70 protein-coding genes and 2 other annotated features (1 of these 72 cut by a window edge) are annotated in these 55,939 nt (G+C 39.3%); of the genes, 69 read left to right on the plus strand and 1 reads right to left on the minus strand.

Going from position 1 to position 55,939, the window contains the following annotated elements:
- The first annotated feature begins 234 nt into the window (after positions 1-234).
- The 69 genes from LRP84_RS16870 to salA all read left to right on the plus strand — a co-directional run bounded on the left by LRP84_RS16870 (position 235) and on the right by salA (position 55,462).
- Positions 235-696 carry a CtsR family transcriptional regulator gene (locus LRP84_RS16870; RefSeq protein WP_230576150.1) on the plus strand — a complete coding sequence of 154 codons (462 nt, stop codon included), beginning with the start codon at positions 235-237 and terminating at the stop codon, positions 694-696.
- Positions 697-797: 101 nt separating this feature from the next.
- Positions 798-1,355, plus strand: a complete 558-nt coding sequence (mcsA, locus tag LRP84_RS16875) for a protein-arginine kinase activator protein McsA (protein ID WP_230576151.1) — start codon at positions 798-800, stop codon at positions 1,353-1,355.
- Positions 1,356-1,359: 4 nt separating this feature from the next.
- The gene (gene mcsB / locus LRP84_RS16880; protein ID WP_230576152.1) at positions 1,360-2,433 is read left to right on the plus strand and encodes a protein-arginine kinase McsB; all 1,074 of its coding nucleotides are present in this window, start codon (positions 1,360-1,362) and stop codon (positions 2,431-2,433) included.
- Between the two features lie 13 nt (positions 2,434-2,446).
- Complete coding sequence (gene clpC / locus LRP84_RS16885; RefSeq protein ID WP_230576189.1) at positions 2,447-4,882, plus strand: ATP-dependent protease ATP-binding subunit ClpC; 2,436 nt, start codon at positions 2,447-2,449, stop codon at positions 4,880-4,882.
- 99 nt (positions 4,883-4,981) lie between these two features.
- Positions 4,982-6,358, plus strand: coding sequence for a DNA repair protein RadA (gene radA, locus LRP84_RS16890; protein ID WP_230576153.1), 1,377 nt, complete (start codon positions 4,982-4,984; stop codon positions 6,356-6,358).
- A 3-nt stretch (positions 6,359-6,361) separates the two neighbouring features.
- On the plus strand, positions 6,362-7,435 hold the full coding sequence (gene disA / locus LRP84_RS16895; protein ID WP_098309978.1) for a DNA integrity scanning diadenylate cyclase DisA: 1,074 nt from the start codon (positions 6,362-6,364) through the stop codon (positions 7,433-7,435).
- Between the two features lie 161 nt (positions 7,436-7,596).
- Positions 7,597-8,697, plus strand: coding sequence for a PIN/TRAM domain-containing protein (locus LRP84_RS16900; protein ID WP_230576154.1), 1,101 nt, complete (start codon positions 7,597-7,599; stop codon positions 8,695-8,697).
- 16 nt (positions 8,698-8,713) lie between these two features.
- Positions 8,714-9,397 carry a 2-C-methyl-D-erythritol 4-phosphate cytidylyltransferase gene (gene ispD / locus LRP84_RS16905; protein WP_230576190.1) on the plus strand — a complete coding sequence of 228 codons (684 nt, stop codon included), beginning with the start codon at positions 8,714-8,716 and terminating at the stop codon, positions 9,395-9,397.
- 134 nt (positions 9,398-9,531) lie between these two features.
- On the plus strand, positions 9,532-10,008 hold the full coding sequence (gene ispF / locus LRP84_RS16910; RefSeq protein WP_230576155.1) for a 2-C-methyl-D-erythritol 2,4-cyclodiphosphate synthase: 477 nt from the start codon (positions 9,532-9,534) through the stop codon (positions 10,006-10,008).
- A gap of 89 nt (positions 10,009-10,097) precedes the next feature.
- Positions 10,098-11,555 carry a glutamate--tRNA ligase gene (gltX, locus tag LRP84_RS16915; RefSeq protein ID WP_230576156.1) on the plus strand — a complete coding sequence of 486 codons (1,458 nt, stop codon included), beginning with the start codon at positions 10,098-10,100 and terminating at the stop codon, positions 11,553-11,555.
- A gap of 48 nt (positions 11,556-11,603) precedes the next feature.
- Positions 11,604-11,852, plus strand: a binding site (T-box leader).
- A 177-nt stretch (positions 11,853-12,029) separates the two neighbouring features.
- Entirely contained in the window at positions 12,030-12,695 is a 666-nt protein-coding gene (gene cysE, locus LRP84_RS16920) for a serine O-acetyltransferase (protein WP_230576157.1), read from the plus strand.
- Positions 12,676-14,073 carry a cysteine--tRNA ligase gene (cysS, locus tag LRP84_RS16925; protein ID WP_230576158.1) on the plus strand — a complete coding sequence of 466 codons (1,398 nt, stop codon included), beginning with the start codon at positions 12,676-12,678 and terminating at the stop codon, positions 14,071-14,073. Before cysE ends, cysS begins: the two co-directional genes overlap by 20 nt.
- A gap of 2 nt (positions 14,074-14,075) precedes the next feature.
- Complete coding sequence (locus tag LRP84_RS16930) at positions 14,076-14,477, plus strand: Mini-ribonuclease 3 (RefSeq protein ID WP_230576159.1); 402 nt, start codon at positions 14,076-14,078, stop codon at positions 14,475-14,477.
- 2 nt (positions 14,478-14,479) lie between these two features.
- Positions 14,480-15,223: a 23S rRNA (guanosine(2251)-2'-O)-methyltransferase RlmB gene (gene rlmB / locus LRP84_RS16935; RefSeq protein ID WP_230576160.1), complete on the plus strand. Its 744-nt coding sequence runs from the start codon at positions 14,480-14,482 to the stop codon at positions 15,221-15,223.
- 2 nt (positions 15,224-15,225) lie between these two features.
- Positions 15,226-15,738 carry an NYN domain-containing protein gene (locus tag LRP84_RS16940; protein WP_098309986.1) on the plus strand — a complete coding sequence of 171 codons (513 nt, stop codon included), beginning with the start codon at positions 15,226-15,228 and terminating at the stop codon, positions 15,736-15,738.
- Between the two features lie 67 nt (positions 15,739-15,805).
- The gene (locus LRP84_RS16945; RefSeq protein ID WP_098309987.1) at positions 15,806-16,480 is read left to right on the plus strand and encodes an RNA polymerase factor sigma-70; all 675 of its coding nucleotides are present in this window, start codon (positions 15,806-15,808) and stop codon (positions 16,478-16,480) included.
- 172 nt (positions 16,481-16,652) lie between these two features.
- The gene (rpmG, locus tag LRP84_RS16950) at positions 16,653-16,799 is read left to right on the plus strand and encodes a 50S ribosomal protein L33 (protein WP_081625682.1); all 147 of its coding nucleotides are present in this window, start codon (positions 16,653-16,655) and stop codon (positions 16,797-16,799) included.
- Between the two features lie 32 nt (positions 16,800-16,831).
- Positions 16,832-17,011: a preprotein translocase subunit SecE gene (gene secE / locus LRP84_RS16955; protein ID WP_098309988.1), complete on the plus strand. Its 180-nt coding sequence runs from the start codon at positions 16,832-16,834 to the stop codon at positions 17,009-17,011.
- Positions 17,012-17,137: 126 nt separating this feature from the next.
- Positions 17,138-17,671: a transcription termination/antitermination protein NusG gene (gene nusG / locus LRP84_RS16960; RefSeq protein WP_230576161.1), complete on the plus strand. Its 534-nt coding sequence runs from the start codon at positions 17,138-17,140 to the stop codon at positions 17,669-17,671.
- A 169-nt stretch (positions 17,672-17,840) separates the two neighbouring features.
- Positions 17,841-18,266 (plus strand): 50S ribosomal protein L11, encoded by a 426-nt coding sequence (rplK, locus tag LRP84_RS16965; protein WP_001085872.1) that lies wholly within the window; start codon positions 17,841-17,843, stop codon positions 18,264-18,266.
- Positions 18,267-18,446: 180 nt separating this feature from the next.
- On the plus strand, positions 18,447-19,139 hold the full coding sequence (rplA, locus tag LRP84_RS16970; protein WP_098309990.1) for a 50S ribosomal protein L1: 693 nt from the start codon (positions 18,447-18,449) through the stop codon (positions 19,137-19,139).
- A 49-nt stretch (positions 19,140-19,188) separates the two neighbouring features.
- Positions 19,189-19,332 (plus strand) — a sequence feature (ribosomal protein L10 leader region).
- A 40-nt stretch (positions 19,333-19,372) separates the two neighbouring features.
- Positions 19,373-19,873, plus strand: a complete 501-nt coding sequence (gene rplJ, locus LRP84_RS16975; protein WP_230576162.1) for a 50S ribosomal protein L10 — start codon at positions 19,373-19,375, stop codon at positions 19,871-19,873.
- 67 nt (positions 19,874-19,940) lie between these two features.
- A complete protein-coding gene (rplL, locus tag LRP84_RS16980; protein ID WP_230576163.1) occupies positions 19,941-20,300 on the plus strand; it encodes a 50S ribosomal protein L7/L12 in 360 nt (119 codons plus the stop codon).
- Positions 20,301-20,377: 77 nt separating this feature from the next.
- Positions 20,378-20,977: a class I SAM-dependent methyltransferase gene (locus tag LRP84_RS16985; protein WP_098309993.1), complete on the plus strand. Its 600-nt coding sequence runs from the start codon at positions 20,378-20,380 to the stop codon at positions 20,975-20,977.
- 289 nt (positions 20,978-21,266) lie between these two features.
- Positions 21,267-24,800 carry a DNA-directed RNA polymerase subunit beta gene (gene rpoB, locus LRP84_RS16990; RefSeq protein ID WP_230576164.1) on the plus strand — a complete coding sequence of 1,178 codons (3,534 nt, stop codon included), beginning with the start codon at positions 21,267-21,269 and terminating at the stop codon, positions 24,798-24,800.
- 37 nt (positions 24,801-24,837) lie between these two features.
- Positions 24,838-28,449: a DNA-directed RNA polymerase subunit beta' gene (rpoC, locus tag LRP84_RS16995; protein ID WP_230576165.1), complete on the plus strand. Its 3,612-nt coding sequence runs from the start codon at positions 24,838-24,840 to the stop codon at positions 28,447-28,449.
- A gap of 352 nt (positions 28,450-28,801) precedes the next feature.
- Positions 28,802-29,224: a 30S ribosomal protein S12 gene (gene rpsL / locus LRP84_RS17000; protein WP_090918580.1), complete on the plus strand. Its 423-nt coding sequence runs from the start codon at positions 28,802-28,804 to the stop codon at positions 29,222-29,224.
- 29 nt (positions 29,225-29,253) lie between these two features.
- Positions 29,254-29,724, plus strand: a complete 471-nt coding sequence (rpsG, locus tag LRP84_RS17005) for a 30S ribosomal protein S7 (RefSeq protein ID WP_035433720.1) — start codon at positions 29,254-29,256, stop codon at positions 29,722-29,724.
- A 208-nt stretch (positions 29,725-29,932) separates the two neighbouring features.
- Positions 29,933-32,011 (plus strand): elongation factor G, encoded by a 2,079-nt coding sequence (gene fusA / locus LRP84_RS17010; protein WP_230576166.1) that lies wholly within the window; start codon positions 29,933-29,935, stop codon positions 32,009-32,011.
- Positions 32,012-32,129: 118 nt separating this feature from the next.
- Positions 32,130-33,317, plus strand: coding sequence for an elongation factor Tu (tuf, locus tag LRP84_RS17015; RefSeq protein WP_230576167.1), 1,188 nt, complete (start codon positions 32,130-32,132; stop codon positions 33,315-33,317).
- Positions 33,318-33,713: 396 nt separating this feature from the next.
- Entirely contained in the window at positions 33,714-34,022 is a 309-nt protein-coding gene (gene rpsJ / locus LRP84_RS17020) for a 30S ribosomal protein S10 (protein ID WP_001040596.1), read from the plus strand.
- A 33-nt stretch (positions 34,023-34,055) separates the two neighbouring features.
- Positions 34,056-34,688, plus strand: coding sequence for a 50S ribosomal protein L3 (gene rplC, locus LRP84_RS17025; protein ID WP_230576168.1), 633 nt, complete (start codon positions 34,056-34,058; stop codon positions 34,686-34,688).
- 26 nt (positions 34,689-34,714) lie between these two features.
- Positions 34,715-35,338, plus strand: a complete 624-nt coding sequence (rplD, locus tag LRP84_RS17030; protein WP_230576169.1) for a 50S ribosomal protein L4 — start codon at positions 34,715-34,717, stop codon at positions 35,336-35,338.
- The gene (gene rplW, locus LRP84_RS17035; protein ID WP_020062294.1) at positions 35,338-35,628 is read left to right on the plus strand and encodes a 50S ribosomal protein L23; all 291 of its coding nucleotides are present in this window, start codon (positions 35,338-35,340) and stop codon (positions 35,626-35,628) included. Before rplD ends, rplW begins: the two co-directional genes overlap by 1 nt.
- A gap of 28 nt (positions 35,629-35,656) precedes the next feature.
- Positions 35,657-36,487 (plus strand): 50S ribosomal protein L2, encoded by an 831-nt coding sequence (rplB, locus tag LRP84_RS17040; protein ID WP_230576170.1) that lies wholly within the window; start codon positions 35,657-35,659, stop codon positions 36,485-36,487.
- A 60-nt stretch (positions 36,488-36,547) separates the two neighbouring features.
- Positions 36,548-36,826, plus strand: coding sequence for a 30S ribosomal protein S19 (rpsS, locus tag LRP84_RS17045; protein WP_020062296.1), 279 nt, complete (start codon positions 36,548-36,550; stop codon positions 36,824-36,826).
- A gap of 17 nt (positions 36,827-36,843) precedes the next feature.
- Positions 36,844-37,185 (plus strand): 50S ribosomal protein L22, encoded by a 342-nt coding sequence (gene rplV / locus LRP84_RS17050; protein WP_001148024.1) that lies wholly within the window; start codon positions 36,844-36,846, stop codon positions 37,183-37,185.
- 3 nt (positions 37,186-37,188) lie between these two features.
- Entirely contained in the window at positions 37,189-37,848 is a 660-nt protein-coding gene (gene rpsC / locus LRP84_RS17055; protein ID WP_020062297.1) for a 30S ribosomal protein S3, read from the plus strand.
- A 1-nt stretch (position 37,849) separates the two neighbouring features.
- Entirely contained in the window at positions 37,850-38,284 is a 435-nt protein-coding gene (gene rplP, locus LRP84_RS17060) for a 50S ribosomal protein L16 (RefSeq protein WP_020062298.1), read from the plus strand.
- Entirely contained in the window at positions 38,274-38,474 is a 201-nt protein-coding gene (rpmC, locus tag LRP84_RS17065; RefSeq protein ID WP_000855718.1) for a 50S ribosomal protein L29, read from the plus strand. Before rplP ends, rpmC begins: the two co-directional genes overlap by 11 nt.
- 20 nt (positions 38,475-38,494) lie before the next feature.
- Positions 38,495-38,758 (plus strand): 30S ribosomal protein S17, encoded by a 264-nt coding sequence (rpsQ, locus tag LRP84_RS17070; protein WP_011983253.1) that lies wholly within the window; start codon positions 38,495-38,497, stop codon positions 38,756-38,758.
- A 43-nt stretch (positions 38,759-38,801) separates the two neighbouring features.
- Positions 38,802-39,170, plus strand: a complete 369-nt coding sequence (gene rplN, locus LRP84_RS17075; protein WP_035433708.1) for a 50S ribosomal protein L14 — start codon at positions 38,802-38,804, stop codon at positions 39,168-39,170.
- A 38-nt stretch (positions 39,171-39,208) separates the two neighbouring features.
- Entirely contained in the window at positions 39,209-39,520 is a 312-nt protein-coding gene (rplX, locus tag LRP84_RS17080; RefSeq protein ID WP_230576171.1) for a 50S ribosomal protein L24, read from the plus strand.
- Between the two features lie 26 nt (positions 39,521-39,546).
- On the plus strand, positions 39,547-40,086 hold the full coding sequence (rplE, locus tag LRP84_RS17085) for a 50S ribosomal protein L5 (RefSeq protein WP_020062301.1): 540 nt from the start codon (positions 39,547-39,549) through the stop codon (positions 40,084-40,086).
- Between the two features lie 33 nt (positions 40,087-40,119).
- A complete protein-coding gene (gene rpsN / locus LRP84_RS17090) occupies positions 40,120-40,305 on the plus strand; it encodes a 30S ribosomal protein S14 (RefSeq protein WP_020062302.1) in 186 nt (61 codons plus the stop codon).
- Positions 40,306-40,334: 29 nt separating this feature from the next.
- Positions 40,335-40,733: a 30S ribosomal protein S8 gene (rpsH, locus tag LRP84_RS17095; protein ID WP_020062303.1), complete on the plus strand. Its 399-nt coding sequence runs from the start codon at positions 40,335-40,337 to the stop codon at positions 40,731-40,733.
- Positions 40,734-40,764: 31 nt separating this feature from the next.
- On the plus strand, positions 40,765-41,304 hold the full coding sequence (gene rplF / locus LRP84_RS17100; protein WP_230576172.1) for a 50S ribosomal protein L6: 540 nt from the start codon (positions 40,765-40,767) through the stop codon (positions 41,302-41,304).
- 31 nt (positions 41,305-41,335) lie between these two features.
- Positions 41,336-41,698 carry a 50S ribosomal protein L18 gene (rplR, locus tag LRP84_RS17105; RefSeq protein ID WP_230576173.1) on the plus strand — a complete coding sequence of 121 codons (363 nt, stop codon included), beginning with the start codon at positions 41,336-41,338 and terminating at the stop codon, positions 41,696-41,698.
- A gap of 21 nt (positions 41,699-41,719) precedes the next feature.
- The gene (gene rpsE, locus LRP84_RS17110) at positions 41,720-42,220 is read left to right on the plus strand and encodes a 30S ribosomal protein S5 (protein WP_230576174.1); all 501 of its coding nucleotides are present in this window, start codon (positions 41,720-41,722) and stop codon (positions 42,218-42,220) included.
- A gap of 17 nt (positions 42,221-42,237) precedes the next feature.
- A complete protein-coding gene (gene rpmD, locus LRP84_RS17115) occupies positions 42,238-42,420 on the plus strand; it encodes a 50S ribosomal protein L30 (RefSeq protein ID WP_020062307.1) in 183 nt (60 codons plus the stop codon).
- 33 nt (positions 42,421-42,453) lie between these two features.
- Complete coding sequence (gene rplO, locus LRP84_RS17120) at positions 42,454-42,894, plus strand: 50S ribosomal protein L15 (RefSeq protein ID WP_098310007.1); 441 nt, start codon at positions 42,454-42,456, stop codon at positions 42,892-42,894.
- Complete coding sequence (gene secY / locus LRP84_RS17125) at positions 42,894-44,192, plus strand: preprotein translocase subunit SecY (RefSeq protein WP_230576175.1); 1,299 nt, start codon at positions 42,894-42,896, stop codon at positions 44,190-44,192. Before rplO ends, secY begins: the two co-directional genes overlap by 1 nt.
- Before the next feature lie 53 nt (positions 44,193-44,245).
- The gene (locus LRP84_RS17130) at positions 44,246-44,896 is read left to right on the plus strand and encodes an adenylate kinase (protein ID WP_098310009.1); all 651 of its coding nucleotides are present in this window, start codon (positions 44,246-44,248) and stop codon (positions 44,894-44,896) included.
- Positions 44,896-45,642 (plus strand): type I methionyl aminopeptidase, encoded by a 747-nt coding sequence (gene map, locus LRP84_RS17135; protein ID WP_230576176.1) that lies wholly within the window; start codon positions 44,896-44,898, stop codon positions 45,640-45,642. The genes LRP84_RS17130 and map overlap by 1 nt, the downstream gene beginning before the upstream one ends.
- A gap of 67 nt (positions 45,643-45,709) precedes the next feature.
- On the plus strand, positions 45,710-45,928 hold the full coding sequence (gene infA, locus LRP84_RS17140) for a translation initiation factor IF-1 (protein WP_020062312.1): 219 nt from the start codon (positions 45,710-45,712) through the stop codon (positions 45,926-45,928).
- A gap of 35 nt (positions 45,929-45,963) precedes the next feature.
- Positions 45,964-46,077 (plus strand): 50S ribosomal protein L36, encoded by a 114-nt coding sequence (gene rpmJ / locus LRP84_RS17145; RefSeq protein WP_000868344.1) that lies wholly within the window; start codon positions 45,964-45,966, stop codon positions 46,075-46,077.
- Between the two features lie 21 nt (positions 46,078-46,098).
- Positions 46,099-46,464 carry a 30S ribosomal protein S13 gene (gene rpsM, locus LRP84_RS17150; protein ID WP_035433696.1) on the plus strand — a complete coding sequence of 122 codons (366 nt, stop codon included), beginning with the start codon at positions 46,099-46,101 and terminating at the stop codon, positions 46,462-46,464.
- A 24-nt stretch (positions 46,465-46,488) separates the two neighbouring features.
- Positions 46,489-46,878: a 30S ribosomal protein S11 gene (gene rpsK, locus LRP84_RS17155; RefSeq protein WP_003194384.1), complete on the plus strand. Its 390-nt coding sequence runs from the start codon at positions 46,489-46,491 to the stop codon at positions 46,876-46,878.
- Positions 46,879-47,058: 180 nt separating this feature from the next.
- Positions 47,059-48,003, plus strand: a complete 945-nt coding sequence (locus tag LRP84_RS17160; protein ID WP_000569645.1) for a DNA-directed RNA polymerase subunit alpha — start codon at positions 47,059-47,061, stop codon at positions 48,001-48,003.
- 35 nt (positions 48,004-48,038) lie between these two features.
- The gene (rplQ, locus tag LRP84_RS17165; RefSeq protein WP_230576177.1) at positions 48,039-48,401 is read left to right on the plus strand and encodes a 50S ribosomal protein L17; all 363 of its coding nucleotides are present in this window, start codon (positions 48,039-48,041) and stop codon (positions 48,399-48,401) included.
- Positions 48,402-48,626: 225 nt separating this feature from the next.
- The gene (locus LRP84_RS17170) at positions 48,627-49,469 is read left to right on the plus strand and encodes an energy-coupling factor ABC transporter ATP-binding protein (RefSeq protein ID WP_230576178.1); all 843 of its coding nucleotides are present in this window, start codon (positions 48,627-48,629) and stop codon (positions 49,467-49,469) included.
- Positions 49,445-50,326, plus strand: a complete 882-nt coding sequence (locus LRP84_RS17175) for an energy-coupling factor ABC transporter ATP-binding protein (protein WP_230576179.1) — start codon at positions 49,445-49,447, stop codon at positions 50,324-50,326. The genes LRP84_RS17170 and LRP84_RS17175 overlap by 25 nt, the downstream gene beginning before the upstream one ends.
- Positions 50,314-51,108 (plus strand): energy-coupling factor transporter transmembrane component T family protein, encoded by a 795-nt coding sequence (locus tag LRP84_RS17180; protein WP_230576180.1) that lies wholly within the window; start codon positions 50,314-50,316, stop codon positions 51,106-51,108. Before LRP84_RS17175 ends, LRP84_RS17180 begins: the two co-directional genes overlap by 13 nt.
- A gap of 14 nt (positions 51,109-51,122) precedes the next feature.
- Positions 51,123-51,866, plus strand: coding sequence for a tRNA pseudouridine(38-40) synthase TruA (truA, locus tag LRP84_RS17185; protein ID WP_302850616.1), 744 nt, complete (start codon positions 51,123-51,125; stop codon positions 51,864-51,866).
- 155 nt (positions 51,867-52,021) lie between these two features.
- Entirely contained in the window at positions 52,022-52,459 is a 438-nt protein-coding gene (gene rplM, locus LRP84_RS17190; RefSeq protein WP_098310017.1) for a 50S ribosomal protein L13, read from the plus strand.
- A gap of 21 nt (positions 52,460-52,480) precedes the next feature.
- Entirely contained in the window at positions 52,481-52,873 is a 393-nt protein-coding gene (rpsI, locus tag LRP84_RS17195) for a 30S ribosomal protein S9 (protein ID WP_020063209.1), read from the plus strand.
- Between the two features lie 167 nt (positions 52,874-53,040).
- Complete coding sequence (locus LRP84_RS17200) at positions 53,041-53,469, plus strand: DUF2521 family protein (protein ID WP_230576182.1); 429 nt, start codon at positions 53,041-53,043, stop codon at positions 53,467-53,469.
- 66 nt (positions 53,470-53,535) lie between these two features.
- Positions 53,536-54,249, plus strand: a complete 714-nt coding sequence (gene cwlD / locus LRP84_RS17205; RefSeq protein ID WP_230576183.1) for an N-acetylmuramoyl-L-alanine amidase CwlD — start codon at positions 53,536-53,538, stop codon at positions 54,247-54,249.
- A gap of 151 nt (positions 54,250-54,400) precedes the next feature.
- Positions 54,401-55,462: an iron-sulfur carrier protein/transcriptional regulator SalA gene (gene salA / locus LRP84_RS17210; protein WP_230576184.1), complete on the plus strand. Its 1,062-nt coding sequence runs from the start codon at positions 54,401-54,403 to the stop codon at positions 55,460-55,462.
- A gap of 15 nt (positions 55,463-55,477) precedes the next feature.
- Here salA and gerD read toward each other — a convergent pair whose 3' ends face one another.
- Positions 55,478-55,939 carry the 3' portion of a spore germination lipoprotein GerD gene (gerD, locus tag LRP84_RS17215; protein ID WP_230576185.1) on the minus strand. 147 nt of this gene lie beyond the right edge of the window, so the window shows 462 of its 609 coding nt (coding positions 148-609); its start codon lies beyond the right edge, outside the window; its stop codon occupies positions 55,478-55,480.

Here is a 55,939-nt window from a genome sequence, read left to right on the forward strand (position 1 = left end):
CTGTGAGAGTAGGACGTTGCCAGGCAAACGAAAGACGAGTCATTGGACTCGTCTTTTTTTGTGTTCTTTTTTATATAGGAAACTTTATATTCTTTATTCATAAAATAAAGAACGGTTGATTAAATGAGAGAAAATATGGATAGGATAGAGATGGAAGCAAAAGAGTTGCAAAATTTTTTAATACGTATATAATTAAAGTCAAAGATAGTCAAAGTCAATAAAGGTGGAGGATAAATGAGAAATATATCTGATATTATTGAACAATATCTAAAGCAAGTTATTGACTTAAGTAATAATAATGCAATTGAAATTAAAAGAAATGAAATTGCTGATAAGTTTGATTGTGTGCCATCTCAAATTAACTATGTTATTAATACTCGTTTTACACTAGAAAGAGGATTCATAGTAGAAAGCAAACGAGGTGGCGGAGGTTATATTCGCATTATAAAAGTCAAATTGCATGATGATATAGACATTATTAACCAAATGTTACAAATGATTCAGTATAGCATTGCTCAATCAAGCGCTGAAAGTATAATAAGGCGTTTAGCAGAAGAAGGTATTGTTACCAGTAGGGAAGCAAAGCTTATGTTTAGTGTGTTAGATCGATCTGTTTTACTAACAGATTTACCATTTCGAGATGAATTACGAGCACGTATGCTTCGAGCGATGCTTAGAACATTGAAGTATAAGTAAAGTGAAACTTCTCTTAGGAATGCTTTGTCTCTTAAGGATTAATTGAACGAATAAGGTTGTAAATTAATAATTCTTTCCTATTGTAAAGGTGGGGAAATACGTTGATTTGTCAAAACTGTAGTTCACGATCAGCAACGCTACATTTCACAAAAGCAATCAATGGAAAAAAGACGGAGATTCATCTTTGCGAGCAATGTGCCCAAGAAAATGGATATACGTCTTTCTTTCAATCAAATAAGTCTAATAAGTCTAGTTTGTCATTTCATAATTTATTAGCAGGGCTACTACATGTTGAGCAACCTGCATCTGAGAAAGAAACAAATAATGTTTCGAATGTGCAGCCGTTGCAATGTCCGAAATGTAATATGACATATCCGCAATTTGCAAAGATCGGAAGGTTTGGTTGTTCGTCTTGCTATGAAACATTTAAAGAACAATTACAACCAATGCTAAAGCGGCTTCATGGTGGGCATACAAAGCATCACGGAAAAATTCCTAACCGTATAGGAGGAAATATTCATCTAAAAAAAGAATTAGATGAGTTAAAACTAAAATTGCAGGAGTGCATACAACAAGAAGAGTTTGAACAGGCTGCTGAAGTACGAGATAAAATTCGCAGCATAGAAAATCAGCTTCGTGAGCATAGAGAGGGGGAATAATTCTATGTCACTCGATCGTATTATGAACGAAGCAATTAGTCCATGGATGAGGGAAGACGGTCCTGATTCCGATATTGTTTTAAGCAGTCGTGTTCGATTGGCTCGGAATTTACGAGATTATCAGTTCCCGACTATGTTAACAAATAAGGAAGCGGAGCAAATGATTCATGTATTTCAAGAAAAATTTGCCAATCAAACAGTTGCACCTTTCGGGGTACTTGAACTTTTACAAATGAATAGGATTCAACCTTTGCAGCGCAGAGTATTGGTAGAAAAGCACCTTGTAAGTCCGGATTTAGTGGGAACAGAATATGGTGCTTGTTTATTATCTGAGAATGAACAAATAAGTATTATGCTTAATGAGGAAGATCATATTCGGATTCAATGTTTATTTCCGGGATTACAATTATCAGAAGCGTTGCATAGTGCAAATCGAATTGATGATTGGATAGAAAGTCAGGTTGAATATGCATTTGATGAACAAGTTGGTTATATAACGAGCTGTCCTACAAATATAGGAACAGGTTTACGAGCCTCAGTGATGATACATTTGCCAGCTCTCGTTTTAACAGGACAAATGAACCGTATCGTTCAAGCAATTAATCAACTTGGTTTAGTTGTGAGAGGGATATATGGTGAAGGTAGCGAAGTGTTAGGGAATATATTTCAACTTTCTAATCAAATGACATTGGGGAAACCTGAAGAAGATATTGTAGAAGATTTAAAGAGTGTTGTTCAGCAACTCATTCAACAAGAACGAACAGCAAGAGAATCAATTATGAAAAATTCAAGTATTGAGCTTGAAGATAAGGTGTATCGTTCTTATGGTGTATTAGCGAATAGCCGTTTAATTGAATCTGCTGAGGCAGCAACGTGTTTATCGGATGTTCGACTTGGTATTGATCTTGGGTATATCGAAAATATATCTAGGAATATTTTAACAGAGTTAATGGTACTTACACAGCCTGGAATCTTGCAGCAATATGCTGGAGGCCCCTTACAACCTGATGAAAGAGATTATCGCAGAGCAGCACTTATTCGTGAAAGATTACGAATTGAACAAAATCGAGCGAAGTAGGAGTGTGATTCATATGATGTTTGGAAGATTTACAGAGCGAGCACAAAAGGTATTAGCGTTATCCCAAGAAGAAGCAATTCGTATTGGTCATAATAATATCGGCACGGAGCATATTTTACTCGGCCTTGTACGCGAAGGAGAAGGGATTGCTGCAAAAGCATTGGTCGCACTTGGATTAAGCCCAGAGAAAGTTCAAAAAGAAGTAGAAGCACTAATTGGGCGCGGCACGGAAATGTCCCAAACGGTTCACTACACACCGCGTGCAAAAAAAGTAATAGAGCTATCAATGGATGAAGCGCGTAAACTTGGTCATTCTTACGTGGGAACAGAGCATATTTTACTTGGGCTTATTCGTGAAGGAGAAGGCGTTGCGGCCCGTGTTTTAAATAATTTAGGTGTAAGTTTAAATAAAGCGCGTCAACAAGTACTGCAGCTTCTTGGTAGTAACGAGACGGCTTCGGGTCATCAAGGTGGTGGTTCGGCTAATGCAAATACACCGACGCTTGATAGTTTAGCTCGCGATTTAACAGCTGTAGCACGTGAAGGGCGTTTAGATCCAGTAATTGGTCGTAGCAAAGAGATTCAACGTGTAATTGAAGTATTAAGTAGAAGAACAAAAAATAATCCTGTGTTAATTGGAGAACCTGGTGTTGGTAAAACAGCAATTGCTGAAGGGCTAGCACAACAAATTGTAAACAACGAAGTTCCAGAGACTTTACGCGATAAGCGTGTTATGACATTAGATATGGGGACTGTAGTTGCTGGTACGAAATATCGCGGTGAGTTTGAAGACCGTTTAAAGAAAGTCATGGATGAAATTCGTCAAGCTGGTAATATTATTCTATTCATTGATGAGCTTCATACATTAATTGGTGCGGGCGGTGCAGAAGGGGCGATTGACGCATCGAATATTTTAAAGCCATCATTAGCGCGCGGGGAACTACAATGTATTGGGGCGACAACGCTAGATGAGTATCGTAAATATATTGAAAAAGATGCGGCATTAGAGCGACGTTTTCAACCGATTCACGTTGATGAACCAAGCTTAGAAGAATCGATTCAAATTTTAAAAGGATTACGTGACCGTTATGAAGCACATCACCGTGTTTCTATCTCAGACGATGCAATTGACGCCGCTGTAAAATTATCTGATCGTTACATTACGGATCGTTTCTTACCTGATAAAGCGATTGACTTAATTGATGAAGCAGCTTCAAAAGTTCGTTTACGTTCTTATACAACACCACCAAATTTAAAAGAACTTGAATCTAAGCTAGAAGAAGTAAGAAAAGAAAAAGATGCGGCAGTACAAAGTCAAGAATTTGAGAAAGCAGCTTCTTTACGTGATATGGAGCAGCGCCTACGTGAAAAATTAGAAGATACGAAGCGTCAATGGAAAGAGCAACAAGGTAAAGAGAATTCGGAAGTAATAGTAGAGGATATTGCAAATGTTGTTTCAACGTGGACGCGTATTCCGGTTTCTAAGCTAGCTCAAACAGAAACAGACAAACTATTGAACTTAGAAAATATTTTACATGATCGTTTAATTGGTCAAGATGAAGCAGTTGTTGCAGTTGCAAAAGCAGTTCGCCGCGCAAGAGCAGGTTTAAAAGATCCAAAGCGTCCAATCGGTTCTTTTATTTTCTTAGGACCAACTGGTGTTGGTAAAACGGAACTTGCACGCGCATTAGCAGAATCTATGTTTGGTGACGAAGATGCAATGATTCGTATTGATATGTCGGAGTACATGGAGAAACACTCTACTTCTCGTTTAGTTGGTTCTCCTCCAGGATATGTTGGATATGAAGAAGGCGGCCAGTTAACAGAAAAGGTTCGTCGCAAACCATACTCTGTTGTCTTACTTGACGAGGTGGAAAAGGCGCATCCAGATGTATTCAATATTTTACTGCAAGTGCTAGAAGATGGTCGTTTAACAGATTCAAAAGGTCGTACAGTTGATTTCCGTAATACAATTGTTATTATGACTTCTAACGTAGGTGCAGATGCATTAAAACGAAACAAACATCTTGGATTTAATGTACAAGATGAAAGTCGTGATTATGCAGATATGAAGGGTAAAGTAATGGATGAGTTGAAAAAAGCATTCCGCCCTGAGTTTTTAAACCGTATTGACGAAATTATTGTTTTCCATACATTAGAGAAGAAACATATTAAAGAAATTGTTACACTTATGGTAGAACAATTGGTCAAACGTTTAAAAGAACAAGACATTGAGTTAGAGTTAACGGATGCAGCAATTGAAGCGATTGCGGATAAGGGATTTGACCCAGAGTATGGTGCTCGTCCACTACGCCGTGCAATTCAAAAACATGTAGAAGATCGATTATCAGAGGAACTTCTTAAAGGGGTTATTGAGAAAGGTCAAAAAGTTGTTTTTGATGCAGAAGGAGAATCATTTGTCATTCGTAGTGCAGAAAAGGTAAAATAAGTATAGACAAACAAAGGGGGGCTAAACAATAGCCCTCTTTCTTGTACAAAAAGGAAATATTTTTGTTTCATATGAAAGCGAAGTGAAGTGTAAAAAACGATGGCTAAAAAGAAAACGAAATTTACATGTCAAGAATGTGGTTATCAGTCACCAAAGTATATGGGGAAGTGTCCGGGGTGCGGACAATGGAATACACTGGTGGAAGAGATGGAACCAGTTGTATCATCACGCCGTCTGAACTATGCAAGTGCAATCCAAACTGAATTAACGAAGCCTCGCCGCCTGAAAGATGTGGAAACGAAAACAGAGGCGCGTATTGAAACGAATTTTCAAGAATTTAACCGGGTGCTTGGTGGTGGAATTGTAGATGGTTCTCTCGTGCTCATAGGGGGAGATCCTGGTATTGGAAAATCAACATTATTACTGCAAATATCATCACAACTAGCAGATCGTGCTTATGATGTTTTATACATATCAGGTGAGGAATCTGCAAAACAAATTAAACTTAGGGCAGATCGTCTTCATGTAAATGGAGATAATTTATTTGTTGTATCAGAAACAGATTTACAACGAATCGCAGCATATATAGATGAAATGAATCCATCATTTGTAGTAATTGATTCTATTCAAACCATTCATTTACCGGAAGTAACTTCAGCGCCAGGAAGTGTAGCGCAAGTACGTGAATGTACAGCAGAACTTATGAAGCTTGCAAAAACGAAAGGAATCCCTATTTTTATTGTAGGGCATGTAACGAAAGAAGGAGCTATAGCTGGTCCACGTATGTTAGAGCATATGGTGGATGCCGTTCTTTATTTTGAAGGAGATCGTCATCATACATATCGAATTTTACGAGCGGTAAAAAACCGTTTTGGTTCAACCAATGAGATGGGGATTTTTGAAATGAAGGAGCTTGGCCTTTCAGAGGTGTTAAATCCTTCTGAAATTTTTCTAGAAGAAAGACCTGTGGGTGCTGCCGGTTCAACGGTTGTTGCTTCTATGGAAGGAACAAGGCCTGTTTTAGTAGAAATACAAGCATTAATTTCTCCTACAAGTTTCGGGAATCCAAGAAGAATGGCAACAGGAATTGATCATAACCGTGTTTCTCTTATTATGGCGGTACTAGAAAAAAGAGCAGGGTTATTGCTCCAAAACCAAGATGCTTATTTAAAAGTTGCTGGGGGAATTAAATTAGATGAACCAGCAGTTGATTTGGCAGTTGCTTTAAGTATCGCATCAAGTTTTCGTGATAAACCGACTTTTCCGGGTGATGCAGTCATTGGTGAAGTTGGTTTAACGGGAGAAGTTCGCCGTGTTTCTCGTATTGAACAGCGAGTGCAAGAAGCAGCAAAATTAGGATTTCAGCGTGTTATTATCCCAAGGAAGAATTTGGGTGGATGGACGATTCCAGAAGGTATTGAAGTAGTTGGAGTATCGAATATAGGAGAGGCTCTTCGATTTGCACTAGGAGGATAAGATATGGAAGAAAACAAGCAACGTTCCAAAAGTATTATTAATATTTTACAGCTTGTTGCACCAGGGACACCGCTAAGAGAAGGAATTGATAATGTGCTCCGTGCGCAAACAGGTGGCCTTATTGTACTCGGATACAACGAGCAAATTAAAAGTATTGTTGATGGAGGATTTCATATTAATTGTGCTTTTTCTCCTGCTAGTCTATACGAACTAGCAAAAATGGATGGTGCTCTTATTTTAAATGAAACGGGAAGTAAAATTTTAATCGCTAATGGACAGTTAGTACCTGATTCATCTATCGACTCTATTGAAACAGGTATGCGCCACCGAACAGCAGAGAGAGTGGCGAAGCAAACGGGTAGTCTTGTTGTTGCTATTTCACAAAGACGAAATGTAATTACGTTATATCAAGGAAACTTACGTTATACATTAAAAGATATTGGGGTTATTTTAACAAAGGCAAACCAAGCGATCCAAACATTAGAAAAATATAAAGCTGTATGGAATGAGGGCATAACGAACCTTGGTATTTTAGAGTTTGAAGAAGTGGTTACAATGTCTGAAGTTGTGCATGTACTACATAGTGTTGAAATGATGCTACGGATTAAAAATGAAATCTACAGTTACATTCATGAATTAGGAACAGAAGGAAGACTTATTCGTTTACAATTGACAGAATTGCTTGCTGACGTGGAAGCAGAGGCTGCATTATTAATTAAAGACTACTATCATGAAAAAACACAAGAGCACTATCAAGTTTTAAAAAAATTACAAGAGCTTGCGAATGCACAACTTCTAGAAGATAGCGATTTAGTGAAATTACTTGGATATTCCGGACAAATGAAATTAGAAGAAAGCATTACACCAAGAGGTTATCGGATCGCGAGTAAAATTTCTAGAGTTCCACCTCTTATTATTGAGAACTTAATTAATCGTTTTAAGAACTTACAAGGAATTTGCCGTGCAACAATTGCTGATTTGGATGATGTGGAAGGAATTGGAGAAGTACGGGCGAAAAAGATACGAGAGGGTTTAAAACGAATTCAAGAACACTTGTATATGAGCAGACACAATTAAGAATATTACATTGATTTCACAATATAGCGAAACTCAAAGATTTTTCATATATGATATGATATATTGGTAAATAAAACAAATTATAAAAAAAACACGTCCACTTTTGCACTCGACGTTTTGAGTGACGAAGTAATGGTTAATAATGAGTAGGAGGTGGTTGAATGTTAAAACGAATCGTACAGCTTTTCTTTTTAGTTATTGGAGGAGCATTGGGAATTTTTCTTATTCCAAAAGTAATCGATATGTTGGATATAGGTGCAGTTCCTTGGCTTGAAGGTTCTTATATTCGTGCAATTATTGGTGCAATCATTTTATTTTTAACAACATTTTGGCTTGTAGATTATATTGTTCAGCTTATTAAACATATTGAGGAAGCGCTTGTAAAAGCACCTGTTACAGATGTGTTATTTGGAACATTAGGATTAATCTCAGGACTAATTGTTGCGTATTTGATCTTGATTCCGATTCGCGAATTTACCATTCAGGTCATTAGTACAGTATTGCAAATCTTTTTCACGCTATTACTTGGTTACTTAGGGTTCCAAGTAGGGTTTAAAAAGAGGAACGAATTGTTAGGGTTGTTTACATTGCCGCAACGCGGAGGAAAGAAAAAAAATACGAACAATGAAAATGAGGAAGTAGAAACGCTAACTGCTGGTTGGAAAATATTGGATACTAGTGTTATTATTGATGGGCGTATTGCGGATATTTGCCAAACAAAATTTTTGGAAGGCACAATTGTCATTCCGCAATTTGTGTTAGAAGAACTACAGCATATTGCTGATTCTTCGGATGCATTAAAGCGTAATCGCGGACGAAGAGGTTTGGATATTTTAAATCGTATTCAAAAAGAGTTATCTATTCCAGTAGAAATTTATGAAGGTGATTTTGAAGATATTCAAGAAGTCGATAGTAAGCTTGTGAAGTTAGCGAAGTTAACAGGTGGCACTGTTGTTACGAATGATTTTAACTTAAATAAAGTTTCCGAATTGCAAGGTGTGACAGTTTTAAATATTAATGATTTAGCAAATGCCATTAAGCCTGTTGTACTTCCGGGTGAAGAGTTAAGCGTATACGTTGTGAAGGATGGAAAAGAGCAGAATCAAGGTGTTGCTTATTTGGACGACGGTACAATGATCGTAGTCGAAGATGGTAGAGAGCATGTTGGTTCCCAACTTGATGTACTTGTTACAAGTGTACTGCAAACATCTGCGGGCCGTATGATCTTTGCTAAGCGTAAGTTATTAGAGAAAGCGTTATAAGTAGAGGACTGCGATGATATATACATTAATTATTCCTGCAGCAGGACAAGGTAAGCGTATGGGAGCGGATAAAAATAAATTATTTTTACAAATAGATTCTGTTCCCATTATTATTCATACATTACGAGCTTTTGAAAAAGATGAACAATGTAAACAGATTATTTTAGCGATTAATGAGAGAGAGCGTTCTTACTTTGAAGAACTTCTCCAAACTTATCATATTCAAAAAGACGTTCAACTTATCCAAGGTGGAAGTGAGCGCCAGGATAGTGTATACAATGCTCTTATGTATGTAAGAGATGTAGAGTATGTACTTGTCCACGACGGGGCGCGTCCCTTTGTAACGAAAAAGATGATTGAAGATGTATTGCAAATGGCGAAAGAAAAAGGTGCTTCCATTTGTGCGGTACCTGTGAAAGATACAATTAAAAAAGTGATACATGATACTGTTGTTGAAACAGTAGAACGTTCTCAGTTGCAAGCAGTTCAAACGCCGCAAGGATTTCATGTTCCCATTCTGTTAGAGGCACATGAGAGTGCAAAACAAGCGGGTTTTCTCGGAACTGACGATGCTAGTTTGGTGGAACGCCTTCCTAAAGAGGTAGGAGTTGTAGGAGGAAGTTATCACAATATAAAGGTGACAACACCTGAAGATTTAGTGATTGCTGAAAGCTTTCTACGAGTTTTGAAAATACAATAGCAATGTTATAATAGAAAAGCTCGGTAGCTACCGAGCTTTTCTATATATATAGCAGAAACTTCAACAGGCGGAGCTTTTATATGTCCGTAAGAATGATATAAAGTTTACTAGTGTAGTTTGAGGAGGAATTGGAAATGTTTCGAATTGGACAAGGTTTTGATGTACATGCATTTGCAGAAGGAAGACCATTAATTATTGGTGGAATTACAATTCCATATGAAAAAGGATTACTTGGGCACTCTGATGCGGATGTCCTTTTACATACTATTGCTGATGCTTGTTTAGGTGCAATTGCTGCTGGTGACATCGGTAAACACTTTCCAGATACAGATCCTGCATTTAAAGATGCGGATTCAGCTGTGCTTTTGCAGAAAGTATGGGAGTTTGTTATAGAGCAAGGGTATGTACTCGGAAACTTAGATTGTACAATTATTGCCCAAAAACCAAAAATGGCACCACATATTGAAAGTATGCGCAAGAGAATTAGCGAACTATTACAAACGGACATTGAGAATGTTAATGTAAAAGCAACGACGACAGAAAAATTAGGATTTACAGGGCGAGAAGAAGGAATTGCTTCACAGGCTATTGTATTATTACAGAAAAAATAGTTGTTTTTGATTCGTAAGATGGATAATCGTATTTTTTTGGTGTACAATTAAAGAATCTGTTGACATTAAGAATGGAAGGTGTACCAACTATGGAAAAGCAAGTGAGAGTGCGCTATGCGCCAAGTCCAACAGGACACTTACATATCGGAAATGCACGTACGGCATTATTTAACTATTTATTCGCTCGTAGTCAAAACGGTAAATTTATTATCCGTATTGAAGATACAGACGTAAAGCGTAATATTGCTGGCGGCGAAGAAAGCCAATTAACGTATTTAAAATGGCTTGGCATGGACTGGGATGAAAGCATCGACGTTGGTGGTGAATATGGTCCGTACCGTCAAATGGAGCGTTTAGATATTTATAAAAAGTTATATGAAGATTTACTAGAGCGCGGCTTAGCGTATAAGTGCTATATGACAGAAGAAGAGTTAGAAGCAGAACGTGAAGGACAAATCGCTCGTGGTGAAACACCTCGTTATGCGGGTTGTCACCGTGATCTAACAGATGAGCAAGTAAAACAATTCGAGGCAGAAGGACGCATTCCAAGTATTCGTTTCCGTGTACCTGAAAACCGTGAATATGTATTTAATGATCTTGTAAAAGGAGACGTATCTTTCAACTCAAACGATTTCGGCGATTTCGTTATCGTGAAGAAAGATGGCATCCCAACTTACAACTTTGCAGTAGCGGCAGATGATCATTTCATGGAAATCTCACACGTTCTTCGTGGTGATGACCATATTTCTAATACACCAAAACAAATGATGATTTATGAAGCATTTGGTTGGGATATACCACAATTTGGTCATATGACGTTAATTGTGAATGAAAGCCGTAAAAAGTTAAGTAAACGTGATGAATCTATTATTCAATTTATTGAACAATATGAAGCGCTGGGATATCTTCCAGAAGCAATCTTTAACTTTATCGCATTACTAGGTTGGTCACCAGTAGGAGAAGAAGAAATCTTCTCTAAGGATGAGTTTATTGAAATGTTTGATGCAGCTCGTTTATCGAAATCACCGGCATTATTCGATTCTCAAAAATTAAAATGGATGAACAACCAATATATGAAAAAGCAAGACTTAGATTGCGTTGTGGAATTAAGCTTACCGCACTTAGTAAAAGCTGGTCGTGTAAGTGAAAATCCAAGTGAGCAAGAACTAGCTTGGATCCGCGATGTGATTGCTTTATATCATGATCAAATGAGCTTCGGAGCTGAAATTGTTGAGCTATCTGATATGTTCTTTAAAGATCATGTGGATTATGAAGAAGAAGGACAAGAAGTATTAAAAGGCGAACAAGTACCAGAAGTTCTTCATGCGTTTGCGGCAGAGCTAGAAGCATTAGAAGAAGTAGAACCTGCAGCAATTAAGGCAGCAATTAAAGCTGTTCAAAAGCAAACAGGTCAAAAAGGGAAAAATTTATTTATGCCAATTCGCGTTGCGACAACTGGCCAAACACACGGACCAGAACTTCCAAATGCAATTGCGCTTCTTGGAAAAGAAAAAGTTTTAAATCGTGTTCGTAAAGTAATTGGTTAACTTTTTACGGATTTAGAAATATAATAAGAATACTTCAAAATGAAATAAAAGAAAGCGACGAGAAGGAGAAGTAGAAAATCATGCTTTTCACAGAGAAAACCACCATTTGGCTGGAAGTGGTTTAAAAGCAGATTTTTGAAGTGCCCCTTTGAGTCTTCTGCTGAACAACGAATGTATTTCGAGAAACGTCATGATGACGCAAAGTAAGCAGAAGCGGTATAAACCGTTATCATGTTTAAGTTTGAGGCTTCTTTTAGCCTAAACAGAGTGGAACCGCGCTAGTAAGGCGTCTCTGTCTATAGACAGAGACGCCTTTTTCTATACCTACAGGTATGGGGGAGAGTTTTTGGTATAAATAGTCGGAAAAACTTTGTAAGGAAGTAGAAATTAAAAACCTTATTGGTTCAACTCACTATTAGTGGTAAAGAGATCCACTGATGGAAGTTTCACTTTAAACAAAAAGGGGGAACAAAAATGTTTAAGAGGCTTCGGGAGGATATTGAAGTCGTCTTTGAACAGGATCCAGCAGCGAGAAGTTACATCGAAGTGATTTTAACTTACTCTGGATTGCACGCAATTTGGGCGCATCGTATTGCACATGCCTTTTATAAACGAAAGTTTTTCTTTTTTGCTCGTGTTATCTCACAAATGAGTCGTTTTTTTACGGGTATTGAAATTCATCCGGGGGCAACAATTGGTCGTAAGTTTTTTATTGATCATGGCATGGGAGTTGTAATTGGAGAAACGTGTGAAATTGGAGATAACGTGACGATTTATCAAGGTGTTACGTTAGGCGGCACGGGAAAAGAAAAAGGGAAACGTCATCCAACAATTAAAGACAATGTGTTGATTGCGACAGGTGCGAAAGTGCTTGGATCGATTACGGTTGGAGAAAATTCTAAAGTTGGTGCTGGTTCGGTTGTGTTAAAGGAAGTACCTGCACATTCTACAGTTGTAGGTATTCCTGGTCGCGTCGTGATTCAAAATGGGATAAAAGTAGGTCAAGAATTAAATCACTGTGATCTTCCGGATCCGATTTTTGATAAGTTGAAAGCAGTGGAAGAAGAGCTCGAACAATTGAAAAAACAAATGGTAGTAAAAACAGAAAGGACGGATAAAAATGACTATTCACATTTATAATACGTTAACGCGTCAAAAAGAAAAGTTTGTTCCATTAGAAGAAAATAAAGTGAAAATGTATGTATGCGGACCAACCGTATATAACTACATTCATATCGGTAACGCAAGACCGGCAATTGTGTTTGATACAGTGCGCCGTTATATGGAACACCGTGGTTACGATGTGCAATATATATCTAATTTCACGGATGTAGATGATAAGCTGATTAAAGTTGCTAATGAATTAGGAGAAGATGTTCCAACAATTGCAGATCGCTTTGTCAACGCGTATTTTGAAGATGTAACTGCATTAGGTTGCAAACGTGCAACGGTTCATCCTCGTGTAATGGAGAATATGGATATTATCATTGAGTTTATTCAAGAGCTTGTGAATAAGGGATATGCATATGAATCTGAAGGCGATGTGTATTATAAAACGAAAGAATTTAAGGAATACGGTAAACTATCGCATCAACCAATTGTAGATTTGCGTCATGGTGCCCGCATTGAAATTGGTGAAAAGAAACAAGATCCGCTAGACTTCGCATTATGGAAAGCTGCTAAAGAAGGGGAAATTTTCTGGGATAGTCCATGGGGAGAAGGGCGTCCAGGTTGGCATATTGAATGCTCGGCGATGGCACGTAAATATTTAGGTGATACAATTGATATTCATGCTGGTGGACAGGATTTAGCATTTCCGCATCACGAAAATGAAATTGCACAATCAGAAGCGTTGACTGGAAAAGCATTTGCACGTTACTGGATGCATAATGGATATATTAATATTAATAATGAAAAAATGTCTAAATCACTTGGTAACTTTGTCCTAGTTCACGATATTATCAAGCAGTACGATCCACAATTAATTCGTTTCTTTATGTTATCTGTGCACTATCGCCATCCAATTAACTTTAGTGAAGAATTATTACAGCATACAAATAACGGATTAGAGCGCATTGAAACAGCTTATGGTAATTTAAAGCATCGTATGGAAAGTAGTACTGATTTAACGGATCATAATGAGAAATGGTTAGATGAGATGGAGAAATTCCAAGCTGCATTTGAAGCAGCGATGGATGATGACTTTAATACAGCAAATGCAGTAACAGAGTTATATAACTTAGCAAATCATGCAAATCAATATTTATTAGAACAGCATACATCAAAAACAGTGATTGCGGCGTATGTAAAACAGTTTGAAACGCTATTTGGAATTTTAGGATTAGAATTAACGAAAGAAGAATTGCTTGATGAAGAAATTGAAGCACTAATCCAAAAGCGTATTGAGGCTCGTAAAAATCGTGATTTTGCACTATCTGATCAAATTCGCGATGAATTAAAAGATCGTAACATTATTTTAGAAGATACACCACAAGGTACAAGATGGAAAAGAGGCTAAACATGATTGATGCAAAGCAATTAAATAGTTTAGCGTTAGCATATATGGGTGATGCGGTATATGAACAATATATCCGCTATCACCTGCTTCAAAAAGGAACAGTTCGTCCACATCAATTACATCGTTTGGGGACAAGCTTTGTTTCTGCAAAAGCGCAAGCGAAAGTTGTTCATCATTTACTAGAGACAGCATTTCTTACTGAAGAAGAGGAAGCTGTATTAAGAAGAGGACGCAATGCAAAATCAGGTTCTATTCCGAAAAATACAGATGTACAAACATATCGATATAGTACTGCTTTTGAGGCGCTGATTGGATATCATTATTTATTAAATGATCAGACACGAATAGAAGAGATTGTATTTGAAGCAATTCGTGTATTAGAGGATAAGGAAGGAGGCGCGTGAGCGTGAACAGTGAATATATTATTGGACGTAACCCTGTAATTGAAGCATTAAGAGCAGGTCGTGATATTAATAAGATTTGGATTGCAGAAGGTGCTGTGAAAGGGCAAGTGCAAATTGTACTAGCATTAGCGAAAGAAAACAAAATTTTAGTACAGAATTCACCGAAGAAAAAATTAGATCAACTTGTAGAGGGGAATCATCAAGGTGTAATCGCACAAGTGGCAGCATATGAATATGCGGACCTAGAGGATTTATTTGCGTTGGCGGCTAAGCGGAATGAAGACCCATTTTTCTTAATTCTTGATGAGATTGAAGATCCACACAACTTAGGCTCTATTATGCGTACGGCAGATGCAGTAGGAGCCCATGGTATTATTATTCCAAAGCGCAGGGCGGTTGGTTTAACAGCGGCGGTTGCAAAGGCTTCGACAGGAGCGATTGAGTATGTTCCAGTAGCTCGTGTTACAAATTTATCGAGAACGATTGATGAATTAAAAGAGCGCGGGCTTTGGATTGCAGGCACAGACGCAAAAGGGAAAGATGACTACCGTAATTTAGATGGAAAGATGCCAATTGGTTTAGTGATTGGTAGTGAGGGGAAAGGTATGAGCCGTCTTATCGGTGAGAAATGTGACTTCTTGATTCATCTACCAATGGCTGGTAAAGTTACATCCTTAAATGCTTCAGTTGCTGCTAGCTTGTTAATGTATGAAGTGTATCGGAAACGTCACCCAATCGGTGAATAAAAATGAATGATATTTTAATCGTTGACGGTTACAATATTATCGGAGCTTGGGCAGACTTGAAAAAACTACGGGATGTAGACTTACAAGCTTCGCGAGACTCGCTTATTGATAAAATGGCAGATTATCAAGGGTATACAGGCACGAAAGTAATGATTGTTTTTGATGCGTATTCTGTTTATGGAATTGAAAAGAAGATGAAACAAGCGTCTGTAGATGTAATCTTTACAAGGAAAAACCAAACGGCGGATGAAAAAATTGAGCAACTCGCAATTGAGCTGCGCAATATTAATACACGTATTTATGTTGCGACGTCTGATTACACAGAGCAGTGGGCCATTTTTGGGCAGGGTGCTCTGCGTAAATCGGCGCGTGAGTTAGAGATAGAAGTTCAGGCGATGGAACGAAGAGTACGTCATGAAACGAAGAAAACGAAAGAAGAACAACCGGCAATGCGGACGATATTTAGTGAAGAAGTTACAGAAAAATTAGAAAAATTAAGACGAGGAGGGCGTTGAAACATTGACGCTCTTCAAGTGTTTACTGTATAATATTGCTAAATAATTAGCGGTCGGAGGGATCAGATTGGAAACAGACTTCGTAAGCGGCAACAATGTTACATTTAGTGATTTAGAGGATGAAGAGATAGTTGAATTAGTACGACAAGGTAATGTTGATGCACTAGAGTATTTAATTCATAAGTACAAAAATTTTGTTCGTGCAAAATCAAGATCTTACTTTTTGGTTGGCGCTGATCGTGAAGATATTATTCAAGAAGGTATGATTGGATTATTTAAAGCGATTCGTGATTATAAAGAGGACAAGCTGTCTTCCTTTAAAGCTTTTGCGGAATTGTGTATTACACGTCAAATTATCACCGCGATTAAAACAGCGACAAGACAAAAACATATTCCTTTAAATTCATATGTTTCTTTAGATAAACCAATTTATGATGAAGAATCTGATCGAACTCTGTTAGATGTTATATCTGAAGCGAAGATGACGGATCCTGAAGAAATGATTATTAGTCAGGAAGAGTATGTTGATATAGAATTAAAAATATCTGAATTATTAAGCGATTTAGAAAGAAAGGTGCTTTCTTTATATTTAGATGGAAGATCGTATCAAGAGATTTCAGAGCAATTGAATCGCCATGTAAAATCCATTGATAATGCCCTGCAACGAGTGAAAAGGAAGCTTGAGCGTTATATGGAAATGAGAGAAACGGCAACTGTTCACTCACCTTCACTCAAACGTTAAGATGTTTAAATAGTTGGTTTTTTAAAAATGTATTAGGTTAATGGAGAAATATAAAAGAGAGGTTTTTTTCCTCTCCTTCTCTTTTTACGGTAAGGCGGGGAGTGTCATTGACATTGTCTTTTATTGTATGATACATTTTTAAAGAAATAATGTTACAAGGTTGGTGTAACAGATGAGAAAAAAGGTTGTACTCGCATGTGAAAAGTGCAATAATCGAAACTATTCCACAATGAAAGATACAAGCTCAGTAGAGCGTCTTGAGATAAAAAAATTTTGCAAAACGTGTAATGCGCACATGATTCATAAGGAAACAAAATAAATAATTGTAATTATGCACTGGAGGTCCCGGAAATGCGTTTGACGAACTTTTTTGGCGATGTAGGTCGCGAAATGAAAAAAGTAAGCTGGCCGAAAAAAGATGAATTAATCCGTTCGACACTTACCGTAATTGCAACAGTTGCTTTCTGTGCAATTTTCTTTGCGGTAGTGGATATGGGGATTTCTTCTTTAATTCGTTTAATTCTTGAATAAGAAGCGCTAATACATGATATAATGTTAATGTTATTTATATGAACTGTGTAAAAGCCCGGTGAACGGGTTTTTTCATTTGTACGAAAAAATGTACGTCAGGGAGGGAAGGACGGTCGTCCTAAATTAATGGAAAAACGTTGGTATGTTGTCCATACTTATTCTGGATATGAAAATAAAGTAAAAACAAACCTAGAGAAACGCGTAGAATCAATGGCTATGCAAGATAAAATTTTCCGTGTTATTGTTCCAGAGGAAACAGAAGTAGAAATGAAAAACGGAAAAGAAAAAATAACAAAGAGGAAAGTATTTCCTGGCTACGTGTTGGTAGAAATCATCATGACAGATGATTCTTGGTATGTTGTTCGCAATACACCAGGTGTAACAGGATTTGTTGGATCTTCTGGATCGGGTTCGAAGCCATCTCCGTTATTAGAAGAAGAAGTAGTTACAATCTTAAAACATATGGGAATGGAAAATGAAGTAGTTGACTTTGACTTTGAACTTCATGAGACTGTACGTGTGAACGAAGGTCCATTTGCGAATTATACAGGTGCTATTAATGAAATTGACCTAGAAAAACAAAGAGTAACAGTACTTGTTGATATGTTTGGTCGCGAAACTTCAGTTGAGCTAGATTTCCACCAAATTGAAAAATTATAAAATGAAACTTGAAATGAATTGTAAAAAGTGATAATATCTTTTAAGTCAGTACGTCTTCGGATACGGAGACGTTTTTTGAAAAAGATTTTATCGCTAAAGATAAAATATGAAGTGGGAGGGCAAATCACTGCCCAATTGACCACATCACGGACTTAAGGAGGTGTGTCTCGTGGCTAAAAAGGTAATTAAAATGGTAAAACTTCAAATTCCTGCAGGTAAAGCTAACCCAGCTCCACCAGTTGGTCCAGCATTAGGACAAGCGGGTGTTAACATCATGGGCTTCTGTAAAGAGTTCAACGCTCGTACAGCAGATCAAGCTGGTCTAATCATTCCTGTTGAAATTACAGTATTTGAAGACCGTTCATTCACTTTCATTACTAAAACTCCTCCTGCTGCTGTTCTTCTTAAGAAAGTAGCTGGTATTGAGTCTGGTTCTGGTGAACCAAACCGTAATAAAGTGGCAACTGTTAAGCGTGATAAGGTTCGCGAAATCGCTGAAACTAAAATGCCTGACCTAAACGCTGCTAGCGTAGAAGCTGCAATGCGTATGGTTGAAGGTACTGCACGCAGTATGGGCATTGTTATCGAAGACTAATTCGATTTGTTTTTTTGTAAAAGAGGTTGCGGGTCTGGAATTCCAATTCGCAACCTTTATTATCGTAAATGAGTGTCATTTTTTAAATAAAAGGATGGGCGCACATCCTCGATTGTATCGAAAAGAAGGCGTAAACGTGGGAGGTTATTCCGCTAAAACCACATCGAGGAGGAAATAAAAATGGCTAAAAGAGGTAAAAAGTACGTAGAAGCTGCGAAGCTTGTTGATCGTACAACTGCTTACTCTGCAACAGAGGCAGTAGAATTAGTAAAGAAAACAAACACAGCTAAATTTGATGCAACTGTAGAAGCTGCATTTCGTTTAGGTGTTGACCCTAAGAAAGCTGACCAACAAATTCGTGGTGCAGTTGTTCTTCCACACGGTACTGGTAAAGTACAGCGTGTATTAGTATTCGCTAAAGGCGAAAAACTAAAAGAAGCTGAAGCTGCTGGAGCTGACTTCGTAGGTGATACAGACTACATCAACAAAATCCAACAAGGTTGGTTTGACTTTGACGTAGTAGTAGCAACTCCTGATATGATGGGTGAAGTTGGTAAACTTGGTCGTGTATTAGGACCTAAAGGTTTAATGCCAAACCCTAAAACTGGAACAGTTACTTTCGACGTAACAAAAGCAGTTAACGAAATCAAAGCTGGTAAAGTAGAATACCGCGTTGATAAAGCTGGTAACATTCATGTGCCAATCGGTAAAGTATCTTTCGAAGATGCAAAATTAGTTGAAAACTTAGAGACAGTTGCTGATGCTCTTCTAAAAGCTAAGCCAGCTGCTGCAAAAGGTACTTACATGAAGAACGTAACAGTTGCTTCTACAATGGGACCTGGCGTACGTGTTGAAGTTTCTACTATTGCGTAAAAATTGGAAGTTGACTTCGTGAAGAAGTTTTAATATAATCATTTATGTTGTGAATTTAAATAGTGTACCGTAGACAGTAGGCGCCAATGCGGCTTAATTTCCTACCTAGGTGTGAATATACGAAACGGAATTTTTTTCTGTGACTATATGCCTCCATGTCTACAATTGGGCATGGGGGTTTTTTAGTGCACTTTCGGTACATCTTCTATATAATCTACAGGAGGTGTAATAACATGAGCAAAGCAATCGAATCTAAACAACAAGTTGTAACTGAAATCGCTGAAAAACTTCGCGATAGTAAATCTACAATCGTTGTTGACTACCGTGGTTTAACAGTATCTGAAGCAACTGAATTACGTAAAAACTTACGTGAAGCTGGCGTTGAGTTCAAAGTTTACAAAAACTCTTTAACTCGTCGTGCTGCAGAAGCTGCTGAAATGGCTGAGTTAAATGAATTCTTAACGGGACCAAACGCAATCGCGTTCAGTAACGAGGATGTAATTGCTCCTGCGAAAGTATTAAACGACTTCGCTAAGGATCATGAAGCTTTAGAAATTAAAGCAGGCGTAATCGAAGGTAAACTTGTATCACTTGATGAGGTTAAAGCTATCGCTACTCTTCCATCACGTGAAGGCTTACTTTCTATGCTTCTTAGCGTTCTTCAAGCTCCAATGCGTGGTCTTGCAATCGCTACTAAAGCAGTTGCAGATCAAAAAGAAGAGCAAGGCGCTTAATTTTTCAAAAGATAATTACGTGTTATCGATAAAACAATAAGAACCTAATTAAGGGAGGATATTTACAATGACTAAAGAACAAATCATTGAAGCAGTTAAATCTATGACTGTATTAGAACTTAACGACTTAGTAAAAGCTATCGAGGAAGAATTCGGCGTAACTGCTGCTGCTCCTGTAGCTGTAGCTGGTGGCGCTGGTGAAGCTGCTGCTGAGCAAACTGAATTTGATGTTGTACTTGCTAGCGCAGGCGCACAAAAAATCAAAGTTATCAAAGTTGTTCGTGAAATCACTGGTCTTGGCTTAAAAGAAGCTAAAGAAGTAGTTGACAACACTCCAAAAGCAGTTAAAGAAGGCGTTTCTAAAGAAGAAGCTGAAGAAATCAAAGCTAAACTTGAAGAAGTTGGCGCTGCTGTAGAAGTTAAGTAATTAACTTTTGAAGCTTTTGAAAAAAGCTCGCTCTCAAGCGAGCTTTTTTTTTAACCGTAAAGAAAAGAGGTGGCCATATGGCAGACCATTATTTTTCTAACGACCCCTCTAGTAAAAGTGATCGTAAACAATGGGAATATACATTGAGAGGATCGCGTTTTGTTTTCTTATCAGACCGTGGGGTGTTTTCGAAAAACGAAGTGGACTTCGGTTCTCGTCTTTTAATTGAAGCGTTTCAGATGCCAGATGCCCAAGGTGATGTATTAGATGTTGGGTGTGGATATGGCCCGATTGGTTTATCTCTAGCGAAGGAGTTCCAAGAGCGTGTGGTTCACATGGTGGATGTGAATGAAAGGGCACTTGGGCTTGCGAAAGAAAATGCTGCTAATAACCGAATTGAAAATATCCAGATTTATCAAAGTAGTGTATATGAAAATGTAAAAGGTCAATACGCTGCTATTTTATCTAATCCGCCAATTCGTGCAGGGAAACAAGTCGTGCATGAAATTCTAGAAAAAGCAGTGGAGTATCTTGTACCAGGCGGCGAGCTTTGGATTGTGATTCAGAAAAAACAAGGTGCACCATCTGCGATGAAAAAATTAGAAGAAGTGTTCGATTTTGTGGAAGTCGCAGAAAAGAAAAAAGGGTATTATATCATAAAATCAAAAAAACGTTGACGGTTATTTTTGGTTGTGTTAACATTATAAAATGCCAATATATGATTTTCTGCGTTGAGAACAATGTATATTTTTGCTTCTCTTGGAAAAGATAGTAAAATCAGCAGATTATGAAACAGAATGATGGTTTTCTTTTAGAAGCCATTTTTCTTTTTTGAGCAGGTAGAAACACTCAACGTATCTATCTTTTTAGAGAAAAAAGGCTACGTAATTTGCGTTAGTCGTATTTAGTTGTGATTTTGCACATTTTTGTGTATTTATAATACTCTTGATTTGAGGGGTGAAGCAGTTGACAGGTCAACTAGTTCAATACGGACGACACCGCCAACGAAGAAGTTATGCCCGTATTAGTGAGGTTTTAGAATTACCAAATCTTATCGAAATTCAAACCTCTTCTTATCAGTGGTTTCTTGATGAGGGTTTGCGAGAAATGTTCCAAGACATTTCTCCGATTGAAGACTTTACGGGAAATCTATCGCTTGAGTTTATCGACTACAGTTTAGGTGAACCGAAATATTCTGTAGAAGAATGTAAAGAGCGTGATGTGACGTATGCAGCACCACTTCGTGTAAAAGTGCGTCTAATCAATAAAGAAACTGGTGAAGTGAAAGAACAAGATGTGTTCATGGGGGATTTCCCGCTCATGACAGAGACAGGAACATTCGTAATTAACGGTGCAGAACGCGTTATTGTTTCTCAGTTAGTTCGTTCACCAAGCGTATACTACAGCGGCAAAGTGGACAAAAACGGAAAACGCGGATTTACTGCTACTGTAATTCCAAACCGCGGAGCTTGGTTGGAGTATGAAACAGATGCTAAGGATGTTGTTTATGTGCGTATCGACCGTACGCGCAAACTACCTGTAACTGTTTTGTTACGCGCATTAGGGTTTGGCTCTGATCAAGAAATCACCGAGCTTATAGGTGATAACGAATACTTAAGCAATACGCTAGAAAAGGATAACACGGATAGCACAGAAAAAGCATTGCTTGAAATTTATGAGCGTCTACGTCCAGGTGAACCACCAACAGTAGAAAATGCGAAGAGCTTGCTTGTTTCTCGTTTCTTCGATCCAAAACGTTATGATCTAGCAAATGTAGGTCGCTACAAAATTAATAAGAAATTACACATTAAAAACAGATTGTTTAACCAACGTTTAGCTGAAACTTTAGTGGATCCTGAAACAGGTGAAATTTTAGCGGCAGAAGGAACAATCTTAGATCGTCGCACATTAGATCGCATGTTACCTTACTTAGAAAAGAATATTGGCTTTAAAACAGCGAAGCCGATAGGCGGAGTGGTAGAAGGCAATGTTGAATTACAATCTATTAAAATTTATGCTCCAGATGCAGATGGAGAGCGTTCTATCAATATCATTGGTAACGCGAACATTGATCGCGAAGTAAAACATATTACACCAGGCGATATTATTGCATCTATTAGCTATTTCTTTAACCTTCTATACAAAGTAGGAGACACAGACGATATTGACCATTTAGGAAACCGTCGTCTACGTTCTGTAGGTGAATTGTTACAAAACCAATTCCGTATCGGTCTTTCTCGTATGGAGCGTGTTGTTCGTGAGAGAATGTCGATTCAAGATACAAATGCAATTACACCACAAGCGTTAATTAACATTCGCCCGGTTATTGCATCTATTAAAGAGTTTTTCGGAAGCTCGCAGTTATCTCAGTTTATGGATCAAACAAACCCATTAGCAGAGTTAACGCATAAACGAAGACTATCTGCATTAGGACCTGGTGGTTTAACGCGTGAGCGCGCTGGCTTTGAAGTGCGTGACGTTCACTACTCTCACTATGGTCGTATGTGTCCAATTGAAACGCCAGAGGGACCAAACATCGGTTTGATTAACTCTTTATCTTCATTTGCGAAAGTAAATGAATTTGGCTTCATTGAAACACCATACCGTCGTGTTGATCCAGAAACTGGACGTGTAACAACACGTGTAGATTATTTAACAGCTGATGAACAAGATAACTATGTTGTTGCCCAAGCAAACGCACGTTTATCTGAAGATGGAGATTTCCTTGATGAGGATGTTGTAGCGCGTTTCCGCGATGAGAACGTTGTAGTAAAACGCGAACGTATTGACTACATGGATATCTCTCCGAAACAGGTTGTGTCTGCTGCGACAGCTTGTATTCCGTTCTTAGAAAACGATGACTCGAACCGTGCGCTAATGGGTGCGAACATGCAGCGTCAAGCGGTTCCACTTATGAACCCAGAATCTCCAATTGTAGGTACTGGTATGGAGTACGTATCAGCGAAAGACTCAGGTGCTGCGGTAATCTGTAAACATCCTGGTATCGTTGAACGCGTAGAAGCTCGCGAAGTTTGGGTACGTCGTTACATCGAAGTAGACGGCCAAAAAGTAAAAGGTGATTTAGATCGCTATAAAATGTTAAAATTCATCCGTTCTAACCAAGGAACTTGTTACAACCAACGCCCAATCGTAAGTGTTGGCGATGAAGTTGTAAAAGGTGAGATTCTTGCAGACGGTCCTTCTATGGAAAAAGGTGAACTTGCACTTGGTCGTAACGTGCTTGTTGGCTTTATGACATGGGATGGTTATAACTACGAGGATGCGATCATTATGAGTGAGCGCCTTGTAAAAGATGATGTGTATACTTCTATTCATATTGAAGAATATGAATCTGAAGCTCGTGATACGAAGCTAGGACCAGAAGAAATTACACGAGACATTCCAAACGTAGGGGAAGATGCACTTCGCAACCTTGATGAGCGCGGTATTATCCGCATCGGTGCAGAAGTAAAAGACGGAGACCTTCTTGTTGGTAAAGTAACGCCAAAAGGTGTAACGGAATTAACAGCAGAAGAGCGTCTATTGCATGCAATCTTCGGTGAGAAAGCTCGTGAAGTACGTGATACATCACTACGCGTACCACATGGTGGTGGCGGTATTATCTTAGACGTAAAAGTATTCAACCGTGAAGATGGCGATGAATTACCACCAGGTGTGAATCAACTTGTACGTGCATATATCGTTCAAAAACGTAAAATTTCTGAAGGTGACAAGATGGCCGGTCGTCACGGTAACAAAGGTGTTATCTCCCGTATTTTACCGGAAGAAGATATGCCTTATTTACCAGATGGCACACCAATCGATATCATGTTAAACCCATTAGGGGTACCATCTCGTATGAATATCGGTCAGGTGTTAGAGCTTCATCTTGGTATGGCAGCAAGATATCTTGGTATCCACGTTGCAACACCAGTATTCGATGGCGCTCGCGAGGAAGATGTATGGGGAACAATCGAAGAAGCTGGTATGGCACGTGATGCAAAGACAATTCTATACGATGGACGTACTGGTGAACCATTCGACAACCGTGTATCTGTTGGTGTCATGTACATGATTAAACTTGCACACATGGTTGATGATAAACTTCATGCTCGTTCTACTGGACCATACTCACTTGTAACGCAACAACCTCTTGGAGGTAAAGCACAGTTTGGTGGACAACGTTTCGGTGAGATGGAGGTTTGGGCACTTGAAGCTTACGGTGCTGCTTATACTCTTCAAGAAATCTTAACAGTTAAGTCCGATGATGTTGTTGGTCGTGTGAAAACGTACGAATCGATTGTAAAAGGCGAAAACGTTCCAGAACCAGGTGTTCCTGAATCATTCAAAGTATTGATTAAGGAATTACAAAGCTTAGGTATGGATGTTAAGATGATGTCTAGCGACGATACTGAAATTGAAATGCGTGATACTGATGACGATGATGATCATCAATCTGCAGATAAATTAAATGTCGAAGTTGAGACAACGAAGGAATAATTGGGATAACCTGTAGACTAAAAGGGAGGTAGGCCCCTTGATAGATGTAAACAACTTTGAATATATGAAGATTGGACTTGCATCACCAGACAAAATTCGCTCTTGGTCATATGGGGAAGTTAAAAAACCCGAGACGATTAACTATCGTACATTGAAACCAGAGAAAGACGGTTTGTTCTGTGAGCGTATTTTCGGTCCAACAAAAGACTGGGAATGTCATTGTGGTAAATATAAACGTGTCCGTTATAAAGGTGTAGTTTGTGATCGATGCGGCGTTGAAGTAACGCGTGCGAAAGTTCGTCGTGAACGTATGGGTCATATCGAATTAGCTGCTCCTGTATCTCATATTTGGTATTTCAAAGGTATCCCAAGCCGCATGGGACTTGTCTTAGACATGTCCCCTCGCGCGCTTGAAGAAGTAATTTATTTCGCTTCTTATGTGGTAACAGAAAGCGGTGATACACCGCTTGATAAGAAGCAACTTCTTTCGGAGAAGGAATACCGTGCGTATCGCGACAGATACGGAAACTCTTTCCAAGCTTCTATGGGCGCAGAGGCGATTAAGAAGTTATTACAAGATATCGATTTAGATAAAGAAGTAGACTTCTTAAAAGAAGAGTTAAAAACAGCACAAGGACAACGTCGTACTCGTGCGATTAAACGTCTAGAAGTATTAGAAGCATTCCGTAACTCTGGAAACGAACCATCTTGGATGATTCTAGATGTTCTTCCAGTTATCCCACCAGAGCTTCGTCCAATGGTACAGTTAGATGGTGGACGTTTTGCAACTTCTGACTTAAACGACTTATACCGTCGTGTAATTAACCGTAACAATCGTTTAAAACGTTTATTAGACTTAGGTGCACCAAGCATCATCGTCCAAAACGAAAAGCGTATGTTACAAGAAGCAGTAGATGCTTTAATCGATAATGGTCGTCGCGGCCGTCCAGTTACTGGACCTGGTAACCGTCCATTAAAATCTCTTTCTCATATGTTAAAAGGTAAGCAAGGACGCTTCCGTCAAAACTTATTAGGTAAACGTGTTGACTACTCTGGTCGTTCCGTTATCGTTGTAGGACCGAACTTGAAAATGTACCAATGCGGTCTGCCAAAAGAAATGGCGCTTGAATTGTTCAAACCTTTTGTAATGAAAGAGTTGGTAGGAAAAGGATTAGCACACAACATTAAGAGTGCTAAACGTAAAATCGAGCGAGTACAACCTGAAGTTTGGGACGTTTTAGAGTCTGTAATTAAAGAACACCCTGTACTTCTAAACCGTGCTCCAACACTTCACCGTCTTGGTATTCAAGCGTTTGAACCTACATTAGTAGAAGGTCGTGCAATTCGTCTTCATCCACTTGTATGTACTGCATACAACGCGGATTTTGACGGTGACCAAATGGCGGTTCACGTTCCGTTATCATCAGAAGCACAAGCAGAAGCTCGTCTTCTTATGTTAGCTGCACAAAATATCTTGAACCCGAAAGACGGAAAACCAGTTGTTACACCATCTCAGGATATGGTATTAGGTAACTACTACCTAACGCTTGAACGTGCAGATGCAATTGGTGAAGGTATGATTTTCAAAGATACGAACGAAGCATTAATTGCATACCAAAACGGATATGTACACTTGCATACTCGTGTTGCTGTTGCAGCAAGCTCTGTAAACAACGAAACGTTTACAGAAGAGCAAAACAGCAAGCTGTTGTTAACAACAGTTGGTAAGTTAATATTCAATGAAATCTTACCGAAATCATTCCCTTACATTAATGAACCAACAAAAACAAACTTGGAGAAAGAAACTCCAGTGGAATACTTTGTTGAAAAAGGCGCTAACGTAAGAGAAATTATTGCTAGTCGCGAAGAAGTGGCACCATTTAGCAAGAAAATTCTTGGTAATATCATTGCTGAAGTATTTAAACGTTTCAAAATTACTGAAACATCTCGCATGCTTGACCGCATGAAAAATCTAGGATTTAAATACTCTACAAAAGCTGGTATTACAGTTGGTGTGGCGGATATCCTTGTATTAGGTGAAAAACAAGAAATCTTGCATGAAGCGCAAGCAAAAGTAGATACAGTAATTAAGCAATTCCGTCGCGGTTTAATTACAGAGGAAGAACGTTATGATCGTGTTATCTCTATTTGGAGTAATGCAAAAGATGTTATCCAAGGAAAACTGATGAAAACCTTAGATAAGCGCAACCCGATCTTCATGATGAGTGACTCTGGTGCCCGTGGTAACGCATCGAACTTCACTCAGCTTGCTGGTATGCGTGGTTTGATGGCTAACCCATCTGGTCGTATTATCGAACTTCCAATCAAATCAAGTTTCCGCGAAGGTTTAACGGTACTCGAGTACTTCATCTCTACACACGGTGCGCGTAAAGGTCTTGCCGATACAGCACTTAAGACTGCGGACTCTGGTTACTTAACACGTCGTCTTGTTGACGTTGCACAAGATGTTATCGTTCGTGAAGACGATTGTGGAACAGACCGCGGCTTATTAATCGGTGCAATTAAAGAAGGAAACGAAATTATCGAGTCCTTATACGATCGTCTTGTAGGACGTTTCGCAAGAAAAACTTTGAAGCATCCAGAAACAGGCGAAGTGTTAGTTCGTGAAAATGAATTAATTACAGAAGATATTGCTCATATCATTGAAAAAGCAGGCGTTGAACAGTTGTACATCCGTTCTGCATTTACATGTAACACACGCCACGGCGTATGTAAGAAATGTTACGGTCGTAACTTAGCTACTGGCACAGATGTAGAAGTGGGCGAAGCGGTTGGTATTATCGCAGCTCAATCTATCGGTGAGCCAGGTACACAGTTAACGATGCGTACATTCCATACCGGTGGGGTTGCTGGAGACGATATCACACAAGGTTTACCACGTATTCAAGAGATTTTCGAAGCGCGTAATCCGAAAGGTCAAGCGGTTATCAGTGAAATCGACGGTGTTGTTGCAGCGGTTAACGATGTGAAAGATCGCCAAGAAGTTGTTGTACAAGGTGATGTAGAAGCTCGTACGTATACAATTCCTTATGGCGCTCGTCTAAAAGTAGCTCCAGGACACCGCATTGAACACGGTAAAGAACTTACAGAAGGTTCTATCGATCCGAAAGAATTACTGAAAGTAACAGATATTACAGCAGTCCAAGAATACCTGCTTCGTGAAGTGCAAAAAGTATACCGTATGCAAGGGGTAGAAATTGGTGATAAACACGTTGAAGTAATGGTTCGTCAAATGCTTCGCAAAGTTCGTGTAATCGATGCTGGTGAAACAGATGTATTACCAGGAACATTACTGGATATTCATCAGTTCACAGATGCAAATGCGAAAGTGTTGCTTAAAGGTAAACAACCAGCAACAGCACGTCCAATCCTTCTTGGTATTACAAAGGCTTCACTTGAAACAGATTCATTCTTATCTGCAGCATCATTCCAGGAAACAACTCGTGTGTTAACTGATGCGGCAATTAAAGGTAAGCGCGATGAACTTCTTGGCCTGAAAGAAAATGTTATTATCGGTAAACTTGTTCCGGCTGGTACAGGTATGAATCATTACCGCAGAGTAGATCTTGTAAAAACAGCAAAAGAAGAAATAAATGTAGAAGATGACGAGGTTTACGTAGAAAGCTAAAATTTTCCGTCGTAAATTTTGTATAAAAACAGATAATCCTAGTTGACATTATGCAATGCGAAATGTTAATATAAGCAAGGTTGCTCCTAAATAAACGTTGAATGTAATTCAACACGGTACAGTTAGAACGTTGCAGTAGCTTTTGCGATGTAACATAACGTACTTTTTAAAAACTGGATCTCAACATGAAAATGAATGAGATGCGGTAGGAGCTTCAGCGATAGGAATAACAAGTTAAAACTGTTTTTGTGAGGAGAGAGCATTTGCTCTCCCTTGCAAAAACTTTGTTTTCAACTAATAATGAACCACCTGGATATGTGGTCATACAAACATGCGAAGGGAGGATAAATTAATGCCTACTATTAACCAATTAGTGAGAAATGGACGTACTGATAAAGTATGGAAATCTAAATCACCTGCGTTAAACAAAGGTTTCAACTCTTTAAAGAAAAAAGCAACTGATATCTCTGCACCTCAAAAACGTGGTGTATGTACTCGTGTTGGTACAATGACTCCAAAGAAACCGAACTCAGCGTTACGTAAATACGCTCGTGTACGTTTAACAAATGGTATCGAGGTTACTGCTTACATCCCAGGTATCGGTCATAACCTACAAGAACACAGCGTAGTATTAATTCGCGGTGGTCGTGTAAAAGACTTACCAGGGGTACGTTACCACATCGTTCGTGGTGCGCTTGACACAGCTGGTGTTGACAAACGTATGCAAGGACGTTCTAAATATGGTACTAAGAGACCAAAACCTGCTAAGAAATAATAAAACTGAACTGAAAGGAGGAACTCAATATGCCTCGTAAAGGACCTGTTGCGAAACGTGACGTGTTACCAGATCCAATGTACAATTCTAAACTTGTAACACGCCTAATCAACAAAATGATGGTTGACGGTAAAAAAGGTAAATCTCAAACAATTCTTTATAATGCGTTCGATATCGTTCGTGAACGTACTGGTAACGAACCAATGGAAGTATTCGAGCAAGCTCTTAAGAACATCATGCCTGTTCTTGAAGTACGCGCTCGTCGTGTTGGTGGTGCTAACTACCAAGTTCCGGTTGAGGTTCGTCCAGAACGCCGTACAACTTTAGGTCTTCGCTGGTTAGTAAACTACGCTCGTCTTCGTGGTGAAAAAACTATGGAAGAGCGTCTAGCTTACGAAATCTTAGATGCAGCTAACAACAGTGGTGCATCTGTTAAGAAACGTGAAGACACTCACAAAATGGCAGAAGCTAACAAAGCATTTGCTCATTACCGTTGGTAGGATTCAACGAAAAATAACTATAAGCATAAACCGCTTTATTTGTCGCTTATGGAAGTGTGGAGAGGGAGAATTCCTCTCCCTTTCAATGGGCGCTCGTTTTACATAATGAGGGTACTAGACATACTGACATATGTAACAAAATAAAGTGGCTTTTTTGCTACTTAAAATAAAAAAATCCAATCCATATTAGGAAGGAGAAAGACACCAAATGACAAGAGAGTTCTCCTTAAAAAACACTCGTAATATTGGTATCATGGCTCACATCGATGCTGGTAAAACAACAGCAACTGAGCGTATCTTGTACTATACAGGACGTATTCACAAAATCGGTGAAACTCACGAAGGTGCATCTCAGATGGACTGGATGGAGCAAGAGCAAGAGCGTGGTATCACAATTACTTCTGCGGCAACTACAGCTCAATGGAAAGGTCATCGTGTAAACATCATTGACACTCCAGGACACGTAGATTTCACTGTAGAAGTAGAACGTTCTTTACGCGTACTTGATGGCGCGGTAGCGGTACTTGACGCGCAATCTGGCGTAGAACCACAAACAGAAACTGTTTGGCGTCAAGCTACTACTTACGGTGTACCACGTATCGTGTTCGTTAACAAAATGGACAAGATTGGTGCAGACTTCTTATATTCTGTAGGAACAATTCATGACCGTTTACAAGCAAACGCACATCCAATTCAGTTACCAATCGGTGCTGAGGATGAGTTTACGGGAATTATCGACCTAGTAGAAGAGTGTGCATACATGTATGCAAACGACTTAGGAACAGATATCCAACGTGTTGAAATTCCTGCAGAACATAAAGAATTAGCTGATGAATACCGCGGAAAACTTATCGAAGCGGTAGCAGAGCTTGATGAAGAAATGATGATGAAGTACCTAGAAGGTGAGGAAATCACTGTAGAAGAGCTTAAAGCTGGTATCCGTAAGGCTACAACTTCTGTAGAATTCTTCCCAGTAATCTGTGGTTCTGCATTCAAAAATAAAGGTGTTCAAATTCTGTTAGATGCAGTTATCGACTACCTACCATCTCCATTAGACGTACCTGCTATTAAAGGTACTCTTCCGGATACAGAAGAAGAAGTAGAACGTCATTCTAGCGATGAAGAGCCTTTCGCAGCATTAGCATTCAAAATCATGACTGACCCTTATGTTGGTAAGTTAACATTCTTCCGTGTGTACTCTGGTGTGTTAAACTCTGGATCTTACGTGAAAAACTCAACTAAAGGTAAGCGTGAGCGTGTAGGTCGTATCCTACAAATGCACGCAAACAGCCGTGAAGAGATTTCAACAGTTTATGCTGGTGACATCGCTGCTGCTGTAGGGTTAAAAGATACTACAACTGGTGATACTCTTTGTGACGAGAAGAGCCTTGTTATCCTTGAGTCTATGGAATTCCCAGAGCCGGTTATCTCTGTAGCTATCGAACCAAAATCTAAAGCTGACCAAGATAAAATGGGTACAGCATTATCTAAGCTTTCTGAAGAAGATCCAACATTCCGTGCTCACACTGACCAAGAAACTGGCCAAACAATCATCGCTGGTATGGGTGAACTTCACCTTGATATCATCGTTGACCGTATGCGCCGTGAATTCAAAGTGGAAGCAAACGTTGGTGCTCCTCAGGTAGCATACCGTGAGACTTTCCGCGCTGCTGCGAAAGTTGAAGGTAAGTTCGCTCGTCAATCTGGTGGTCGTGGACAATTCGGTCACGTTTGGATTGAGTTTGAACCTAACGAAGAAGGTAAAGGATTCGAGTTCCAAAACAAGATCGTCGGTGGTGTAGTTCCACGTGAATACATCCCAGCTGTAGGAGCAGGTCTTGAAGATGCACTTAAAAATGGTGTACTTGCAGGATATCCTCTAGTAGACATTAAAGCTGCATTAGTTGACGGATCTTACCATGATGTTGACTCCTCTGAGATGGCGTTCAAAATCGCTGCATCTATGGCTCTTAAAGCTGCGGTTTCTAAATGTAACCCAGTAATTCTTGAGCCAATGATGAAAGTTGAAGTTGTAATTCCTGAAGAGTACATGGGTGACATTATGGGTGACGTAACATCTCGCCGTGGACGCGTAGAAGGTATGGAAGCTCGTGGTAACGCACAAGTTGTTCGTGCGATGGTACCACTTTCTGAGATGTTCGGTTATGCAACGTCTCTACGTTCTAACACGCAAGGCCGTGGAACATTCTCAATGGTATTTGACCATTATGAAGAGGTTCCTCGTTCAATCTCAGAAGAAATTGTTAAAAAAAATAAAGGTGAATAATTGATTTTTATCGATTGTTCAAGTATAACTACTTATGTAAGCTTAGAAAGCGGGGCTTAGGCCCCTTACTTTCTAGTCTAAATATAAAATAATCTATATAACCAAGGAGGAATTTAGAATGGGAAAAGCTAAATTCGAACGTTCTAAACCACATGTTAACATTGGTACAATCGGCCACGTTGACCATGGTAAAACTACATTAACTGCTGCTATCACTACAGTTCTTGCAAAAGCTGGTGGTGCTGAAGCGAAAGGTTACGACCAAATCGATGCTGCTCCAGAAGAAAGAGAGCGCGGTATCACAATCTCAACTGCACACGTTGAGTACGAAACTGAAACTCGTCACTATGCACACGTTGACTGCCCAGGTCACGCTGACTATGTTAAAAACATGATCACTGGTGCTGCTCAAATGGACGGCGGTATCTTAGTAGTATCTGCTGCTGATGGCCCAATGCCTCAAACTCGTGAGCACATCCTTCTTTCTCGTCAAGTAGGTGTTCCTTACATCGTTGTATTCTTAAACAAATGCGACATGGTTGACGACGAAGAGTTATTAGAATTAGTAGAAATGGAAGTTCGCGATCTATTATCTGAATACGACTTCCCAGGCGATGATATCCCTGTAGTTAAAGGTTCTGCTCTTAAAGCTCTTCAAGGAGATGCTGAGTGGGAAGCAAAAATCATTGAATTAATGAACGAAGTTGATGCTTACATCCCAACTCCAGAACGTGACACTGAAAAAGCATTCTTAATGCCTGTTGAGGACGTATTCTCTATCACAGGTCGTGGTACAGTTGCTACAGGTCGTGTAGAGCGCGGTGTAGTTAAAGTTGGTGACGTAGTAGAAATCATCGGTTTTGCTGAAGAAAACAAATCTACAACTGTAACTGGTGTAGAAATGTTCCGTAAGCTTCTTGACCAAGCTCAAGCTGGAGACAACATCGGTGCTTTACTTCGTGGGGTTGCTCGTGAAGACATCCAACGTGGACAAGTTCTTGCTAAAACTGGCTCTGTAAAAGCTCACGCTAAATTCAAAGCTGAAGTTTTCGTTTTATCTAAAGAAGAAGGTGGACGTCACACTCCATTCTTCGCTAACTACCGCCCACAATTCTATTTCCGTACAACTGACGTAACTGGTATCATCCAATTACCAGAAGGTACTGAAATGGTAATGCCTGGTGACAACATTGAAATGACTATCGAACTTATCGCTCCAATCGCAATCGAAGAGGGAACTAAGTTCTCTATTCGTGAAGGTGGACGTACTGTAGGTTACGGTGTAGTTGCAACTATCGTTGAGTAATCTCAACTGATATATATGAAACTCAAGGGATTTTCCCTTGGGTTTTTTATTTTTGTTTATAATAGATGAAAGTCTATTTTTAAGTTTTGACGAGTTTCTTCTATAGTATATAAATTGTAAAATCATCCATCCAGAAACTGTAAAAATAATTACAACAGATGAAAACTTGAAATTCTTTAAAGTGCCATGTATAATAGCAAAAGTAGAGAAAAGCAGATGCAAAGAAAAAGATGCTTGCATCTAGACGAATAACATTGTATAATAGACAATGTTGGTCTTTGACTGCGATGAAGTGGAAGGTTGCTGACACACCCGGCCGCTTTGCCATGGCGAGTGTGTGGAAATTTCCATGGAGAATGTCTATTTTAAAAATAGGCGAACGAAGGAGGGAAAATAATGGCAAAAGAAAAAATTCGTATTCGTTTAAAAGCTTACGATCACCGTATTCTTGATCAGTCAGCTGAGAAAATTGTAGAAACAGCTAAGCGTTCTGGGGCGACAGTTTCTGGTCCGATCCCATTACCAACTGAAAAAACTGTTTACACGATTCTTCGTGCGGTTCATAAATACAAAGATTCTCGTGAGCAATTCGAAATGCGCACGCACAAACGTCTAATCGACATCGTGAGCCCTACTCCACAAACAGTAGACTCTTTAATGCGTTTAGACTTACCATCTGGTGTAGATATCGAAATCAAACTATAATTTATATAAGTTAAAATGTAGGAGGTGTAACTCATGACCAAAGGAATCTTAGGAAAAAAGATCGGTATGACTCAAGTATTTGCTGAAAACGGTGAGCTAATTCCTGTAACTGTTATCGAAGCGACTCCAAACGTTGTTCTTCAAAAGAAAACTGTTGAAACTGATGGCTACAATGCAATTCAGTTAGGTTTCGCTGATAAACGTGAAAAATTAGCTAACAAACCTGAACAAGGTCACGTTGCTAAAGCAACTACTGCTCCTAAGCGCTTCATTCGCGAACTTCGCGATGCAGACGTGGAAGGACAAGAAGTTGGTCAAGAGGTAAAAGTAGAAGTTTTCGCTGCAGGTGAAACTGTAGACGTAACAGGTATTTCTAAAGGTAAAGGTTTCCAAGGTGCTATTAAACGCCACGGACAATCTCGCGGACCTATGTCTCACGGTTCTCGTTATCACCGTCGTCCTGGTTCAATGGGCCCTGTTGCTCCGAACCGTGTATTCAAAGGCAAAAAACTTGCTGGACGTATGGGTGGAGACCAAGTTACTATTCAAAACTTAGAAATCGTTCAAGTTGATGTTGAACGTAATTTACTATTAGTAAAAGGCAACGTTCCTGGCGCTAAGAAATCTCTTGTAGTTGTTCGTAGTGCTGTTAAGGCTAGCAAATAATTTTCTGTAAGAAAGGAGGAACCCCAATGCCAAAAGTAAAGTTATATAACCAAACTGGTTCTGAAGTTGGTGAAATCCAATTAACTGAAACTATTTTCGGTATCGAACCAAACGAAGCTGTACTTTTCGAAGCAGTAATGATGCAACGTGCATCTTTACGCCAAGGTACACACAAAGTAAAAACTCGCTCTGAAGTGCGCGGTGGAGGTCGTAAACCATGGCGTCAAAAAGGAACTGGACGTGCTCGTCAAGGCTCTATCCGTTCTCCTCAATGGCGTGGTGGTGGTACGGTATTCGGACCTACACCAAGAAGCTATGCGTACAAACTACCTAAAAAAGTTCGTCGCTTAGCTATCAAATCTGCATTAGCTACTAAAGTAGTTGAGAACAACATCGTAGTTCTTGAGGATTTAGTGTTAAATGCACCAAAAACAAAAGACATGGTAGCAGTTCTTAAAGGATTAACTGTTGAGAAGAAAGCTCTTATCGTAACTGCTGATGTAAACGAAGCAGTTGAGTTATCTGCTCGCAATATCCCTGGAGTAACAGTAATCACTGCTGATGGCGTAAACGTTTTAGACGTTCTTCATCATGATAAGCTAATCATGACAAAAGCGGCAGTGGAAAAAGTAGAGGAGGTGCTTGCATAATGAAAGATCCTCGTGATATCATTAAGCGCCCAGTTATCACTGAACGTTCTATGGAAATGATGGCTGAAAAAAAATACACGTTCGATGTGGACGTTAAAGCTAATAAAACGGAAGTTAAAGATGCTGTAGAAGCTATCTTTGGTGTTGAAGTTGATAAAGTAAATATCATGAACTACAAACCAAAAGCAAAACGTGTTGGTCGTCACGCTGGTTTCACTAACCGTCGTCGTAAAGCAATCGTTAAGCTTACTGCTGACAGCAAAGAAATCGAGATCTTCCAAGGAGTTTAATCCTTACTAAAGAAGGAGGGAAAATCAGATGGCAATCAAAAAGTATAATCCAACTACTAACGGTCGTCGTAACATGACTACGAATGATTTCGCTGAAATCACGACTGATAGACCGGAAAAATCATTACTTGCGCCTTTAAGCAAAAAGGCTGGACGTAATAACCAAGGTAAAATCACTGTACGTCACCAAGGTGGCGGACACAAGCGTCAATACCGTATCATCGACTTCAAACGTAACAAAGATGGAATTCCAGGACGCGTTGCTACGATCGAATACGATCCAAACCGCTCTGCGAATATTGCATTAATTAACTACGTTGACGGTGAAAAACGTTACATCCTTGCTCCTAAAAACTTAGAAGTAGGTATGGAAATCATGTCTGGCCCAGAAGCGGACATTAAAATCGGTAACGCATTACCATTAATCAACATTCCAGTAGGTACAGTTGTTCATAACATCGAGCTTAAACCAGGTCGCGGTGGACAATTAGTTCGTTCTGCTGGTACATCTGCTCAAGTACTTGGTAAAGAAGGTAAATACGTACTTGTACGTTTAACTTCTGGTGAAGTACGCTTAGTCCTATCTACTTGTCGCGCTACAGTAGGTCAAGTAGGTAATGAGCACCATGAACTTATTAAAATTGGTAAAGCGGGTCGTTCTCGCTGGTTAGGCAAGCGCCCAACTGTTCGTGGTTCTGTAATGAACCCAGTTGATCACCCACACGGTGGTGGTGAAGGTCGCTCACCAATCGGACGTAAGTCTCCAATGTCTCCATGGGGTAAACCAACTCTTGGATTCAAAACTCGTAAGAAAAATAAAGCGTCTGACAAATTCATCGTTCGTCGTCGTAAAAAATAATGGGGTTGTAGTACGGTTCATTTCTAGAACCGTACGGCAATCACGAAGGGAGGCACCAAAATGGCTCGTAGCTTGAAAAAAGGACCATTTGTTGATGATCATTTAATGAACAAAATTGCAAAGTTAAATGAAACTGAGCAAAAACAAGTTGTAAAAACTTGGTCTCGTCGTTCAACGATCTTCCCACAGTTTATTGGTCATACAATCGCTGTATATGATGGTCGTAAACACGTTCCTGTATACGTAACTGAGGATATGGTTGGCCACAAGTTAGGTGAGTTCGCACCAACTCGTACGTACAAAGGTCATGATGCTGACGATAAGAAAACTAGAAGATAATGAGAGGAGGCACTTCAATGCAAGCTAAAGCAGTAGCGAGAACAGTTCGTATTGCTCCTCGTAAAGTTCGTTTAGTAGTAGACTTAATCCGAGGTAAGCAAGTGGGTGAAGCGATTGCTATCCTTAACCACACACCAAAAACTGCTTCTCCAGTTGTAGAAAAAGTTTTGAAATCTGCAATTGCAAATGCAGAACATAACTATGAAATGGACATAAACAACTTAGTTGTTGAAAAAGTTTTCGTTGACGAAGGTCCAACGTTAAAACGTTTCCGTCCACGTGCAATGGGTCGTGCAAGCCAAATTAACAAACGCACAAGCCACATCACAGTTGTGGTATCAGAAAAGAAGGAGGGATAATCGATGGGTCAAAAGGTTAGTCCAGTTGGTCTTCGTGTCGGTATCATCCGTGATTGGGAATCTCGCTGGTACGCTGAAAAAGATTATGCTACATTCTTACATGAAGACATCAAAATTCGTGAATACATCAACGTTCGCTTAAAAGATTCTGCTGTTTCTAAAGTAGAAATCGAGCGTGCGGCAAATCGTGTAAATGTTACAATTCACACGGCAAAACCTGGTATGGTAATTGGTAAAGGTGGTACAGAAGTTGAAGCACTTCGTAAAGCTCTTAACCAATTAACAGGTAAACGTGTACACATCAACATTTTAGAAGTTAAGAGAGCTGATCTTGACGCTAAATTAGTAGGCGAAAACATCGCTCGTCAATTAGAAAACCGTGTATCTTTCCGTCGTGCACAAAAGCAAGCAATTCAACGTGCTATGCGTGCAGGAGCTAAAGGTATTAAAACACAGGTTTCTGGTCGTCTTGGCGGAGCTGATATCGCTCGTGCAGAATCTTACAGTGAAGGAACTGTTCCACTTCATACACTTCGCGCTGATATTGACTATGCAACAGCTGAAGCTGATACAACGTACGGTAAATTAGGCGTAAAAGTATGGATCTACCGTGGAGAAGTCCTTCCTACAAAAAAGAAAGCTTCTGAGGAAGGAGGAAAATAATATGTTAATGCCTAAACGCGTAAAATATCGTAGAGAGCATCGTGGTAAAATGCGTGGTCGTGCAAAAGGTGGCGCTGAAGTACATTTTGGTGAGTTTGGTTTACAATCTCAAGAAGCATCTTGGATTACAAACCGTCAAATCGAAGCAGCTCGTCGTGCAATGACTCGTTATATGAAACGTGGCGGTAAAGTTTGGATTAAAATTTTCCCTTCTAAACCTTACACTGCTAAACCTCTAGAAGTACGTATGGGTTCCGGTAAAGGGGCTCCAGAAGGTTGGGTAGCAGTAGTAAAACCTGGAAAGGTTATGTTTGAAATTGCGGGTGTATCTGAAGAGGTAGCACGCGAAGCATTACGTCTTGCAGCTCACAAATTACCAGTGAAATGTAAATTCGTAAAACGTGAAGAAAATGGTGGTGAATCTAATGAAAACTAATGATATTCGTGAATTAACCACTGCCGAAATCGAAACAAAAGTTAAAGCTTTAAAGGAAGAGTTGTTTAATCTTCGCTTCCAGCTTGCTACAGGACAATTAGAGAATCCAACACGCATCCGTGAAGTGCGTAAAGCAATTGCTCGTATGAAAACTGTAGTTCGCGAAAGAGAGATCGGAATTAATCGATAAATTGAGGGGAGGTTTGCAAAGTGAGCGAACGTAACCAACGCAAAGTTTACACTGGTCGTGTTGTTTCTGACAAAATGGACAAAACGATTACAGTTTTAGTTGAAACTTACAAAACTCATTCCTTGTACGGAAAGCGCGTTAAGTATTCTAAGAAGTATAAAGCCCATGATGAGCAAAACCAAGCAAAAGTTGGCGATATCGTAAAAATCATGGAAACTCGCCCGCTTTCTGCTACTAAGCGTTTCCGTTTAGTTGAAATCGTTGAAGAAGCGGTTATTATCTAAATAGACGAATCGGAATTTTAAGTCCGAAGGGAGGTTTCATAACATGATCCAACAAGAATCTCGTTTGAAAGTAGCTGACAACTCTGGCGCACGTGAACTTTTAACAATCAAAGTATTAGGCGGCTCTGGTCGTAAATACGCAAACATCGGTGATATTATCGTTGCTACGGTAAAACAAGCAACACCAGGTGGCGTTGTTAAAAAAGGTGACGTTGTTAAAGCAGTAGTAGTACGTACGAAGAGCGGTGCTCGTCGTCCAGACGGTTCTTATATCAAATTTGATGAAAACGCAGCGGTTATCATTAAAGACGATAAGAGCCCACGTGGTACTCGTATCTTCGGACCAGTAGCTCGTGAATTACGTGATAACAACTTCATGAAGATCGTTTCTTTAGCTCCAGAAGTTCTATAATTTAAGGTCTTGCCTTGCTAAGGAGGTGCAGAAGTAAGATGCATGTAAAAAAAGGTGATAAAGTACAGGTAATCAGTGGTAAAGACAAAGGAAAACAAGGCGTTATCCTTGCAGCTTTCCCAAAAGAAAACCGTGTTATCGTTGAGGGTGTTAACATCGTTAAGAAGCACTCTAAGCCATCTCAAATAAATCCACAAGGTGGAATTATCACGAAAGAAGCAGCTATCCACGTATCTAATGTTATGCCATTAGATCCTAAAACAGGTGTACCTACTCGCGTAGGCTACAAAGCGGAAGATGGTAAAAAAGTTCGTGTTGCAAAAAAATCTGGTGAATTGTTAGATAAATAAGTTCTATATGAAAGGAGGTCCCTTCATTGAATCGCCTTAAAGAGAAATTCCAAAAAGAAATTACTCCTGCTCTTATGAGCAAGTTTAACTATAAATCTGTAATGGAAGTACCGAAAATCGAAAAGATCGTAATCAACACTGGTGTTGGTGACGCGGTATCCAACTCTAAAGCATTAGACAGTGCTGTAGAAGAGTTAACACAAATCGCAGGTCAAAAACCTGTTGTAACTCGCGCTAAAAAATCTATCGCAGGATTCCGTCTTCGTGAGGGTATGCCTATCGGTGCAAAGGTTACTTTACGCGGCGAGCAAATGTATGAGTTCTTCGACAAATTAGTATCAGTTTCTTTACCACGTGTACGTGATTTCCGTGGTGTTTCTAAGAAATCTTTCGATGGTCGTGGTAACTACACATTAGGTGTTAAAGAGCAATTAATTTTCCCTGAGATTGATTATGATAAAGTAAGCAAAGTTCGTGGTATGGACATCGTAATCGTTACTACAGCGAAAACTGATGAAGAAGCTCGTGAACTTTTAACACAATTCGGTATGCCATTCCAAAAATAATGGAAGCCAACGCTAAGTAGAGGAGGCGAAAACGTGGCTAAAAAATCTATGATTGCGAAACAAAAGCGTACTCCTAAGTTTAAAGTGCAAGATTATACACGTTGCGAGCGCTGCGGTCGTCCGCATTCTGTATACCGCAAATTTAAACTTTGCCGTATTTGTTTCCGTGAACTTGCATATAAAGGACAAATTCCTGGCGTTAAAAAAGCTAGTTGGTAATACCCACAAATGGGAAGGAGGTAACACACATGGTGATGACAGATCCAATTGCAGATATGCTTACTCGCATCCGTAATGCGAACATGGTACGTCATGAGAAATTAGAAGTTCCTGCTTCTAAAATCAAAAAAGAAATCGCTGAAATCTTAAAACGTGAAGGTTTCATTCGTGATGTGGAATACATCGAGGATAACAAACAAGGTATCCTTCGTATTTTCCTAAAATACGGTGTAAACAATGAGCGTGTAATCACTGGATTAAAGCGTATCAGTAAGCCTGGCTTACGTGTTTATGCAAAAGCTGATGAAGTACCACGTGTACTTAACGGATTAGGTATTGCACTTGTTTCTACATCTAAGGGAGTAATGACGGACAAAGACGCTCGTCAATTACAAACTGGTGGAGAAGTAGTAGCATACGTTTGGTAATATATATTTAAACGAACGGAGGTGTGACCACATGTCTCGTATTGGTAAAAAGATTCTTGACATCCCTGCAGGTGTTACAGTTACAGTAGCAGAAAATAATACTGTAACTGTAAAAGGCCCTAAAGGTGAATTAACTCGTACTTTCAATGCTGATATGGTTATCAAAATTGAAGAAAATATCTTAACAGTAGAACGCCCTTCTGAACAGAAGGAACACCGTGCATTACACGGAACAACTCGTGCTCTTCTTGGAAACATGGTTGAAGGTGTAACAACAGGTTTCGCTCGCGGACTTGAATTAATCGGTGTTGGTTACCGTGCACAAAAACAAGGTGACAAACTTGTATTAAACGTAGGTTACTCTCACCCAGTTGAGATGACTCCAGAAGCTGGTCTTGAAGTTGAAGTTCCTGCTCCTACAAAGATCGTAATCAAAGGTATCGACAAGCAACGTGTTGGCGAATTTGCTGCTAACGTTCGCGCTGTACGTGCTCCAGAGCCATACAAAGGCAAAGGTATTCGTTACGAAGGCGAAGTTGTACGTCGTAAAGAAGGTAAAACTGCTAAGTAAACCCGTTAGGTGAAAGAAAGGAGTGACAAGAATGATCACTAAACCTGATAAAAATGCGGTTCGTAGGAAAAGACATGCACGTGTACGTGCAAAGCTTGCTGGTACTGCTGAGCGTCCACGTTTAAACGTGTTCCGTTCTAATCAACACATTTACGCTCAAGTAATTGATGATGTAAACGGTGTAACATTAGCAAGCGCGTCTACTCTTGATAAAGAACTTACTCTTAACGGTACAGGCAACACTGAAGCTGCTACTAAAGTTGGCGAATTAGTTGCTAAACGTGCTGTAGAGAAAGGCGTTAAAGAAATAGTATTTGATCGCGGCGGTTACTTATACCATGGTCGTGTTAAAGCTTTAGCTGAAGCTGCTCGTGAGGCTGGCTTACAATTTTAATGGTCAAAGGAGGGAAAATAGATGCGTCGCATTGACCCAAGTAAATTTGAACTTGAAGAACGTGTAGTTACGATAAACCGTGTTGCGAAAGTTGTTAAGGGTGGTCGTCGTTTCCGCTTCGCTGCACTAGTTGTAGTTGGCGATAAAAACGGTCATGTTGGATTCGGTACTGGTAAAGCGCAAGAGGTACCAGATGCAATCCGCAAGGCTATCGAAGATGCTAAGAAAAACTTAATCGAAGTACCATTAGTTGGTACAACAATTCCACACGTAATTATCGGTCAATTTGGAGCGGGTGAAGTATTCTTAAAACCTGCTGCAGAAGGTACTGGAGTTATCGCTGGTGGTCCAGTTCGTGCGGTTCTTGAATTAGCTGGTGTACAAGATATTCTTTCTAAATCTCTTGGTTCTAACACACCAATTAACATGATCCGTGCTACTGTAAATGGATTAAAAGATCTTAAGCGTGCTGAAGATGTTGCAAAATTACGCGGTAAATCTGTAGAAGAGCTACTAGGTTAAGAAGGAGGGAAAACATAATGGCGAAAAAGTTAGAAATTACCCTCACTCGTAGTGTAATTGGTCGTCCACAAGATCAACGTGCGACTGTAGAAGCTTTAGGTCTTAAAAAGTTGAATTCAACTGTAGTTAAGGAAGAAACTCCTGCTATTCGCGGTATGATCAACAAAGTTTCTCACCTTGTAACTGTAAAAGAAGCTTAATGATAACTCATCAATATAAGGAGGTGCCTGGGAATGAAACTTCATGAATTACAACCTGCAGAAGGTTCTCGTAAAGTTCGTAACCGTGTAGGTCGTGGTATCGGTTCTGGTAACGGTAAAACTGCTGGAAAAGGTCATAAAGGACAAAACGCACGTTCTGGTGGCGGTGTTCGTCTTGGTTTTGAAGGCGGTCAAACTCCATTATTCCGTCGTTTACCAAAACGCGGCTTTACAAACATCAACCGTAAAGAGTTTGCTATCGTTAACTTAACAACGTTAAATCGTTTTGAAGACGGTACAGAAGTAACACCTGAATTATTGCTTGAGACTGGCGTTATCAGCAAATTAAATGACGGTGTTAAAATTCTTGCAAACGGTGCGGTAGAGAAAAAGCTTACTGTTAAAGCTCACAAGTTCTCTTCAACTGCAAAAGAAGCGATTGAAGCGGCTGGCGGAACAGTTGAGGTGATCTAATGTTTCGCACAATCTCCAACTTTATGCGCGTTGCTGAGATAAGAAATAAAATATTGTTCACTTTAGCGATGTTAATCGTGTTTCGGATTGGCACGTTCATCCCAGTGCCTCATACAAATGCAGATGTACTGAGAGCGCAAGACCAGTTGAATGTATTGGGTATTCTGAATACATTTGGCGGCGGAGCCTTGAAAAAATTCTCCATCTTTGCGATGGGAATCATGCCGTACATTACAGCATCCATCATCGTGCAATTATTGCAGATGGATGTTGTTCCTAAATTTACGGAATGGTCAAAACAAGGGGAAATGGGTCGTCGTAAGTTAAATCAGTTTACCCGCTACTTTACAATTGTTCTTGCTTTTATTCAAGCACTCGGTATGTCAATCGGTTTTAACGGTATGGCAGGTGGACAGTTAATTACGGATCCTAGCTGGTCAACATACTTATATATTGCTACGGTACTGACTGCCGGAACTGCATTTCTAATGTGGTTAGGTGAGCAGATTACGGCAAAGGGAGTAGGAAATGGTATTTCTATTATTATCTTTGCAGGTATTACCGCAGCTATCCCAAATACTATAAGTCAAGTGTATGCACAGCAGTTCCAAAATGCCGGAGATGAATTGTTCATTAGTATCGTAAAAGTTGGTTTAATTTTGTTAGCTGTGTTAGCGGTTATTGTTGGTGTTATTTACATTCAACAAGCTGTTAGAAAGATCCCGATTCAATATGCGAAGCGCGTAACTGGAAATGGTGGTTATACTGGAGCACAAAACACTCATTTACCACTTAAGGTAAATAGTGCTGGTGTTATTCCAGTAATTTTTGCTGTTTCATTCTTGATTACGCCTCCGACTATTGCACAGTTTTTCCCGAAATATGAAATATCGCAGTGGATTATTAAGAACTTTAACTATACTCATCCAGTGGGTATGACAATATATGTTGCACTAATTATTGCCTTTGCATATTTCTATGCTTTTGTTCAAGTGAATCCTGAACAGATGGCTGAAAACTTAAATAAACAAGGTGGATATGTTCCTGGTATTCGTCCGGGTAAGAATACAGAACAATATTTAACAAAGATCTTGTATCGTTTGACCTTTGTAGGTGCAATTTTCTTAGCGGCAATTGCAATTCTACCTGTTTTATTTATTCAATTTGCAAACCTGCCACAATCTGCGCAGATTGGTGGAACAAGTTTACTAATTGTTGTCGGTGTTGCATTAGAGACAATGAAACAGCTCGAAAGTCAATTAGTGAGACGCCATTACAAAGGGTTTATCAAACAGTGAGTAAGTGGGAAGAGGCATCTTCCCTACATGCTCATTCATGAGGGGGAATACAGATGAACTTAATTTTAATGGGGCTTCCAGGTGCTGGTAAAGGTACACAAGCCGAAAAGATTGTTGCCAAGTATGACATCCCTCACATTTCAACAGGAGATATGTTTCGTGCTGCTATGAAAGATGAAACTGAACTTGGTTTACAAGCGAAGTCCTTTATTGATAAAGGAGCACTTGTACCAGATGAAGTTACAATCGGAATCGTGCGTGAGCGTTTAAGTCAAGAAGACTGCGTAAAAGGCTTCTTATTAGATGGTTTTCCGCGAACAGTTGCACAAGCTTCAGCTCTTGAAGAAATCATGAAAGATCTTGGCAAAAAGATTAATTATGTTTTAAACATTAATGTGGATTCAGGGTTGCTGTTAAAACGTTTAACAGGCCGTCGCATTTGTAAAGAGTGCGGTGCGACTTACCACTTAGAATTCAATCCGCCAGCAAAAGAGGGCGTATGTGATAAATGTGGTGGCGAGTTATATCAGCGTTCTGATGACAACGAAGAAACTGTAGCAAATCGTTTAGAAGTGAATATTAAGCAAACAAAGCCGTTGCTTGATTTCTACGAAGAGCTTGGTTACTTAAAAAGCATTAATGGTGAGCAAGATATCGATAAAGTATTTGCTGATGTCGATCTTCTCATCGGAGGCTTAGCGTAATGATTATTTGCAAAACTCCTCGCGAAATCGAGATTATGCGAGAAGCTGGCAAGATTGTTGCTTTAACTCATCAAGAGTTAAAAAAGCATATTGCCCCAGGAATTACAACGAAAGAGCTCGATCAAATAGCGGAAAAAACGATTCTAAAATATGGCGGTTCGCCATCTTTTAAAGGATACAACGGATTTCCGGGAAGCATTTGTGCTTCGGTAAACGAAGAGCTTGTACACGGGATTCCAGGAAAGCGCAAGCTCCAAGAAGGCGATATTATTAGTATCGATATTGGTGCGAAATATAATGGATACCATGGAGATTCTGCATGGACGTATCCAGTAGGAAACATTTCCGAATCTGTTCAAAAGCTACTTGATGTCACAGAAAAATCGTTGTATCTTGGTTTAGAACAAGCAAAACTGGGCGAACGATTATCTAATGTTTCACATGCGATTCAAACGTATGTCGAAGATAATGGATTCTCGATCGTTAGGGAGTATGTCGGTCACGGAATCGGGCAAGACTTACATGAAGACCCACAAATCCCGCACTATGGTCCACCAAACCAAGGACCTAGATTAAGACCGGGAATGGTCATTTGTGTTGAGCCGATGGTGAACCAAGGAAGACGATATGTAAAAACACTATCTGATGACTGGACAGTGGTAACGGTAGATGGTAAATGGTGTGCGCATTTTGAGCACACGATTGCTCTTACAGAAGCAGGATACGAAATCCTTACCACTTTATAGGTAGCTGGCTCTCCGGAATTTCAGAACAGTGTAGAATGTTACTGATTTGAAGAAGGGAGAACATTGAATGGCTAAAGATGATGTAATTGAAGTCGAAGGTACCGTTATTGAAACGTTGCCAAATGCTATGTTCAAAGTAGAATTAGAGAATGGGCATGTTGTATTGGCTCACGTTTCTGGTAAAATCCGTATGAACTTCATTCGTATTTTACCAGGAGATAAAGTTACGGTAGAATTATCACCGTACGATTTAAATCGTGGTCGTATCACGTACCGCTTTAAATAATATAGCACTCCGTAATCTTTAAGGAGGTTCGAGACATGAAAGTAAGACCGTCAGTTAAGCCGATCTGCGAAAAATGTAAAGTTATTCGTAGACGTGGAAAAGTAATGGTTATTTGTGAAAACCCTAAACATAAACAAAAACAAGGTTAATCAGAAGGAGGTGCATTCGGAATGGCACGTATCGCAGGTGTAGATATTCCTCGTGACAAACGCGTTGTTATTTCTTTAACTTACGTATTCGGCATTGGTCGCACAACTGCTGAAAAAATTCTTGCTGAAGCTGGTGTTTCTGAAGAAACACGAGTTCGCGATTTAACTGAAGACGAATTAGGACGTATCCGTGATATCGTCGATCGTATCAAAGTTGAAGGAGACCTTCGTCGTGAAGTTTCTCTTAACATTAAACGTCTAATGGAGATCGGTTCTTACCGTGGTCTTCGTCACCGTCGTGGTTTACCAGTTCGTGGTCAAAACTCTAAAAACAATGCTCGTACACGTAAAGGTCCACGTCGTACAGTAGCAAATAAAAAGAAATAATAAGTAAAGGAGGTTGAACTAACAATGGCACGTAAAACAAACACTCGTAAAAAACGTGTGAAAAAGAATATTGAAGCTGGTATAGCTCATATTCGTTCTACTTTCAACAACACAATCGTAACACTTACAGATACTCACGGTAACGCGCTTTCTTGGTCTAGTGCTGGTGCACTTGGTTTCCGTGGATCTCGTAAATCTACTCCATTCGCTGCACAAATGGCTGCTGAAACTGCTGCTAAAGTTGCAATGGAGCATGGTTTAAAAACTTTAGAGGTTACTGTAAAAGGTCCTGGTGCTGGTCGTGAAGCTGCAATTCGTGCTCTTCAAGCTGCAGGTCTAGAAGTAACAGCAATCAGAGATGTTACTCCAGTTCCTCATAATGGATGTCGTCCGCCAAAACGTCGTCGTGTATAATTTTTCTGTATAGATTTTTCCCTTTTGTCTATAATGGATATGATGCATTATCGAGAAATTTCGTACAGAAACATCGCTTGTTGTGCACAATCGGGAACTGCCTAAGGGGGACTTTCGGTTAGACAGAGGTTTTTCCTTTGTTTAGCCGAGGTTTCGACGTTTTGAAGGAGGGTTTAGTTAATGATTGAAATTGAAAAACCGAAAATCGAAACGGTTGAGCTTAACGAAGATGCTAAGTATGGTAAATTCGTTATTGAACCGCTTGAGCGTGGATATGGTACTACTTTGGGTAACTCCTTACGTCGTATCCTTTTATCCTCACTCCCTGGTGCCGCTGTTACTGCCATCCAAATCGATGGCGTATTACACGAATTTTCGACAGTTGAGGGTGTAGTAGAAGATGTTACAACGATCATCTTAAACTTGAAAAAGTTAGCTCTCAAAATCTACTCTGAAGAAGAGAAGACGCTCGAAATCGATGTACAGGGCGAAGGTATTGTCACAGCTGCTGATATTACTCATGATAGTGATGTTGAAATCTTAAATCCAGATTTATACATTGCAACGTTAGCAAAGGATGCGCATTTCCGCGTGCGTTTAACTGCAAAGCGTGGCCGTGGGTATACGCCAGCTGATGCAAATAAGAGCGAGGATCAACCAATAGGTGTAATTCCTATTGATTCTATTTATACTCCAGTATCACGTGTGACTTACCAAGTGGAAAAGACACGTGTTGGACAAGTGGCAAATTATGATAAGCTTACGCTTGATGTATGGACGGATGGAAGCATCGGGCCAAAAGAAGCTATCTCTTTAGGTGCCAAAATCTTAACAGAGCATTTAAACATCTTTGTTGGTTTAACTGACGAAGCGCAAAATGCTGAGATTATGGTCGAAAAGGAAGAAGACCAAAAAGAAAAAGTTCTAGAAATGACAATTGAAGAACTTGATCTTTCTGTTCGTTCTTATAATTGCTTAAAACGTGCAGGTATTAACACTGTACAAGAGCTTGCGAATAAAACAGAAGAAGATATGATGAAAGTTCGTAACTTAGGACGTAAATCCTTAGAAGAAGTTAAGCATAAGCTAGAAGAACTAGGTTTAGGCTTACGTAAAGACGACTGAGGATTTAAAATCATCAACAAAGGAGGGAACTACGAATGGCATACAGAAAATTAGGCCGTACAAGTGCGCAACGTAAAGCTATGTTACGTGACTTAGCTACTGATTTAATTATCAACGAGCGCATCCAAACGACAGAAACTCGTGCAAAAGAACTTCGTTCTGTAGTGGAAAAAATGATCACTTTAGGTAAACGCGGAGATCTTCACGCTCGTCGTCAAGCAGCTGCTTACATTCGTAATGAAGTTGCTAATGCTGAGACTGGTCAAGATGCATTACAAAAATTATTCGTTGATGTAGCTCCACGCTATGCTGAGCGTCAAGGCGGATACACTCGTATTGCAAAAATTGGTCCACGTCGCGGTGACGCTGCACCAATGGTAATTATCGAGTTAGTATAATGACAAGCAAAAGGGCAGGACAGTACTTTTTAAGTAACTGGTCATGGCCCTTTTTTTTTAAGCATAGAAGAAAACGCTTATCCCGCATTAATGGGCAATAAGACTACCACCTCAAGATTTAGAGAGAAGCGGGGAAGCTAGGTGGGAGATAACTGCACGTAAAAGCCCGATTGGTGATGGAAGTTTCACTTTATTCGGCTGAATAATGGAAGAGGGTGCCCACGAGTGAAAAAAGAGAAGCTTCGTGCTGAGAACATATCATTTCAATATCCTCAAGCTGCTTCTTACGCCCTGCGTGATGTTTCATTCTCTTTATATGAAGGAGAATGGGTATCTGTTATTGGGCAAAATGGGTCAGGGAAATCTACGCTTGCAAAGTTATTAAATGGCTTGTTTTTACCATCAGCAGGAACAATTACTGTAAATGAAACTCTTGTTTTATCTGAAGAAACTGTATGGGATATTCGAAAACAGATTGGAATGGTCTTTCAAAACCCAGATAATCAATTTGTCGGAACAACTGTACAGGATGATGTTGTCTTTGGACTTGAGAATGCCGGAATACCCAGGGAGCTAATGGTAGAACGTATGAAGCACGCTTTAGAGCTCGTTCGAATGGAAGAGTTTCAAAATGAAGAACCCCACTACTTATCGGGTGGACAAAAGCAGCGCGTTGCAATTGCAGGTGTATTAGCACTTCAACCGTCTATTTTAGTATTAGATGAGGCAACATCTATGCTTGACCCACAAGGCCGTAAAGAAGTGGTAGAAACAGTAAGAGACCTTGTTCGTACGAAAGGAATTACAGTTCTTTCGATTACTCACGATTTAGAAGAAGCGGCGCAGTCAGATCGTATTATTATTTTAAATCGCGGAGAACTATTAGAAGAAGGAACACCTGAGCACATTTTTCAATCACCGAAAATGCTGCAAGAAATCGGTTTAGACGTGCCATTTTCTGTGAAAATGGCAGAATTATTGAAAAGCAATGAAATTCCTTTACAATCAATGCATCTTACAATGGAAAGTTTGGTGAGCGAACTTTGGAGATTACATTCCAAAAAGTAGAGCATCGTTATCAATATAAAACCCCATTTGAAAAGCGAGCCCTTTACGATATAGATATTGTGTTTCCTAGTGGTGGATATTATGCAATTATCGGTCATACGGGTTCGGGTAAGTCAACGATGATCCAACATTTAAATGGTTTATTACAACCAACGAGTGGAACTGTTCGCATTGGAGAATATACAATATCTTCTCAAAAGAAAGTAAAAAAATTAAAACCTCTTCGAAAGAAAGTTGGGGTTGTTTTTCAATTTCCAGAACATCAGTTATTTGAAGAAACAGTGGAAAAAGATATTTGTTTCGGCCCTTTAAATTTTGGTGTATCTGAGTATGAAGCGAAACAAAAAGCAAAAGATGCTATTCGATTGGTTGGACTATCAGAAGAACTATTAGAACGATCTCCGTTTGAATTAAGCGGAGGACAAATGAGACGTGTTGCTATAGCCGGTGTATTAGCGATGGAGCCTGAGGTATTAGTATTAGATGAGCCAACAGCAGGACTTGATCCAAAGGGCCAGAATGAGCTTATGGAGATGTTTTATCGTCTTCACAAGCAAAAAGATCTTACGGTGATTCTTGTGACACATAATATGGAGGATGCTGCAAAATATGCAGACAACATTGTTGTCATGCATAAAGGAACGGTCTTTTTGCAAGGAACATCAGAAGAAGTCTTTAAGCATGCAGATGAGCTTGAACAAATTGGTGTGTCTCTTCCGATGCCGCTGAAGTATAAGCGAGAAATTGAAGAGAAATTAGGCATTTCTATCTCGAAAGCCACCTTGTCTTTAGAAGATTTAGCAGATGAAGTCATACAACTGTTTAGAAAAGGTGGGGATTCGTCATGCAGCAGTTAATTATTGGAAGATATATTCCGGGAGAATCTGCCATTCATAGACTGGATCCTCGTACAAAATTGTTAATGGTCTTTTTATATGTATTTGTTGTATTTTTAGCAAATAATGCAATTTCATATGGCTTGCTATTTTTGTATGCACTCATTGCTTTGTTTTTTGCAAAAGTGCCGATTCGCTATGTTCTTTCTGGATTAAAACCTGTTTTATGGATTTTCTTATTCACTTTCTTTCTGCATATTTTTACAACAAAAGAAGGTGCTGTACTCGTTCAATTTGGATGGTTTTCTATATATGAGAAGGGGTTGGAGCAGGGAATTTATATTTCCATTCGTTTTTTGGTCATTATTTTAATGACCACTCTATTAACATTAACAACAACGCCAATTGAAATTACAGATGGTATGGAGACACTGTTGCATCCTTTAAAACGTATAAAAGTTCCTGTTCATGAAATTGCACTTATGATGTCTATTTCGCTGCGCTTTATTCCAACTTTGATGGATGAAACGAGTAAAATTATGAAAGCACAAGCTTCTCGTGGTATAGACTTTGCAGGTGGTCCAATGAAAGACAGGTTAAAAGCGATTATCTCGTTACTTGTACCACTATTTATTAGTGCGTTTAAACGTGCAGAAGACTTAGCGATTGCTATGGAATCACGAGGTTATCAAAGCAACGGATACCGTACGAAATTCCGGCAGCTAGAATGGAAATGGATCGATACATTAACACTCTTAAGCCTATTTGGCTTAGCGTGTATTTTAATTTTAGTTCGATCGTAATGGAGAGTATGAATATGGAAAGAATAAAATGCACAGTTTCGTATGATGGAATTAACTTTTGTGGATATCAAATTCAACCGAATCAACGTACTGTTCAACAAGAAATAGAGAAAGCTTTGCAAAAGGTGCATAAAGGGGAAGCTGTTCGTGTACAAGCGTCAGGAAGAACAGACTCCAATGTTCATGCCAAAGGCCAGGTCATTCATTTTGATACACCGTTATCATTAACAGGAGAGCAATGGATGGCAGCTTTAAATACAATGCTGCCAGATGATATTGCTGTGGAGCAGGCTGAGCAAAAAACGTTAGATTTTCACGCACGATACGGCGTTGTAAAAAAAGAATATCGTTATCGTGTATTATTATCTAAAAAAGCTGATGTATTTCGTAGACATTACGTATATCAGTATCCATATGCATTAGAAGTAGAATCCATCCGAAAAGCAATTCCTTATTTTATTGGAACGCATGATTTTACTTCATTTTGTTCGGCAAAAACTGATAAAAAGGATAAAGTGCGAACAATTTATGAAATAGATTTAATAGAACAAGGTGATGAGCTAGTCTTTCGTTTTGTTGGAAATGGTTTTTTATATAACATGGTTCGAATTATTGTCGGTACGCTGCTTAGTGTTGGTCAAGGGAAAATTGCTCCTGAAAGCATTCCAGATATTTTAAAAAAACAAGACCGCCGTTTTGCTGGGAAGATGGTACCGGGGCAAGGCCTTTATTTATGGCAGGTAAACTATAACAACTAATCCTGGTGTAACATTTGCTTGACATTAGAAACTCAAAAGGATATCATAACATATGGTATTGTTTCTAAGACCACGATTAGCCCCGGAAGGAAATCGTGTTTAAGATAAACAATAGAATTTTTTCTATGAAAAGATATTGAGTAGGAGGGAAACAAATGCGTACGACTTTTATGGCAAAGGCTAACGAAGTTGAGCGTAAATGGTACGTGGTTGATGCTGAAGATAAAACTTTAGGTCGCCTTGCTACTGAAGTAGCATCCATTTTACGTGGTAAAAACAAACCAACATTTACACCACATATTGATACTGGTGATCATGTAATTATTATTAACGCTGAGAAAGTTCACTTAACAGGTAATAAATTAAACGATAAAATTTACTACCGTCACACAAATCACCCAGGTGGACTTAAACAAAGAACAGCTCTAGAAATGCGTACAAACTACCCTGTACAAATGTTAGAGCTTGCTATTAAAGGCATGCTTCCAAAAGGACGTTTAGGACGTCAAATGTCTAAAAAGTTAAATGTGTATGCTGGATCTGAGCATCCACACCAAGCACAAAAACCAGAAGTTTACGAACTTCGCGGATAATTAATTAAAGGAGGGCTTACTTTGGCACAGGTACAATACAATGGTACTGGACGTCGTAAGAGTTCAGTAGCACGCGTACGCCTAGTTCCAGGCGAAGGACGCGTTATCATTAACGGTCGTGATTTTGAAAACTATATCCCATTTGCTGCATTACGTGAAGTAGTGAAACAACCTCTAGTTGCAACAGAAACTTTAGGTAACTACGATGTACTTGTAAACGTACATGGCGGTGGATACACTGGTCAAGCTGGTGCTATCCGTCACGGTATTTCTCGCGCTTTATTAAAAGCTGATCCAGAATACCGTTTAACATTAAAACGTGCAGGTCTATTAACTCGTGACGCACGTATGAAAGAGCGTAAAAAATACGGTCTTAAAGGTGCTCGTCGTGCACCTCAGTTCTCAAAACGTTAATTTTTGCGAACTTCAAACCTCAGCCTTTTGGCTGGGGTTTTTTTATTATGTTCGTAAACATCTTTTATTAGCATCCTCTTCTTTGGAATATTTTAGTGTTGCCTTCTTGTGTATGCTTCCTACTGAGAAGTTTAGACTAATACGTACATAGGGAGGTTTTAAGTACTATGAATGTTATTGTGAGCCTGAAAGAAAAACAAAGAGAAAAGCAGCTGAAGTATGAACGTAAAATACTGCGTGAATTATCATTACAAACACTCAGAGAAAATATTCGCGATTGCTTTTTTATGGATACATTCCATCGTCATTATGAAGATTATTGTATAGAGGTAGGTATTGAGTCCTATTTATTAGGAGCTAGGTATAGTAAGTTTGGTTATTATGGAGAATCACTTTTAGATGTGAAAAGCAGGTCGTCTCATGAAGAAATTCAATTAACAGAAATGCTGTTTCATTTTTTGACAAGTGTTCTTTTGCATACTTTAGAAGAAAATGAAGATGAGCAATTATATCAATTGTGCCAGCGCTTTATTAATGCTTGGTGGCAACAAGGATATGAAAAGGGTGAGAGAAGATATCGCATGAAGCTGCATTAAGAAAATCATAAACTTTCCTCTTGTCCCATATAAGTAAGTAGAGGGACTAGCTAGAGGGGGAAAGGTATGAAAAGAATTCGGATTATTTCTTTTATGTTAGCAGCGGTTGTACTCTTTTTCTTAGTAAGGCAGGATTTTCAAATTACAAAATCGTGGAGAGCGTGGAATTTGCCTTTGTCTGGAAAAATTATTGTATTAGACGCTGGTCATGGTGGCCCGGATGGAGGGGCAGTTGGCGGGGAAGATATTGTTGAAAAAGATATTACACTGGAAATTACAAAAAAAGTGCGAGATTATTTACAAGAACAAGGAGCGCTCGTTATTTTGACACGCAATGGAGACTATGATTTAGCAGACAAAAGCACCAAGGGATATAGTCGCCGCAAAGCAGAAGACTTAAAAAAACGTGTTGATATCATTAATAAGTCTGATATTGACTTTTTTGTTAGTGTGCATTTGAATGCCCTCCCAAGTGGTAATTCGAAAGGAGCACAAACATTTTATTATCGTTCTTTAGTAGAAAATGAGCGAGCAGCAAAGTTTATTCAAGCTGAATTACGAACAAGTCTCGAGAATACGAAGCGTTCGGCAAAAACAATTTCTCATGTTTATTTATTGAAGCATGCGAAAACACCGGGTGTATTAGTTGAAGCTGGCTTTTTATCCAATGTAAACGAAAGATATTTATTAAACTCAGAGAAATATCAGCAAAAAGTTTCTGCTGCTATATATCGTGGGGTATTGCGATATTTTACTGAGAAAGGAAACCCTCCCGATTAAGGGAGGGTCTTCTTTGTAACGGAGTTTTCCGAAAATATGCTATACTTACAATGAAAACGCATTTATTTTGTTCTAATGAGTTATTACACGCTTGTAAGAACTTAATTTCAATTACTTTATCTTATTTTTATAACAGGGGGCGGGACAGGTTATGGTAACGAAAGAACAAGTAGTGGGAGCACTTGAAGGGATTGTAGATCCGTTTCTAAATAAAACATTAAAAGAAACAAATGCTATTAAAGAAGTCACCGTGAAACCGGAAAAAGAACATGTGAGTATTAAAATTGCGATTGTGAAAACAGGAACAGCCGAACAAATGCAGCTGCAAGGAGTAATTGTGAAATTAGTGAAAGAATTAGGAGCAGCAACAGTTGGTTTACGCTTTACGGAATTTACCGAAGAGGAACAATTGCAATTTGCTCCGCAAGAAGAGCAGAGTGAATCTTTATTATCACCGCATTCAAAAACAACTTTCCTAGCAGTAGCAAGTGGAAAAGGCGGAGTTGGAAAATCGACTGTTTCTGTAAACTTAGCGATTTCTCTTGCTAGATTAGGAAAAAAGGTTGGAATCGTTGATGCTGATATATACGGATTTAGTGTGCCGGATATGATGGGGATTGAAAAACGCCCTGTTGTACGTGGTGATAAAATCATTCCGGTAGAGCGTTTTGGTGTAAAAGTTATTTCGATGGGATTTTTCGTAGAAGACAATGCACCTGTTATTTGGAGAGGCCCAATGCTTGGGAAAATGTTAAATCATTTCTTCACAGAAGTAGAGTGGGGTGATTTAGATTACTTAGTGTTAGATTTGCCTCCTGGTACAGGTGATGTAGCATTAGATGTACATTCTATGCTTCCGTCTTGTAAGGAAATTATTGTGACAACGCCTCATCCAACAGCAGCTTTTGTAGCTGCTAGAGCTGGTGCAATGGCACTTCGCACAGAGCATGAGATTATTGGTGTTGTGGAAAATATGTCTTATTTTGAAAGTAAAGTGACTGGTGAAAAAGAATATGTTTTTGGTAAAGGTGGAGGAGAAAAGTTAGCGGCAGACCTACAGACAGTAGTACTTGGGCAAATTCCGCTCCAGCAGCCAGATTGGAATGCAGAAGAATTTGCTCCATCTGTATACGATGAGGAGCATAGCGTTGGAGTAATCTATAAACAAATTGCTAAGCAAGTAATTGAGAGAGCAGCAATTGAACAAAAATAACCCTCAGTGCGAGGGCTATTTTTGTTCTTTTTTTCCTTCTTCTGATCCGCCTTCTTTTTTCTGCTCACCGCCACTTTTCTGAGCCTTTTCAACACCTTTACTAATAATATCTATCATTTTTGCTTGGAATAGTGGACTTTCGGCAGTTTCAGTTAAGACCTGCTGTAAATATTGACGATACTCTTTACTTTTCATTGTTTGCATCATGATTTTTTCAACTTCCGGATTTTTCATGATCTCTATAACACCTGCTTGATACTCAGGATCTTTTAATAATGTTTTCATTAAATTTGTTTGTTCTTTCTCCATGCTTTTTGCAAACTTAGCAGCAAACTCAGGATCTTTGAATAATTTTTCCCAAAGTTGTTGCCCTTTCTCTGATAGCATAGTATCTTCAATCGTTTTTTTTACTACAGATTCATCTAAAATAAGAGCTTGTTTCATTTTTTCATCGGTTAGTACATCTTGGATTGCTTT

It is taken from the genome of Bacillus rhizoplanae (assembly GCF_917563915.1).
In the GTDB taxonomy this organism is placed as follows: Bacteria; Bacillota; Bacilli; order Bacillales; family Bacillaceae_G; genus Bacillus_A; species Bacillus_A rhizoplanae.

What these genes read in the sequence shown, in the direction of transcription:
- LRP84_RS16870 (WP_230576150.1), top strand. Translation starts at nt 235, where the DNA reads ATGAGAAATATATCTGATATTATTGAACAATATCTAAAGCAAGTTATT.
- mcsB (WP_230576152.1), top strand. Translation starts at nt 1,360, where the DNA reads ATGTCACTCGATCGTATTATGAACGAAGCAATTAGTCCATGGATGAGG.
- clpC (WP_230576189.1), top strand. Translation starts at nt 2,447, where the DNA reads ATGATGTTTGGAAGATTTACAGAGCGAGCACAAAAGGTATTAGCGTTA.
- radA (WP_230576153.1), top strand. Translation starts at nt 4,982, where the DNA reads ATGGCTAAAAAGAAAACGAAATTTACATGTCAAGAATGTGGTTATCAG.
- disA (WP_098309978.1), top strand. Translation starts at nt 6,362, where the DNA reads ATGGAAGAAAACAAGCAACGTTCCAAAAGTATTATTAATATTTTACAG.
- LRP84_RS16900 (WP_230576154.1), top strand. Translation starts at nt 7,597, where the DNA reads ATGTTAAAACGAATCGTACAGCTTTTCTTTTTAGTTATTGGAGGAGCA.
- ispF (WP_230576155.1), top strand. Translation starts at nt 9,532, where the DNA reads ATGTTTCGAATTGGACAAGGTTTTGATGTACATGCATTTGCAGAAGGA.
- gltX (WP_230576156.1), top strand. Translation starts at nt 10,098, where the DNA reads ATGGAAAAGCAAGTGAGAGTGCGCTATGCGCCAAGTCCAACAGGACAC.
- cysE (WP_230576157.1), top strand. Translation starts at nt 12,030, where the DNA reads ATGTTTAAGAGGCTTCGGGAGGATATTGAAGTCGTCTTTGAACAGGAT.
- cysS (WP_230576158.1), top strand. Translation starts at nt 12,676, where the DNA reads ATGACTATTCACATTTATAATACGTTAACGCGTCAAAAAGAAAAGTTT.
- LRP84_RS16930 (WP_230576159.1), top strand. Translation starts at nt 14,076, where the DNA reads ATGATTGATGCAAAGCAATTAAATAGTTTAGCGTTAGCATATATGGGT.
- LRP84_RS16940 (WP_098309986.1), top strand. Translation starts at nt 15,226, where the DNA reads ATGAATGATATTTTAATCGTTGACGGTTACAATATTATCGGAGCTTGG.
- rpmG (WP_081625682.1), top strand. Translation starts at nt 16,653, where the DNA reads ATGAGAAAAAAGGTTGTACTCGCATGTGAAAAGTGCAATAATCGAAAC.
- secE (WP_098309988.1), top strand. Translation starts at nt 16,832, where the DNA reads ATGCGTTTGACGAACTTTTTTGGCGATGTAGGTCGCGAAATGAAAAAA.
- nusG (WP_230576161.1), top strand. Translation starts at nt 17,138, where the DNA reads ATGGAAAAACGTTGGTATGTTGTCCATACTTATTCTGGATATGAAAAT.
- rplA (WP_098309990.1), top strand. Translation starts at nt 18,447, where the DNA reads ATGGCTAAAAGAGGTAAAAAGTACGTAGAAGCTGCGAAGCTTGTTGAT.
- rplJ (WP_230576162.1), top strand. Translation starts at nt 19,373, where the DNA reads ATGAGCAAAGCAATCGAATCTAAACAACAAGTTGTAACTGAAATCGCT.
- rplL (WP_230576163.1), top strand. Translation starts at nt 19,941, where the DNA reads ATGACTAAAGAACAAATCATTGAAGCAGTTAAATCTATGACTGTATTA.
- LRP84_RS16985 (WP_098309993.1), top strand. Translation starts at nt 20,378, where the DNA reads ATGGCAGACCATTATTTTTCTAACGACCCCTCTAGTAAAAGTGATCGT.
- rpsL (WP_090918580.1), top strand. Translation starts at nt 28,802, where the DNA reads ATGCCTACTATTAACCAATTAGTGAGAAATGGACGTACTGATAAAGTA.
- rpsG (WP_035433720.1), top strand. Translation starts at nt 29,254, where the DNA reads ATGCCTCGTAAAGGACCTGTTGCGAAACGTGACGTGTTACCAGATCCA.
- fusA (WP_230576166.1), top strand. Translation starts at nt 29,933, where the DNA reads ATGACAAGAGAGTTCTCCTTAAAAAACACTCGTAATATTGGTATCATG.
- tuf (WP_230576167.1), top strand. Translation starts at nt 32,130, where the DNA reads ATGGGAAAAGCTAAATTCGAACGTTCTAAACCACATGTTAACATTGGT.
- rpsJ (WP_001040596.1), top strand. Translation starts at nt 33,714, where the DNA reads ATGGCAAAAGAAAAAATTCGTATTCGTTTAAAAGCTTACGATCACCGT.
- rplC (WP_230576168.1), top strand. Translation starts at nt 34,056, where the DNA reads ATGACCAAAGGAATCTTAGGAAAAAAGATCGGTATGACTCAAGTATTT.
- rplD (WP_230576169.1), top strand. Translation starts at nt 34,715, where the DNA reads ATGCCAAAAGTAAAGTTATATAACCAAACTGGTTCTGAAGTTGGTGAA.
- rplW (WP_020062294.1), top strand. Translation starts at nt 35,338, where the DNA reads ATGAAAGATCCTCGTGATATCATTAAGCGCCCAGTTATCACTGAACGT.
- rplB (WP_230576170.1), top strand. Translation starts at nt 35,657, where the DNA reads ATGGCAATCAAAAAGTATAATCCAACTACTAACGGTCGTCGTAACATG.
- rpsS (WP_020062296.1), top strand. Translation starts at nt 36,548, where the DNA reads ATGGCTCGTAGCTTGAAAAAAGGACCATTTGTTGATGATCATTTAATG.
- rplV (WP_001148024.1), top strand. Translation starts at nt 36,844, where the DNA reads ATGCAAGCTAAAGCAGTAGCGAGAACAGTTCGTATTGCTCCTCGTAAA.
- rpsC (WP_020062297.1), top strand. Translation starts at nt 37,189, where the DNA reads ATGGGTCAAAAGGTTAGTCCAGTTGGTCTTCGTGTCGGTATCATCCGT.
- rplP (WP_020062298.1), top strand. Translation starts at nt 37,850, where the DNA reads ATGTTAATGCCTAAACGCGTAAAATATCGTAGAGAGCATCGTGGTAAA.
- rpmC (WP_000855718.1), top strand. Translation starts at nt 38,274, where the DNA reads ATGAAAACTAATGATATTCGTGAATTAACCACTGCCGAAATCGAAACA.
- rplN (WP_035433708.1), top strand. Translation starts at nt 38,802, where the DNA reads ATGATCCAACAAGAATCTCGTTTGAAAGTAGCTGACAACTCTGGCGCA.
- rplX (WP_230576171.1), top strand. Translation starts at nt 39,209, where the DNA reads ATGCATGTAAAAAAAGGTGATAAAGTACAGGTAATCAGTGGTAAAGAC.
- rpsH (WP_020062303.1), top strand. Translation starts at nt 40,335, where the DNA reads ATGGTGATGACAGATCCAATTGCAGATATGCTTACTCGCATCCGTAAT.
- rplF (WP_230576172.1), top strand. Translation starts at nt 40,765, where the DNA reads ATGTCTCGTATTGGTAAAAAGATTCTTGACATCCCTGCAGGTGTTACA.
- rplR (WP_230576173.1), top strand. Translation starts at nt 41,336, where the DNA reads ATGATCACTAAACCTGATAAAAATGCGGTTCGTAGGAAAAGACATGCA.
- rpsE (WP_230576174.1), top strand. Translation starts at nt 41,720, where the DNA reads ATGCGTCGCATTGACCCAAGTAAATTTGAACTTGAAGAACGTGTAGTT.
- rpmD (WP_020062307.1), top strand. Translation starts at nt 42,238, where the DNA reads ATGGCGAAAAAGTTAGAAATTACCCTCACTCGTAGTGTAATTGGTCGT.
- rplO (WP_098310007.1), top strand. Translation starts at nt 42,454, where the DNA reads ATGAAACTTCATGAATTACAACCTGCAGAAGGTTCTCGTAAAGTTCGT.
- secY (WP_230576175.1), top strand. Translation starts at nt 42,894, where the DNA reads ATGTTTCGCACAATCTCCAACTTTATGCGCGTTGCTGAGATAAGAAAT.
- LRP84_RS17130 (WP_098310009.1), top strand. Translation starts at nt 44,246, where the DNA reads ATGAACTTAATTTTAATGGGGCTTCCAGGTGCTGGTAAAGGTACACAA.
- map (WP_230576176.1), top strand. Translation starts at nt 44,896, where the DNA reads ATGATTATTTGCAAAACTCCTCGCGAAATCGAGATTATGCGAGAAGCT.
- infA (WP_020062312.1), top strand. Translation starts at nt 45,710, where the DNA reads ATGGCTAAAGATGATGTAATTGAAGTCGAAGGTACCGTTATTGAAACG.
- rpmJ (WP_000868344.1), top strand. Translation starts at nt 45,964, where the DNA reads ATGAAAGTAAGACCGTCAGTTAAGCCGATCTGCGAAAAATGTAAAGTT.
- rpsM (WP_035433696.1), top strand. Translation starts at nt 46,099, where the DNA reads ATGGCACGTATCGCAGGTGTAGATATTCCTCGTGACAAACGCGTTGTT.
- rpsK (WP_003194384.1), top strand. Translation starts at nt 46,489, where the DNA reads ATGGCACGTAAAACAAACACTCGTAAAAAACGTGTGAAAAAGAATATT.
- LRP84_RS17160 (WP_000569645.1), top strand. Translation starts at nt 47,059, where the DNA reads ATGATTGAAATTGAAAAACCGAAAATCGAAACGGTTGAGCTTAACGAA.
- rplQ (WP_230576177.1), top strand. Translation starts at nt 48,039, where the DNA reads ATGGCATACAGAAAATTAGGCCGTACAAGTGCGCAACGTAAAGCTATG.
- LRP84_RS17180 (WP_230576180.1), top strand. Translation starts at nt 50,314, where the DNA reads ATGCAGCAGTTAATTATTGGAAGATATATTCCGGGAGAATCTGCCATT.
- truA (WP_302850616.1), top strand. Translation starts at nt 51,123, where the DNA reads ATGGAAAGAATAAAATGCACAGTTTCGTATGATGGAATTAACTTTTGT.
- rplM (WP_098310017.1), top strand. Translation starts at nt 52,022, where the DNA reads ATGCGTACGACTTTTATGGCAAAGGCTAACGAAGTTGAGCGTAAATGG.
- LRP84_RS17200 (WP_230576182.1), top strand. Translation starts at nt 53,041, where the DNA reads ATGAATGTTATTGTGAGCCTGAAAGAAAAACAAAGAGAAAAGCAGCTG.
- cwlD (WP_230576183.1), top strand. Translation starts at nt 53,536, where the DNA reads ATGAAAAGAATTCGGATTATTTCTTTTATGTTAGCAGCGGTTGTACTC.
- salA (WP_230576184.1), top strand. Translation starts at nt 54,401, where the DNA reads ATGGTAACGAAAGAACAAGTAGTGGGAGCACTTGAAGGGATTGTAGAT.